At 72.9% G+C, this 57,061-nt stretch carries 51 protein-coding genes and 1 riboswitch (1 of these 52 cut by a window edge); of the genes, 25 read left to right on the top strand and 26 right to left on the bottom strand.

The genetic code is table 11. From position 1 onward, the window contains the following. The 4 genes in view from ABZV00_RS05485 to ABZV00_RS05470 are tightly spaced (at most 14 nt apart) and all read left to right on the top strand, a layout consistent with a single transcriptional unit that may run on beyond the window. Positions 1-63, top strand: partial view of an acyl-CoA dehydrogenase family protein gene (locus ABZV00_RS05485; protein WP_355602117.1) — the 3' end only. It extends 1,104 nt beyond the left edge of the window; the window shows 63 of its 1,167 coding nt (coding positions 1,105-1,167); its start codon lies off the left edge, out of view; it ends in the stop codon at positions 61-63. Further along, on the top strand, positions 53-1,267 hold the full coding sequence (locus tag ABZV00_RS05480) for an acetyl-CoA C-acetyltransferase (protein ID WP_355602115.1): 1,215 nt from the start codon (positions 53-55) through the stop codon (positions 1,265-1,267). The genes ABZV00_RS05485 and ABZV00_RS05480 overlap by 11 nt, the downstream gene beginning before the upstream one ends. Before the next feature lie 14 nt (positions 1,268-1,281). Beyond that, positions 1,282-3,450, top strand: a complete 2,169-nt coding sequence (locus tag ABZV00_RS05475; protein ID WP_355602113.1) for a 3-hydroxyacyl-CoA dehydrogenase NAD-binding domain-containing protein — start codon at positions 1,282-1,284, stop codon at positions 3,448-3,450. Then, positions 3,447-4,592, top strand: coding sequence for a CaiB/BaiF CoA-transferase family protein (locus ABZV00_RS05470; protein ID WP_355602111.1), 1,146 nt, complete (start codon positions 3,447-3,449; stop codon positions 4,590-4,592). Before ABZV00_RS05475 ends, ABZV00_RS05470 begins: the two co-directional genes overlap by 4 nt. Here the strand turns inward: ABZV00_RS05470 and ABZV00_RS05465 are convergent. After that, the gene (locus ABZV00_RS05465) at positions 4,576-4,851 is read right to left on the bottom strand and encodes a hypothetical protein (protein ID WP_355602109.1); all 276 of its coding nucleotides are present in this window, start codon (positions 4,849-4,851) and stop codon (positions 4,576-4,578) included. The two genes, ABZV00_RS05470 and ABZV00_RS05465, sit on opposite strands and share 17 nt — an antisense overlap. A gap of 2 nt (positions 4,852-4,853) precedes the next feature. Between ABZV00_RS05465 and ABZV00_RS05460 the strand changes: the two genes are divergently transcribed. The 4 genes from ABZV00_RS05460 (at position 4,854) to ABZV00_RS05445 (ending at position 8,649) form a co-directional block, all read left to right on the top strand. Beyond that, positions 4,854-5,114: a hypothetical protein gene (locus ABZV00_RS05460; protein WP_355602108.1), complete on the top strand. Its 261-nt coding sequence runs from the start codon at positions 4,854-4,856 to the stop codon at positions 5,112-5,114. Between the two features lie 520 nt (positions 5,115-5,634). Beyond that, complete coding sequence (locus tag ABZV00_RS05455; RefSeq protein ID WP_355602106.1) at positions 5,635-6,894, top strand: DUF2786 domain-containing protein; 1,260 nt, start codon at positions 5,635-5,637, stop codon at positions 6,892-6,894. 148 nt (positions 6,895-7,042) lie between these two features. After that, a complete protein-coding gene (locus ABZV00_RS05450) occupies positions 7,043-7,399 on the top strand; it encodes a YciI family protein (RefSeq protein WP_328426259.1) in 357 nt (118 codons plus the stop codon). Further along, the gene (locus ABZV00_RS05445) at positions 7,396-8,649 is read left to right on the top strand and encodes a DUF6596 domain-containing protein (RefSeq protein ID WP_355602104.1); all 1,254 of its coding nucleotides are present in this window, start codon (positions 7,396-7,398) and stop codon (positions 8,647-8,649) included. The genes ABZV00_RS05450 and ABZV00_RS05445 overlap by 4 nt, the downstream gene beginning before the upstream one ends. 129 nt (positions 8,650-8,778) lie before the next feature. On the opposite strand, the gene ABZV00_RS05440 is transcribed toward ABZV00_RS05445, so the two are convergent. The 7 genes from ABZV00_RS05440 to ABZV00_RS05410 form a co-directional block, all read right to left on the bottom strand. Next, positions 8,779-10,257 (bottom strand): alpha/beta hydrolase, encoded by a 1,479-nt coding sequence (locus tag ABZV00_RS05440; protein ID WP_355602102.1) that lies wholly within the window; start codon positions 10,255-10,257, stop codon positions 8,779-8,781. Positions 10,258-10,382: 125 nt separating this feature from the next. Beyond that, positions 10,383-10,661, bottom strand: a complete 279-nt coding sequence (locus ABZV00_RS05435; RefSeq protein ID WP_355602100.1) for a hypothetical protein — start codon at positions 10,659-10,661, stop codon at positions 10,383-10,385. After that, positions 10,658-11,005 (bottom strand): helix-turn-helix domain-containing protein, encoded by a 348-nt coding sequence (locus ABZV00_RS05430; RefSeq protein WP_355602098.1) that lies wholly within the window; start codon positions 11,003-11,005, stop codon positions 10,658-10,660. The genes ABZV00_RS05435 and ABZV00_RS05430 overlap by 4 nt, the downstream gene beginning before the upstream one ends. A 165-nt stretch (positions 11,006-11,170) precedes the next feature. Beyond that, a complete protein-coding gene (locus ABZV00_RS05425) occupies positions 11,171-11,344 on the bottom strand; it encodes a CsbD family protein (protein ID WP_252416040.1) in 174 nt (57 codons plus the stop codon). Between the two features lie 84 nt (positions 11,345-11,428). Next, positions 11,429-13,696, bottom strand: a complete 2,268-nt coding sequence (locus ABZV00_RS05420; protein ID WP_355602095.1) for a heavy metal translocating P-type ATPase — start codon at positions 13,694-13,696, stop codon at positions 11,429-11,431. 11 nt (positions 13,697-13,707) lie between these two features. Next, entirely contained in the window at positions 13,708-14,679 is a 972-nt protein-coding gene (locus ABZV00_RS05415) for a hypothetical protein (RefSeq protein WP_355602093.1), read from the bottom strand. A 16-nt stretch (positions 14,680-14,695) separates the two neighbouring features. Then, complete coding sequence (locus ABZV00_RS05410) at positions 14,696-14,905, bottom strand: copper ion binding protein (RefSeq protein WP_355602091.1); 210 nt, start codon at positions 14,903-14,905, stop codon at positions 14,696-14,698. 154 nt (positions 14,906-15,059) lie between these two features. On the opposite strand from ABZV00_RS05410, the gene ABZV00_RS05405 reads away from it, so the two are divergent. Continuing rightward, positions 15,060-15,356, top strand: coding sequence for a metal-sensitive transcriptional regulator (locus ABZV00_RS05405; RefSeq protein WP_355602089.1), 297 nt, complete (start codon positions 15,060-15,062; stop codon positions 15,354-15,356). Between the two features lie 6 nt (positions 15,357-15,362). On the opposite strand, the gene ABZV00_RS05400 is transcribed toward ABZV00_RS05405, so the two are convergent. Further along, a complete protein-coding gene (locus ABZV00_RS05400) occupies positions 15,363-17,324 on the bottom strand; it encodes a copper-translocating P-type ATPase (protein WP_355602576.1) in 1,962 nt (653 codons plus the stop codon). A gap of 437 nt (positions 17,325-17,761) precedes the next feature. Here ABZV00_RS05400 and ABZV00_RS05395 point away from each other — a divergent pair, with 437 nt between their 5' ends. Further along, positions 17,762-19,150: a YibE/F family protein gene (locus ABZV00_RS05395; protein WP_355602088.1), complete on the top strand. Its 1,389-nt coding sequence runs from the start codon at positions 17,762-17,764 to the stop codon at positions 19,148-19,150. Between the two features lie 166 nt (positions 19,151-19,316). Further along, positions 19,317-19,448, top strand: a riboswitch (cyclic di-AMP (ydaO/yuaA leader). Between the two features lie 3 nt (positions 19,449-19,451). Next, positions 19,452-20,471, top strand: coding sequence for a hypothetical protein (locus ABZV00_RS05390; RefSeq protein ID WP_355602086.1), 1,020 nt, complete (start codon positions 19,452-19,454; stop codon positions 20,469-20,471). A gap of 55 nt (positions 20,472-20,526) precedes the next feature. Here the strand turns inward: ABZV00_RS05390 and ABZV00_RS05385 are convergent, their stop codons facing one another. Beyond that, positions 20,527-21,264, bottom strand: coding sequence for a carbonic anhydrase (locus ABZV00_RS05385; protein WP_355602084.1), 738 nt, complete (start codon positions 21,262-21,264; stop codon positions 20,527-20,529). A 202-nt stretch (positions 21,265-21,466) separates the two neighbouring features. On the opposite strand from ABZV00_RS05385, the gene ABZV00_RS05380 reads away from it, so the two are divergent. Further along, a complete protein-coding gene (locus tag ABZV00_RS05380) occupies positions 21,467-21,802 on the top strand; it encodes a MarR family winged helix-turn-helix transcriptional regulator (RefSeq protein ID WP_355602082.1) in 336 nt (111 codons plus the stop codon). Positions 21,803-21,853: 51 nt separating this feature from the next. After that, on the top strand, positions 21,854-23,095 hold the full coding sequence (mycP, locus tag ABZV00_RS05375; RefSeq protein ID WP_355602080.1) for a type VII secretion-associated serine protease mycosin: 1,242 nt from the start codon (positions 21,854-21,856) through the stop codon (positions 23,093-23,095). 72 nt (positions 23,096-23,167) lie between these two features. Here mycP and ABZV00_RS05370 read toward each other — a convergent pair whose 3' ends face one another. From ABZV00_RS05370 to eccCa, 3 genes are all read right to left on the bottom strand, one after another. Then, positions 23,168-23,446: a WXG100 family type VII secretion target gene (locus tag ABZV00_RS05370; protein ID WP_328422947.1), complete on the bottom strand. Its 279-nt coding sequence runs from the start codon at positions 23,444-23,446 to the stop codon at positions 23,168-23,170. Positions 23,447-23,472: 26 nt separating this feature from the next. Then, on the bottom strand, positions 23,473-23,781 hold the full coding sequence (locus ABZV00_RS05365; protein WP_234590029.1) for a WXG100 family type VII secretion target: 309 nt from the start codon (positions 23,779-23,781) through the stop codon (positions 23,473-23,475). Between the two features lie 271 nt (positions 23,782-24,052). After that, entirely contained in the window at positions 24,053-28,018 is a 3,966-nt protein-coding gene (gene eccCa / locus ABZV00_RS05360; RefSeq protein ID WP_355602077.1) for a type VII secretion protein EccCa, read from the bottom strand. 166 nt (positions 28,019-28,184) lie between these two features. On the opposite strand from eccCa, the gene eccD reads away from it, so the two are divergent. Next, the gene (eccD, locus tag ABZV00_RS05355) at positions 28,185-29,582 is read left to right on the top strand and encodes a type VII secretion integral membrane protein EccD (protein ID WP_355602074.1); all 1,398 of its coding nucleotides are present in this window, start codon (positions 28,185-28,187) and stop codon (positions 29,580-29,582) included. Between the two features lie 75 nt (positions 29,583-29,657). Here the strand turns inward: eccD and ABZV00_RS05350 are convergent, their stop codons facing one another. Further along, positions 29,658-30,845, bottom strand: a complete 1,188-nt coding sequence (locus ABZV00_RS05350) for a type VII secretion protein EccE (RefSeq protein ID WP_355602072.1) — start codon at positions 30,843-30,845, stop codon at positions 29,658-29,660. A gap of 159 nt (positions 30,846-31,004) precedes the next feature. Between ABZV00_RS05350 and eccB the strand changes: the two genes are divergently transcribed. The 8 genes from eccB (at position 31,005) to ABZV00_RS05310 (ending at position 37,792) form a co-directional block, all read left to right on the top strand. Next, on the top strand, positions 31,005-32,531 hold the full coding sequence (eccB, locus tag ABZV00_RS05345) for a type VII secretion protein EccB (RefSeq protein WP_355602070.1): 1,527 nt from the start codon (positions 31,005-31,007) through the stop codon (positions 32,529-32,531). Positions 32,532-32,620: 89 nt separating this feature from the next. Then, positions 32,621-32,989: a hypothetical protein gene (locus tag ABZV00_RS05340; RefSeq protein WP_328422934.1), complete on the top strand. Its 369-nt coding sequence runs from the start codon at positions 32,621-32,623 to the stop codon at positions 32,987-32,989. Beyond that, positions 32,982-34,244, top strand: coding sequence for a hypothetical protein (locus ABZV00_RS05335; RefSeq protein ID WP_355602067.1), 1,263 nt, complete (start codon positions 32,982-32,984; stop codon positions 34,242-34,244). The genes ABZV00_RS05340 and ABZV00_RS05335 overlap by 8 nt, the downstream gene beginning before the upstream one ends. Positions 34,245-34,448: 204 nt before the next feature. Further along, the gene (locus ABZV00_RS05330) at positions 34,449-34,805 is read left to right on the top strand and encodes a hypothetical protein (RefSeq protein WP_328422930.1); all 357 of its coding nucleotides are present in this window, start codon (positions 34,449-34,451) and stop codon (positions 34,803-34,805) included. Positions 34,806-35,067: 262 nt separating this feature from the next. Beyond that, the gene (locus ABZV00_RS05325; protein WP_355602064.1) at positions 35,068-35,865 is read left to right on the top strand and encodes a hypothetical protein; all 798 of its coding nucleotides are present in this window, start codon (positions 35,068-35,070) and stop codon (positions 35,863-35,865) included. A gap of 102 nt (positions 35,866-35,967) precedes the next feature. Further along, a complete protein-coding gene (locus ABZV00_RS05320) occupies positions 35,968-36,309 on the top strand; it encodes a YkvA family protein (RefSeq protein WP_328422926.1) in 342 nt (113 codons plus the stop codon). Positions 36,310-36,340: 31 nt separating this feature from the next. Next, on the top strand, positions 36,341-36,748 hold the full coding sequence (locus ABZV00_RS05315; RefSeq protein WP_355602061.1) for a TIGR03618 family F420-dependent PPOX class oxidoreductase: 408 nt from the start codon (positions 36,341-36,343) through the stop codon (positions 36,746-36,748). Positions 36,749-37,129: 381 nt separating this feature from the next. Continuing rightward, positions 37,130-37,792, top strand: a complete 663-nt coding sequence (locus ABZV00_RS05310) for a C39 family peptidase (RefSeq protein ID WP_355602059.1) — start codon at positions 37,130-37,132, stop codon at positions 37,790-37,792. 10 nt (positions 37,793-37,802) lie between these two features. Here the strand turns inward: ABZV00_RS05310 and ABZV00_RS05305 are convergent, their stop codons facing one another. Continuing rightward, positions 37,803-39,128 (bottom strand): FUSC family protein, encoded by a 1,326-nt coding sequence (locus tag ABZV00_RS05305; protein ID WP_355602057.1) that lies wholly within the window; start codon positions 39,126-39,128, stop codon positions 37,803-37,805. 199 nt (positions 39,129-39,327) lie between these two features. Between ABZV00_RS05305 and ABZV00_RS05300 the strand changes: the two genes are divergently transcribed. Then, positions 39,328-40,470 carry an AI-2E family transporter gene (locus tag ABZV00_RS05300; RefSeq protein ID WP_355602055.1) on the top strand — a complete coding sequence of 381 codons (1,143 nt, stop codon included), beginning with the start codon at positions 39,328-39,330 and terminating at the stop codon, positions 40,468-40,470. On the opposite strand, the gene ABZV00_RS05295 is transcribed toward ABZV00_RS05300, so the two are convergent. Next, complete coding sequence (locus ABZV00_RS05295) at positions 40,465-41,145, bottom strand: dienelactone hydrolase family protein (RefSeq protein WP_355602053.1); 681 nt, start codon at positions 41,143-41,145, stop codon at positions 40,465-40,467. The genes ABZV00_RS05300 and ABZV00_RS05295 overlap by 6 nt on opposite strands. A 165-nt stretch (positions 41,146-41,310) precedes the next feature. Between ABZV00_RS05295 and ABZV00_RS05290 the strand changes: the two genes are divergently transcribed. Further along, positions 41,311-41,490 (top strand): hypothetical protein, encoded by a 180-nt coding sequence (locus ABZV00_RS05290; RefSeq protein WP_328422914.1) that lies wholly within the window; start codon positions 41,311-41,313, stop codon positions 41,488-41,490. Positions 41,491-41,564: 74 nt separating this feature from the next. Here the strand turns inward: ABZV00_RS05290 and ABZV00_RS05285 are convergent, their stop codons facing one another. The 3 genes from ABZV00_RS05285 to ABZV00_RS05275 form a co-directional block, all read right to left on the bottom strand. Continuing rightward, positions 41,565-43,937 carry a glycosyl hydrolase family 65 protein gene (locus ABZV00_RS05285; protein WP_355602050.1) on the bottom strand — a complete coding sequence of 791 codons (2,373 nt, stop codon included), beginning with the start codon at positions 43,935-43,937 and terminating at the stop codon, positions 41,565-41,567. Further along, positions 43,934-44,725 (bottom strand): beta-phosphoglucomutase family hydrolase, encoded by a 792-nt coding sequence (locus ABZV00_RS05280; RefSeq protein ID WP_355602048.1) that lies wholly within the window; start codon positions 44,723-44,725, stop codon positions 43,934-43,936. The genes ABZV00_RS05285 and ABZV00_RS05280 overlap by 4 nt, the downstream gene beginning before the upstream one ends. Positions 44,726-44,786: 61 nt before the next feature. Next, a complete protein-coding gene (locus ABZV00_RS05275; protein ID WP_328422908.1) occupies positions 44,787-45,251 on the bottom strand; it encodes a DUF4442 domain-containing protein in 465 nt (154 codons plus the stop codon). Positions 45,252-45,538: 287 nt separating this feature from the next. Here ABZV00_RS05275 and ABZV00_RS05270 point away from each other — a divergent pair, with 287 nt between their 5' ends. Further along, on the top strand, positions 45,539-46,708 hold the full coding sequence (locus ABZV00_RS05270) for an acyltransferase (RefSeq protein ID WP_355602046.1): 1,170 nt from the start codon (positions 45,539-45,541) through the stop codon (positions 46,706-46,708). Positions 46,709-46,721: 13 nt separating this feature from the next. Here ABZV00_RS05270 and ABZV00_RS05265 read toward each other — a convergent pair whose 3' ends face one another. The 7 genes from ABZV00_RS05265 to ABZV00_RS05235 form a co-directional block, all read right to left on the bottom strand. Then, complete coding sequence (locus ABZV00_RS05265; protein WP_355602044.1) at positions 46,722-47,765, bottom strand: hypothetical protein; 1,044 nt, start codon at positions 47,763-47,765, stop codon at positions 46,722-46,724. A 93-nt stretch (positions 47,766-47,858) separates the two neighbouring features. Further along, positions 47,859-49,211 (bottom strand): ABC transporter ATP-binding protein, encoded by a 1,353-nt coding sequence (locus ABZV00_RS05260; protein ID WP_355602042.1) that lies wholly within the window; start codon positions 49,209-49,211, stop codon positions 47,859-47,861. A gap of 81 nt (positions 49,212-49,292) precedes the next feature. Then, entirely contained in the window at positions 49,293-51,503 is a 2,211-nt protein-coding gene (locus ABZV00_RS05255) for a bifunctional glycosyltransferase family 2 protein/CDP-glycerol:glycerophosphate glycerophosphotransferase (protein WP_355602040.1), read from the bottom strand. Positions 51,504-51,518: 15 nt separating this feature from the next. Further along, on the bottom strand, positions 51,519-53,552 hold the full coding sequence (locus tag ABZV00_RS05250) for a DUF5941 domain-containing protein (protein WP_355602575.1): 2,034 nt from the start codon (positions 53,550-53,552) through the stop codon (positions 51,519-51,521). A 41-nt stretch (positions 53,553-53,593) separates the two neighbouring features. Further along, a complete protein-coding gene (locus ABZV00_RS05245) occupies positions 53,594-54,340 on the bottom strand; it encodes an ABC transporter ATP-binding protein (RefSeq protein WP_355602038.1) in 747 nt (248 codons plus the stop codon). Beyond that, positions 54,341-55,168: an ABC transporter permease gene (locus ABZV00_RS05240; protein WP_355602036.1), complete on the bottom strand. Its 828-nt coding sequence runs from the start codon at positions 55,166-55,168 to the stop codon at positions 54,341-54,343. It abuts the gene before it with no gap. A gap of 71 nt (positions 55,169-55,239) precedes the next feature. After that, positions 55,240-56,610: an L-serine ammonia-lyase gene (locus tag ABZV00_RS05235; RefSeq protein WP_355602034.1), complete on the bottom strand. Its 1,371-nt coding sequence runs from the start codon at positions 56,608-56,610 to the stop codon at positions 55,240-55,242. Positions 56,611-57,061: the final 451 nt, after the last annotated feature.

Below are 57,061 nucleotides of genomic sequence, written 5' to 3'. Positions count from 1 at the left end.
GTCCAGAAGATCTACGGCGGCACCAACGAGATCATGAAGGAGCTGATCGCCCGTGCCCTCTGAGGCGTACGTCTACGACGCGGTCCGCACCCCGCGCGGACGCGGCCGGGACACCGGCGCGCTGCACGGGGTCAAGCCGATCTCCCTGGTGGTCGGCCTGATCGACGCGCTGCGCGAGCGCAACCCCGGCCTGGACGTCGACCGGCTGGAGGACCTGCTGCTCGGCATCGTCACCCCGGTGGGTGAGCAGGGCGGCGACCTGGCCCGGGCCGCCGCGCTGCTGGCCGGGCTGCCCGACCAGGTGGGCGGGGTGCAGCTCAACCGGTTCTGCGCGTCCGGGCTGGAGGCGGTCAACGCCGCCGCCGCGCGGATCCGCTCCGGCTGGGAGCACCTGCTGCTCGCGGGCGGGGTGGAGTCGATGTCCCGGGTGCCGATGGGCTCCGACGGCGCGGCCTGGGCCACCGACCCGCAGACCGCCCTGGCCACCTCGTTCGTGCCGCAGGGCGTCAGCGCCGACCTGATCGCCACCCTGGAGGGCTTCACCCGCGACGACGTGGACGGCTACGCGCTGCGCTCGCAGGAGCGGGCCGCCAAGGCGTGGGCCGGCGGGCACTTCGCCCGCTCGGTGGTGCCGGTACGCGACGGCAACGGGCTGGACATCCTCACCGTGGACGAGCACCTCCGCCCGGAGACCACCCGGGAGGCGCTGGGCCGGCTCACCCCGTCCTTCGCCACGATGGGCGAGGCGGCCGGCTTCGACGCGGTGGCCTTGCAGAAGTTCCACTGGCTGGAGGCGATCGAGCACGTCCACCACGCCGGCAACTCGTCCGGCATCGTGGACGGCGCGGCGCTGGTGCTGATCGGCTCGGCGGAGGTGGGCCGGGACCTGGGCCTCACCCCGCGCGCCCGGATCGTCGGCGCGGCGGTCACCGGCGCCGACCCGACGCTGATGCTGACCGGCCCGATCCCGGCCACCCACAAGGCGCTCGCCGCCGCCGGGCTGACCCTCGCCGACATCGACCTGTTCGAGATCAACGAGGCGTTCGCCGCGGTGGTGCTCAAGTACGTCCGCGATCTGGGCCTGGACCCGGACCGGGTGAACGTCAACGGCGGTGCGATCGCCCTCGGCCACCCGCTCGGCGCCACCGGTGCGATGTTGCTCGGCACCGCGTTGGACGAGCTGGAGCGCCGCGACCTGCGCCGCGCCGTGGTGACCCTCTGCATCGGCGGCGGCATGGGCGTCGCCACCGTCATCGAGCGCTGCTGACCCGGAGGACGACCATGACCGACACCATCCGGTACGACCGCCGCGCCGACGGCATCGTCACGCTCACCCTGGACGACCCCGACCAGTCCGCCAACACCATGAACCGGGCGTACGCCGCGTCGATGAGCGCGGTACTGGACCGGTTGGAGGCCGAGCGCGACGATCTGACCGGGGTCATCGTGACCAGCGCGAAGTCGACCTTCTTCGCCGGCGGCGATCTGCCGGAGATGGTCCGGGCGACCCGCGCCGACGCGCCCGCGCTGGCCGAGCTGCTCGGCACCATCAAGCGGGACCTGCGCCGGCTGGAGACGCTGGGCCGGCCGGTGGTCGCCGCGGTCAACGGCTCGGCGCTCGGCGGCGGCCTGGAGATCGCGCTCGCCTGCCACCACCGGGTCGCGCTGGACGCGCCCGGCAGCCGACTCGGGCTGCCCGAGGTGACCCTGGGGCTGCTGCCCGGCGCTGGCGGCGTCACCCGGACGGTACGGATGCTCGGCCTGGCCGGGGCGTTGACCACGGTGCTGCTCACCGGCCGGCGGATGCGCCCGGCCGACGCGCTGGCCGCCGGGCTGGTGGACGAGGTGGTGGCCACCCCGGAGGAGATGCTGGACCGGGCCCGCGCCTGGATCGCCGCCAACCCCCACCCGGCCCAGCCGTGGGATCGACCGGACTACCGGATGCCCGGCGGCAGCCCGGCCAGCCGGTCGCTGGCCGCCCAGCTGCCAGCCTTCCCGGCGACCCTGCGCAAGCAGCTCAAAGGTGCCCGGCTGCCCGCACCCGAGGCGATCCTGGCCACCGCCGTCGAGGGGGCGCAGGTCGACCTGGAGACCGCGTTCACCGTGGAGACCCGGCACCTGATCGGCCTGCTCACCGGGCAGGTCGCCAAGAACATGATCGGCGCGTTCTTCTTCGACCTGAAGGCGGTCAACGGCGGGGCGGCCCGACCGTCCGGAGTCACCGTCTCCCCGGTGCGCCGGGTGGCGGTGCTCGGCGCCGGCATGATGGGCGCGGGCATCGCGTACGCCTGCGCCAGCGCCGGGCTGGACGTGGTGGTCCGGGACGTCTCGCCGGAGGCCGCGGGCCGGGCCCGGGAGCACGCCGAGCGGCTGTTGGCCCGGAAGGTCCGCAAGGGCCGCGCGACGGAGGCCGACGCCCGGGCCGTGCTGGACCGGATCACCACCACCGACCAGGTGGACGCGCTGGCCGGCTGCGACGCGGTGATCGAGGCGGTCTTCGAGGACCCTGCGCTGAAGCGGACGGTCTTCGCCGAGGTGCTGCCGGTGCTGGCGCCGGACGCGCTGCTCGCCTCCAACACCTCCACCCTGCCGATCACCGGTCTGGCCGCCGGGGTGGCCCGGCCGGACGACTTCATCGGCATGCACTTCTTCTCCCCGGTGGACCGGATGCCGCTGCTGGAGATCGTGGTCGGCGAGCGGACCAGCGATACCGCGCTGGCCCGGGCGTTCGACCTGGGCCGGCGGATCGGCAAGACCCCGATCGTGGTCAACGACGGCCGGGGCTTCTTCACCAGCCGGGTGATCGGCCGGTTCATCGACGAGGCGGTCGGCATGGTCGCCGAGGGGGTGCCGGCCGCCTCGGTGGAGCAGGCCGCCCTGCAGGCCGGCTACCCGACCGGGCCGCTGGCGCTGGCCGACGAGGTGAGCCTCACCCTGATCCAGCGGACCCGTCGACAGTTCGAGGCGGCCGGCGAAGGCTTCCTGCCACTGCCGGCGCACCGGCTCGTGGACGAGTTGGTCGACGCGTACGACCGGCCGGGGCGTGCCGCCGGGCGCGGCTTCTACGGGTACGACGACGGCACCCGGGGCCGGTTGTGGACCGGTCTCGCCGACCTGACCACCGACGCGGGCCGTGCCGTGCCGTTCACCGATCTCCAGGAGCGGATGCTCTTCGCCGAGGCGCTCGACGCGCTGCGCTGCCTCGACGAGGGGGTGCTGCGGACCGAGACCGACGCCAACATCGGCTCGATCTTCGGCATCGGCTTCCCGGCCTGGACCGGCGGGGTGATCCGCTACGTCCGGCAGTACGCGGGCGGCCCGGCCGGCTTCGCGGCCCGCGCCACCGAGCTGGCCGCCCGCTACGGCGACCGGTTCACGCCCCCCGACGACCTGGCCGACCGGCTCGCCGCCTCGGCCACCCGCCCCGTCGAAACGGTGAGCGCCGCATGACGGCGTCCAACGAGCCGGCGGGCGGGTCTGCGCGCGGCGGGCCGCTGGCCGGGGTGCGGGTGGTCGAGCTGGCCAGCCTGGCCCCGGCGCCATTCGGCTGCATGGTGCTCGCCGACCTCGGCGCGGACGTGGTGCGGGTGGACCGGCCGGGCGGCCCGGGTGCGGGGCGGCTGGCCGCGCCGACCGGCGGGCCGTTGCAGCGCGGCCGGCGGGTCACCGCGCTGGACCTGAAGTCTCCGACCGGGGTGGCGGACCTGCTGCGCCTGGTCGAGCGGGCGGACGTGCTGGTCGAGGCGTACCGGCCGGGCGTGGCCGAGCGGCTGGGCTTCGGGCCCGAGGTCTGCCAGGCCCGCAACCCCCGGCTCGTGTACGCGCGGATGACCGGCTGGGGCCAGGACGGGCCGCTGGCGCCCCGGGCCGGGCACGACATCGACTACATCGCGGTGGCCGGTGCGCTGGAGCCACTGGGTCGGGCCGGCGAGCGCCCGTACGCGCCGATGAACCTGCTCGGCGACTTCGGCGGGGGCGGCATGCTGCTCGCCGTGGGAGTGCTGGCCGCGCTGCTGGAACGGGAACGCTCCGGCGCCGGCCAGGTGGTCGACGCGGCGATGGTGGACGGCTCGGCGCTGCTCACCGCGTTCCTGCACGGGCTGCTCAGCACCGGCCTGTGGGCCGCGCCGCGCGGACACAACATGTTCGACGGCGGGGCGCCGTTCTACGACACGTACCGCACCGCCGACGGCGGCTTCATGGCCGTCGGCGCGATGGAGCCGGCCTTCTACGCCGAGCTGCTGACCGGTCTCGGCCTCGCCGACGCGGCGGACCTGCCCGCCCAGTACGACCCGAGCGGCTGGGACGAGCTGCGCCGGCGCTTCACCGAGCGTTTCGCCGAGCGGACCCGCGACGAGTGGACGGCCGTCTTCGCCGACCTGGACGCCTGCGTCGCGCCGGTGCTCGCCCCCCGCGAGGCACACTGGCATCCGCACAACGCCGCCCGGGGCACCTTCGTCGACGTGGGCGGCGAGATCCAGCCGGCCCCGGCACCCCGCTTCGACCGGACGCCGACCGGCCAGCCAACCCCAGCACCAGACCCAGAGCGGGACGTCCTACCGGTCGACACGATCCTCACCGGCTGGCAGTAACCCCGCCCGGCGGCCGCGCACTGTCGCCGGCCGTGCTGCGCGCCGAGTACGACCGGCTGCGCGCATCCTGCACAACGCCGCCCGCACCGGCCTGGACGCCCAGAACCGGGCCGGGCACCCGGCGTTCGTCGAGCACCTGGGGGGCCGCGTCGCCTGGGTCGGCCACGCCCATCCCACCCGCGCCGCCAAACCGGCGACGCTCCTCGCCGCTGCCCAGGCTGGCGAGGACGGCAGCCAGTTCTTTCAGGGGAGTCGACAAGCATGAGTTGGAAGGGCCACGTCAACGGAATCCTCTACGGGATCCAGTTCGACCAGACGCTTAACGACACGGTGGTGACCCGGGTCGCCGACGGGGTGACCGGCGGCCTCTACCCGGGCGACCGGACCGAGACGCTCGATGCGCTCGATCAGGCGCTGCGCCACCCTGGCCCACTCAACGACGAGGCCGAGACACACCACAGCGAGGAGAACATCCGCGCATTCCTAACCCACCTCTCCACCGCCCTAACAACGCGCGCCTAACCCCCGGGCCCTCGGGGTTGATCAAGAGGTTTGCGTCAAGGAAGCGCCTTTTCGTGACGCAAACCTCTTGATCAACCGAGGTGGTCGGGCCGACCGGGGGCGGGTGGGGCGGTGGTACCAGGTGGCGAAGACGGCGATGGCCAGCAGGAGCTCCGCTATGTCGCCGCCGTAGTACGTGAGCTGGGCGGCGGAGCGGAACGCCGCCGGGTCCCGATCGGTGAGGCCGAGCGGGAGGGTGCTTGTGGCGCTGCTCTCCGACGGGCTGCTGCACGCCGCCGAGCTGATCGCCCTGGTCCGCGCGGCACGGCACCGACCAAGATCGACACGAGATCGGCGACATCGGGGGTCCGACCTGGCCGGATGCCACGACTTCCCTGACCTCGTGTTGATCACGCGGTGCTTGCCGTCAGGGGGCGACAACATCCCCGTTTCGCGCCTCCGACCCGGCTAACGGCATGATCATGGAGCTGGGGTCGGGCCGGAAGCCTCGCCGGCAGCGGAACCCGAGAAGGAGGTGCCCGTGCCGGACGCAGAGGAACTCGTCGCCGACGCGCTCGCAGCGGTGCGCGGCACCGACGTACGCCAGGCCGAACGGCAGCTGGACCGGCTGATGGTCGGCACCGGCGCGGCGGACGGCACGGCGGCGGTGGACGTGGCGCTGCTGCGTCGCCTGGTCCGCAGCGTGGGGCGGCTCTGGCCACGCGGCTGGCAGCCGGTGGACCTGGACCGGCTCACCACCCGGCGGCTCGGAGCACGCCAGGCCCGGCTGGTCCGGGACGCGATGGCCGCCCAGCGGCGCGACCAGGCCGGGCCGGTCCCGGACTGGTGGGACGAGCAGCTGGGCGAGTTGGCCGTCGAGGTCTGGTGGGACGACGACCGTGGCATGCTGGCCGGCTGGTCGGCCCGGGAAGGGCTGGACCGCGTCGACGCGCTACGCGTGGCGGTGGACACCCTGGTGCTGGTGGAGAGCCTGCCGCCCATCGCGGTGCTGCGCCCGCCACCCGGCACGACCGGCGCGGCGGCCGCCAGCCGACCGGCCGGCCGGGCCCGCAGTGGGTCACCGATGCTCGACCGGGTACGGGCGCTGCTGGCCAAGGCCGAGTCGACCACCTTCCCGGCCGAGGCCGAGGCGTTGACCGGCAAGGCGCAGGAGCTGATCGCCCGGCACAGCATCGACGAGGCGCTGCTGGCCGCCGGGGCCGATCGTGGCGACCTGCCCGGCGGGGTGCGGCTCGGCACCGAATCCCCGTACGCGGGGGCCAAGGCGCTCCTGGTGCAGGAGGTGGCGGCGGCGAACCGGTGCGAGGCGGTCTGGTCCGACGACCTCGGCTTCGCCACCGTGCTGGGCTGGCCGGCCGACCTGGTGGCGGTGGAGTTGCTGTACACCTCGCTGCTGGTCCAGGCCACCGCCGCGATGCTGCGCGGACGGGCCGAGCGCCGGCCCGGGGCCGGGCGGCGGACCCGCGTCTGGGACGAGTCCTTCCTCAACGCGTTCGCGCTGCGGATCGGCGAGCGGCTGCGGGCGGCCACCGACGCGGCGGACCGGGCGGCGGCCGAGACGGCCGGCCCGGAGCGGCTGCTACCGGTGCTCGCGGCACGCGGCGAGGCGGTCCGGGAGCGCCTGGACACGCTCTTCCCCGGCGTCACCCGGCACCGGCTCAGCGTCCGCGACGCCGAGGGCTGGTCGTCCGGCACCTCTGCCGCCGACCGGGCGTCGCTGGACGTCGGCGGCGGGCGACCACCACCCCGACAGGTACCCGGCCGGCCCGACCCGCGCTGACCCGCCCGGTGTGGGACCGCCACCGTCGAAAAAATTCTGCGATGTTCTTCGGTAGTCGGTAGGGAACGGAGTTTCGGTTCCGACCCTCCGGTGAGCCGCGCCCCGGCCGGGGCGCGACCAGGACCTGAGGAGCATCGCCGTGAAGTACATGCTGCTGATCTGGAACCGGCCCGGCTTCACCGAGGAGCTGTCCGAGCGGGAGCGCACCGTCCTGTTCGGCGAGGTCGACGAGATCATGAAGGAGCTGACCGAGACCGGCGAGCTGGTCGACGGGCAGGCGCTCGCCAACCCGTCGCAGACGTTGACGGTCCGGCTCGCTGGCGGCCACCCGGAGGTCATCGACGGGCCGTTCATGGAGAGCAAGGAGCAGTTTGCCGGTTACCTGACCGTCGACTGCGACACCCCCGAGCGGGCCGCCGAGATCGCCGCCCGCTGGCCGGACGTGCGCTTCGGCGGCGCCATGGAGGTTCGCCCGATCATGAACCAGGCCGGGACGGAGATGTGACCGAGGACCGGACGGTCGAGGAGCTGCTGCGCACGCTCGCGCCGCAGCTCCTCGGCCTGCTGGTCCGTCGGCACGGCCAGTTCGACCGGTGCGAGGACGCGGTCCAGGAGGCGCTGCTCGCCGCCGCCACGCAGTGGCCCGGCCAAGGCGTACCGGACAATCCCCGCGCCTGGCTGCTCACCGTCGCCACCCGCCGGCTCACCGACGAGTGGCGCAGCGAGAGCGCCCGCCGGGACCGCGAGGTGGCGGTGGCGTTGCGCGAGCCGGCGTACGCCGGGTTGGCGCCGGCGGCCGACGCGGAGCCGGCGGTGGCGGACGCCGACGACACGCTCACCCTGCTGTTCCTCTGCTGCCACCCGGCGCTGACCCCCACGGCGCAGGTGACGCTCACCCTGCGCGCGGTCGGCGGTCTCAGCACCGCACAGATCGCCCGGGCGCACCTGGTGCCGGAGGCGACGATGAGCCAGCGGATCCGCCGGGCCAAACAGCGGATCGAGGTCGCCGGCGCCCGGTTCACCATGCCCGCACCGGATGAGCGGCACGAGCGGCTGCGCACGGTGCTCCGGGTGCTCTACCTGATCTTCAACGAGGGGTACACGGCGTCCAGCGGGCCGGACCTGCACCGGGCCGAACTCACCGGCGAGGCGATCCGGCTGGCCCGCATCCTGCACGGGCTGCTGCCGGACGAGGGCGAGGTGGCCGGACTGCTGGCGCTGATGCTGCTCACCGACGCGCACCGGGCGGCCCGGGTCGGCCCGGAAGGGGAATTGGTGCCACTGGCCGAGCAGGACCGCGCACTCTGGGACCGGACGGCCATCGCGGAGGGGATCGCGCTGATCACCGAGGCGTTGACCTGGTCGCCGCCCGGCCCGTACCAGCTCCAGGCGGCGATCGCGGCGGTGCACGCCGAGGCGCCGACGGCGGCGGTGACGGACTGGCCGCAGATCGTCGCGCTCTACCGGCTGCTCGCCCGGATCGCGCCGAACCCGATGGTCACCCTCAACCAGGCGGTGGCGGTGGCCATGGTGGACGGGCCATTGGCCGGGCTGGCCCTGCTCACACCCCTGGATGCCGACGAGCGCACCGCCGAGCACCACCGGCTCGCCGCGGTCCGGGCCCACCTGCTGGAGCTGGCCGGTGAGACCGGCGCGGCGCGTGACGCGTACCTGGCGGCGGCGCGGGGCACCACCAGCCTGCCCGAGCAGCGGTACCTGGAGCTGCGGGCCGCCCGACTGGCGGGGCACCGATGAGGCCGTCGGTGGCCAGCGGTGCGGTTGGTCCGGCCGTCGTCGACCCGCCCGGACTGCCGGTCTCCCAGCCGGCGGTCACGCCGCCGGCCGTCGGGCGGAGCTGACCACCCGACGGCCGACGGCGCACGGTCACACCTCGGGCTCGATGGCCGGGCAGCGGGTGCCGGGGCCGGGCACCACTCCGTCGATCAGATAGGAGTCGACGGCCTGCCCCACGCACGGGCTGGTGGTGTAGCTGCCGTGCCCCCACCCCTGGTAGGTGAGCAGCACGCCGTGCCTACCCAGTTGTCGCGCCACGTTGGTGGCCCAGTTGTAGCCGCTGGCGGGGTCGTGCACGGTGGCGGCGATCAGCAGCGGCACGTCGGTGCGTACCCGCAGGCGGTGCTGCGGGTTGGCGACCGGCGTCGGGGTGCCCAGGCAGGTGACGAGGGCGAACAGGGCCGGTGGGTAGCGCAGGTCGGGAGCGAGCCGGGCCATCCGGCCCAGGTGTCCGGCGTACTCGCGGTAGTCGCGGACGGGCAGGCTCCAGTCCTGGCAGAAGACCGCGAAGGGGTACGGAGCCACGGCATCGTCCGTCGGCGTGGCGGCCGGCGGGCCGACGCTCGGCGTGGTGGTGGCGGCCTCCAGTTTCACGATCCACTCGGCCAGTTCCGGCCACCACCGCGTCTCGTAGAGCTTCCGGTGGGCGAGGCGGCTCAGCTCGAACGGGGGCAACACGGCCCCACCTCGGTCCGGGTCGGTCAGCGCGCCACGCTCGGCCCGGCCGTGCAGTCCTGCCCAGACCGCACGGACGTCCCGCCCGTTGAGGACGCAGCCGGTGGACCCGGCACACCAGGCCACGAACTCGTCGAACGCGCCTTCCGTGGTGACCGCCTGGGTGTCGAGGAAGGCGCGGGTGCCGACGCTGTGGTCCATCGCGGCCTCCAGCACCACGGCCCGGACCCGGTCGGGGAACAGTTCGGCGTACCGGGTGCCGAGCAGGGTGCCGTACGAGCTGCCGTGGAAGGTCAGCCGCCGCTCCCCCAGCGCGGCGCGGACCGCGTCGAGGTCGCGGGCGGCACTGGTGGTGTCCACGTGGTCGTAGAGCGGCCCGGTGCGGGCCCGGCAGTCGGCGCGCAGCAGCGCGTTGTTGGCCAGCGTGGCGTCGAACTGAGCCTGGTCGGCGATCAGTTGGGGTTGCCGGGCGAGCAGGTCCCTGGAGCAGATCACCGGGTGGCTGCGACCGGTGCCGCGTGGGTCGAAGCTGACGATGTCGAACCGGCGGCGCAGATCGGCGCTGAACCGTGAACTGCCGGTCACCACCCGGTCGACTCCGCTGTCGCCCGGCCCACCAGGACCGAACACCAGGGTGCCGGTGCGGGCGGCCGGATCGGTGGCGACCCGGCGGGCCAGCGCCAGGTCGAACCGCTCCCCCCGGGGCTGGTGCCAGTCCACCGGCAGCGACAGAGTGCCGCACTCGGCGGTGGCGTCCTTGGGGCACGGCTGCCAGTCGAGGATGCTCGGCGGCGGTTGGGGTCGGGCGGTGGCCGGGCTGGCCGGGGCCAGGGCGGTGGCCGTGATGGCCAGGGCGACCGCCCAGCCGACGGCGGATTTGCGTACACGCAGCATCAAGTGCTGTCCTCTCCTCGAAGGAGCGTCACCGGGAAGAACTCGCCCACTGGGCGAGGTGGTGCAACTTCCATCCGGGCCGTCGAGTAGCCGCTCGACGGCCCGGGGTCTCTGGTCCGCCGGGGTCAGTCGACCTCGCGCAGGACGCGTTCGAGTGTGGTCATCCGGGATTCCATTCCGCCCAGCCGGCCGTCCAGCGCCGCGAGCAGACGGGAGTTCTCCGCCTGCGCCTGGGAGGCGGTCTCAGCGAGCCGGCGGTAGTCGTCCGAGCGGGCCGATTCGAGCCGGGCCCGTCGGGTCTTGGAGATCTGGACGACGGTTACCGCGAACACGGTGATCAGCAGGGCGAAGATGCCGATCGCGCCGACCACTTCGGTCCAGTCGTGGTCGCTCATCCCGGTCATCGGTCCGCTCCGGGCTGCTCGGCCGAGTCGGGCACGGTCAGCGTCTCGACCGCCGCCGCGATGATCTCGGGGGTGAGTGTGAGCACGAACGGCTCCACCTCGTAGTAGTTCATGGCCTTTCCGTCCTCCGACAACTCCATGCTGGCGGTGACCAGCCCGGCCGCCGCCAGCTTCCGTAGGTGGACCTGCAACAGCGCCCGGCTGATGCCCAGTTGCCGGGCCAGCCCGCTGACGTAGGCGCGCTCCCGAGCCAGCGCCGCGACGATCCGCAGCCGGTGCGGGTTGGCCAGGGTGGCCAGCACCCGGACCAGGTCGTCGCCGGTCGGCGGCGGACCAGCACTCATAACCAGCCCTTGCACATGCGAACAGAAGTTAGCGGGTGATGGCACACGGAGGCCAGGGGTTCCGGACGGGATCAGGGGGATCTCAGGGTCACCACACGGGGTCGGACAGACAGCACGCCGGGCCGGTGATCGATCACCGGCCCGGCGTGTGGAGTGCGTCGTACGTCAGCTCTTGAAGGCGTCCTTGATCTTCTCGCCCGCCTGCTTGAGCTTGGCCCCGGCCTGGTCATTGCGACCCTCGGCCTCGAGGCGCTCGTTGTCGGTGGCCCGGCCGGCGCCTTCCTTGATCTTGCCGGCCGCGTCCTCGCTGGCGTTGTTGATCTTGTCGTCGATACCCATTTGCGAACCTCCATTGCGAGCGTCGCTACGCCATCAGCAGTACCCCCGCCACGGACGGCCCAACCATTTACGATCCGAGGAACGTCACAACCCGTCACCGCCGGCTGCCGAACGGAACCGGCGCAGGCGCAGGCTGTTGGCGACCACGAAGACCGACGAGAAGGCCATCGTGGCGCCCGCGATCATGGGGTTGAGCAGCCCGGCGGCAGCCAACGGCAGGGCCGCCACGTTGTACCCGAACGCCCAGAACAGGTTGCCCCGGATGATGCCGAGCGTGCGCCGGGACAGCCGGATGGCGTCCACCGCGGCGTCCAGGTCACCACGGACCAGGGTGAGGTCGGACGCCTCGATCGCCACGTCGGTGCCGGTGCCCATGGCGAGGCCCAGGTCGGCCTGGGCCAGCGCCGGGGCGTCGTTGACCCCGTCGCCGACCATCGCCACCGACCTACCCTCGGCCTGGAGCCGTTTGACGACGTCGACCTTGCCGGCCGGCAGCACCTCGGCGATCACCTCGTCCACGCCCACCTCGGCGGCGACCGCCCGGGCCACGGTGACGTTGTCCCCGGTCAGCAGGACCGGGGTGAGCCCCAGGGCGCGCAGCCGAGCCACGGCCGCCCGGCTGGTCGGCCGGACCACGTCGGCGACCGCGAGCACGCCCCGAGCCCGCCCGTCCCAGCCAGCGAGGATCGCCGTCCGGCCGGCGGCCTCCGCGTCGGTGACCGCCTGCTCGATCTCCGGCGGTACGTCGAGCCCGCGCTCCCGCAGCAGCCGGAGTCGGCCGATCAGCACCGCCCGCCCGTCGACGGTGGCGGTCACGCCCAGCCCTTCGAGGTTGACGAAGCCGGTCACCGGGGGCAGCGCCCCGGCGTCGGCGGCGCCTGCGGCGACCGCCCGGGCGATCGGGTGCTCGGAGGCGGCCTCCACCGCCCCGGCGAGCCGGAGCAGCTCGGCACGGTCCTCCCCGGCCGCCGGCACCACGTCCACCAGGGTCATCCGGCCGGTCGTCACGGTGCCGGTCTTGTCCAGCACCACGGTGTCCACCCGCCGGGTCGACTCCAGCACCTCCGGCCCCTTGATCAGCACGCCGAGCTGGGCGCCCCGGCCCGTGCCGACCAGCAGCGCGGTCGGCGTGGCCAGGCCGAGCGCGCACGGGCAGGCGATGATCAGCACGGCCACGGCTGCGGTGAAGGCGGCGGTCGGCCCGGCCCCGGTGCCGAGCCACCAGCCGAGGGTGCCCGCGGCGAGCGTGATGACGATCGGCACGAAGACGCCGGAGATCCGGTCCGCCAGCCGCTGTACGGCCGCCTTGCCGCTCTGCGCCTGCTCGACCAGGTCCGCCATGCGGGCGAGCTGGGTGTCCCCGCCGACCCGGGTGGCGGTGACGACCAGCCGGCCGCCCGCGTTGATCGTGGCGCCGACCACACCATCGCCCGGGCCGACCTCGACCGGCACCGACTCGCCGGTGAGCATGCTGGCGTCGACGGCCGAGGTGCCCTCGTCGACCACCCCGTCGGTGGCGATCTTTTCGCCGGGGCGGACCACGAACCGATCGCCGACGGCGAGCTGCTCCACCGGGATCAGGCTCTCCACCCCGTCGCGCAGCACCGCCACCTCCTTGGCGCCGAGTTCGAGCAGGGCGCGCAGGGCGGCGCCGGCGGTCCGCTTGGACCTGGCCTCGAAGTAGCGGCCGGCCAGGATGAACACCGTCACCCCGGCGGCCGCCTCCAGGTAGATGTTGCCGGCGCCGTCGGTGCGGGTGATGTCGAAGCGGAACGGGTGCGTCATCCCGGGCATCCCGGCGTCGCCGAGGAAGAGCGCCCAGAGCGACCAACCGAACGCGGCGAGGGTGCCGAGCGAGACCAGGGTGTCCATGGTCGCCGCGCCGTGCCGCAGGTTGGTCCAGGCGGCCCGGTGGAAGGGCAGCCCACCCCAGACCACCACCGGGGCGGCCAGGGTCAGCGACAGCCACTGCCAGTAGTCGAACTGCCAGGCCGGGACCATGGCCAGCAGGATCACCGGCACGCTGAGCGCCACCGAAACCCAGAGCCGGGTACGCGGCCCGCGCAGCGCGTCCACCGGCTGCTCGGTCGGCCCGGCAGCGGCCGGCGGGGGCGGCAGCGCGGCGCTGTAGCCGGTCTTCCGGACCGTGTCGATCAGGTCGTCCGGCGTGACGCCGTCGTCGTACCGGACGGTGGCCTTCTCGGTGGCGTAGTTGACGGTGGCGCTGACCCCGTCCATCCGGTTCAGCTTCTTCTCGATCCGGGCGGCGCAGGCGGCGCAGGTCATCCCGGCGATCGCCAGCTCGATCCGGTTCGGCGCCTCGGGCAGCGGTCTGCTGCTGGTGGTGGTCATCGTCAATCCCGTCAGTTGTGCCCGTGGCCGGGGGTGCCGTGGTCGGTGCCACCGGTCGGTGCGGGCCCGCTCGGGGTGGGCTCGCCACCGGTCGGCGGGGTGCCGGTCGTCGGGGTGCCGGCCACGACGGTGAACTCGGCGGTGCGCACCGCTCCGCCGTGCCGGAAGTCGAGGTAGAGCCGGTACGTGCCGGCCGAGGGCACCTCGGCGAGGAAGGTGACGGCCGGGCCGGGTGGGGTCCGCCCGTCGCCGGGCACGCCGTCCGGGTGCACGTGCAGGTACGCCAGGTCGCCCCGGCGCAGTGCCACCAGGTGCCCGTACGCGCCCAGGTAGGGCTCCAGGTTGGTGACCGGCTGCCCGTCCCGGCTGACGGTCAGGGTCAGCGGTGAGGTGCGGCCGGGCTGCGGCGCGCCGGTCAGGGTGACCGTGTAGCCGTCGACGGTGGTGCTGGTCGTCGGGGAGGGCAGCGGTCGCTCGGTCAGCGCTCCGGGGACGGTCACGTCCACACCAAGGGTCAGCGGCTCGCCCCCGGTCGGGGTGAAGTCGGCGAACGCCCGCCACTGCCCGGGGCCGGCCAGCGGGGTGGCGACCCGCCAGGTGCCGTCCGGGGCCAGGTCGGGGTGTACGTGGCGGAAGCCGGAGAGGTCCCGTCGGGCCACGATCAGGTGCATCTGCTTGTCGTGCGCCACGTCGTAGCGGGTCACCGGCTGGCCGTCCGGGCCGCCGATCCGGAAGGCGAACTCGCCTGCCGGGGCGGCGACCGGTTCGAGGGTGTAGCCCTGGTCGGAGACGAGCAGCCCGCCGGGGAACCGGTCGACCGCCTCCCCGTGGCCCGCTGGGTCCGCCTCGTGGGCGGCTCCGCCGTCGTGCCGACTCTCGGCGACCGGGGCGGCGGGGCCGGCCACCTGGCCGATCCCGTACGCCGCGCCGAAGACCGCTGCGAGGCCGAGGGCGAACCCGCCCAGTCTGGTCACCGTGTTCATGTCGGGCTCCCCGGGATCAGGCGTCGACGAGGTTGTAGCCGGCCTCGTCGACCGCGGCCCGGACGGTTTCCACGTCCAGTGGCTGGTCGCTGTTGACGGTGACCCGGCCGGTGGCAAGGTCGACCTGGACGTCGCTCACCCCCGTGATGGTGCCCACCTCGGCGCTGACCGCGCTCACGCAGTGCCCACAGGTCATGCCCTGCACCTGGTACGTCGTGTTGACCATCGGAATGATCTCCCCTCTGCCGCCTCCCAGCCTATACCCCCGGGGGGTAATCTGGAGACGGACCTCCGCCTTTGCCTGTACCGGTACCCGGTGGGGGTATTGCGGCAGGAGACGACCGTACCATACCCCCCAGGGGTACGCTATCCTGGTCCTCATGACCGCACCCACCCCGATCCGCGGATACACCGCCAGCAAGGACCAGCTGCTCACGCGGCTCCGCCGCGTCGAGGGGCAGGTCCGTGGCATCGAGAAGATGGTCGACGAGGACCGCTACTGCATCGACGTGCTCACCCAGATCTCCGCGATCCAGGCCGCCCTGGACAAGGTGGCGTTGGGCCTGCTCGACGGGCACGCCCGGCACTGCATGCACGAAGGAGCGGCCGAGGGCAGGGCCGACGAGATGGCCTCCGAGATGATGGCGGCGGTCGGCCGGCTGATGAAGCGCGGCTGAGGGCTCTCAGCCGGGCTCCGGGTCGAGGCGTACCCGGCGCAGCAACTGGGCGTTGAGCGCCACCACGATGGTGGACGCGGACATCAGCACCGCCGCCAGCGCCGGGCTCAACGCCACCCCCGCCCAGGCCAGCACACCGGCCGCCAGCGGCAACGTCACCACGTTGTAGCCCGCCGCCCAGGCCAGGTTCTGCCGCATCTTGCGGTACGACGCCCGGGAGAGCCGGACCACGGCACCGACCCCGCGCGGGTCCGACGACGCCAGCACCACGCCGGCCGACTCGATCGCGACATCGGTGCCCGCGCCGATCGCGATGCCCACATCGGCACGGGCCAACGCCGGGGCGTCGTTCACCCCGTCGCCGACCATCGCCACGGTCAACCCCCGCCGCTGGAGTTCGGCAACCCGGTCGTCCTTCTCCGCCGGCAGCACCTCGGCGAAGACCTCGTCGACGCCGGGCCGGAAGCCCAGGTCGGCGGCCACCGCCTCGGCCACCGGTCGGGCATCACCGGTGATCATGGCGATGGTCCGGACGCCCTCGGTGCGCAGCTCGACGATGGCCTGACGGGCCTCCGGACGCACCTCGTCGGTCAGTGCGAACGCGCCAAGCACCGTGTCCGGCAGCCGTACCAGGTGCAGCACGGCGGCACCCCGCGCCGACCATCGCCCGGTCGCCGCGTCCAACTCGGCCGGAAGCGACAGGCCCCGCTCCCGCAGCAGCGCCGGCCCGCCCACCGCGTACTCCGTACCGTCGATGGTGGCCTGCACGCCGCGACCCGGCAGCGACCGGAACCCGGCGGCCCGGGTCGGGCCGGCGCGTCCGGCCGCCGCCACGATCGCCCGGGCCAGCGGATGCTCGCTGTCGGATTCCACGCCGGCCGCGATCCGCAGCACCTCGTCCCGCCCGACGCCGGGCACCGTCGCCACGGCGGTGACCGCGTGCTCACCCCGGGTCAGGGTGCCGGTCTTGTCGAAGAGCACCACGGCCACGGTCCGCATCCGCTCCAGCGCCAGCCGGTCCTTGACCAGGATCCCGGATCGCGCGGCCAGCGCGGTGGAGAGCGCGACGACCAGCGGGATGGCCAGACCGAGCGCGTGCGGGCAGGCGATCACCAGGACGGTGACCGCGCGGACCACCGCCTCGTCCGGCTCGCCGAGCGCGGTCCAGACCAGCACGGTCAGCACCGCGGTGCCGGTGGCCACGTAGAACAGCGCGGCGGCGAACCGGTCAGCCAGCAGTTGTGCCCGGCCGCCGGAGCGCTGCGCCTGCGCGACCATCCGCTGGATGCCGGCGAGCGCGGTCTGCTCACCCAGCGCCTCGACGCGGACCCGGATCGCCGAGTCGGTGGCGACGGTGCCGGCCACCACCCGGTCCCCTGCCGACCGGGCGACCGGACGCGACTCGCCGGTGATCATCGATTCGTCCAGCTCGGCGCCGCCGTCCACGATCCGGCCGTCCGCCGGTACTCGGCCCCCGGGCCGGACCAGCACCACATCACCGATCCGCAGCTCGGCCACTGACACCGCCTCGACCCGCCCGTCCGCCGTCACCCGCTCGGCCTCGTCGGGCAGCAGTGCGGCCAGCGCCGCGAGTGCGCCCCGGGCCTGCCCGATGGCCTTCATCTCCTGCCAGTGCCCGAGCAGCATGATGGTGACCAGCGCGGCCAGCTCCCACCAGAAGTCCAGGTCGAAGGCGCCCAGGCTGGTGGCCAGCGACGCGGTGTAGGCGACGGTTATCGCCATCGCGACCAGCAGCATCATGCCCGGCGCCCGGTCCCGCACCTCGCGGACCGCACCGACCAGGAACGGCCAGCCACCCCACCAGAACACGACCGAGCCGAGCACCGGCCCGACCCAGGAGCGCCCCGGTACGTCCAGCCGGAGGCCGAGCCGGTCCAGCACCAGGTCGCTCGTCAGCACCACCGGGACGGTGAGCACCAGGCAGACCCAGAACCGACGGCGGAACATCGCCGGGTCGTGCCCGGCGTGCTTGTCATGCCCGGCGTGCTCGTCATGCTGCTTCGGCCCGGCGGACCCGGCGTGCTGCTGGTGACTGCCGGGACGGTCGGGCTCGGGCTGTGACGGAGCGGACATGACTCCAACATGCCGGTCCGGTCACCGCCGTGCGGGCGGTTCGACCACGCGACACCCCGCCACAACCTGCGTCCGCGGGTCGGGCTGGCTAGCATTTCCCACGATGGCCCTCCGGACCTCGCTACGCAGTCGCGCACCGACGCCGCCACGATGTGGCGTCGCCTCCGGTCGACCGCGCCGAGCACTCACCGTCCGTAGCCGTCATGTCGCCATCCAGCGATTCGTCATGCCCGTGGCCGCATTCCCGCGGCGGCGGTGAACCGACCGGCCCGCCGGCACGTACCCCGCACCGGATCGTTGGGAGTCTCGCATTGGGTTCCGACCACAGCCGTTCCACTCCGTCCGCCCCGCCCCGGGTACGACGGATCCTCATCGCGACCGTGGTACCGCTCTTCGTCGCCACCGTGCTCGCCGCGGTGGTGCTCTGGCCACGCGACGGGTCGCCGCAGACCGCCGGGGGCCAGGACGTGCCGCGCTACCACGGCACGGTGACCCGGGTGGTGACCGAGCCGTGCCCGCCGACGGCGCCGAGTCCCGAGGGCACGCCGGACGCCGGGGCCGGGCTGTGCGGCACCGTGGACGTCCGGGTGGCCGACGGGGCGGCTGCCGGACAGCAGGTCCAGACGCCGGTGCCGGACGGACCCGGCGCACCCCGGGTCGAGGTCGGTGACGAGGTCATCCTGGTCGAGCTGACCGATCCGGCCGATCCCGTCGCCAGCAGCTGGAACATCGCGGAGCACCAGCGCGGCACGCCGTTGGTCTGGCTGGCGGTGGTCTTCGCCGCCGCGATCGTCGCGTTCGGCCGGTGGCGGGGCCTGGCCGCGCTGGCCGGGCTGGCCGCCAGCTTCGCCATCCTGCTCACCTTCGTGCTCCCGGGGATCGGCGCTGGCCGATCACCGCTGCTGGTGGCGGTGGTCGGCGCCGCCCTGATCATGTTCGTGGTGCTCTACCTGACGCACGGGGTCACCGCGCAGACCTCGGTCGCGGTGCTCGGCACCCTGGGCAGCCTGGTGCTGACCGGCGTGCTCGCCACCATCGCCACCGCCGCCACCCACCTCACCGGCTTCGGCAGCGAGGACGCCACCACGCTGTCGATGTTCCAGGCCAACGTGGACCTGCACGGCCTGCTGCTCGCCGGGATCATCATCGGCTCGCTCGGGGTCCTCGACGACGTGACGGTCACCCAGGCGGCCACCGTCACCGAGCTGGCGAACGCCAACCCCGAGCTGACCCGGTTGCAGCTCTACCGGGCGGCCACCCGAGTCGGCCGGGCGCACATCGCCTCCACCGTCAACACCATCGTGCTGGCGTACGCGGGTGCCTCACTGCCGCTACTGCTCCTGCTCACCGCCGACTCGCGGCCGCTCGGGCAGATCCTGACCAGCGAGTTCCTCGCGCAGGAGATCGTCCGCAGCGCGGTCGCCACGCTCGGCCTCATCGCCGCCGTACCGCTGACCACCGGACTGGCGGCGGTGGTGACCGCAGCCGGCCGGTCGGGTGCCGAGCTGCCCGCCGACCCGGCCGCCGAGCCGCCCGCCGAGCGACCCAGGCCGGACCGCGCGGAGGCACTGGCCGCACTCAGCTCACCGCGCACGGGTCGACCCGACCCGACCGGACCCGATCCGGCGCGGGCCACACCCCCAACCACCGCCACCGACCGGTGGCACGAGCCGGACAGGAGCACGGAGACGGCATGGTGACACTCCTCAGCGTGACGAGGTGGGGCATCCGCCCTGAGAACCGCGTCACTGGTCACTCAGCGCCATGGCGAAATGACGCTTTTAGTCGGCATCTGGACGTAGCTCAGCCGGTCGACTCTCGGGTAACCTCGCTGCCGGTTACCGCTGAAGGCGCGACGCAGCGCCTGCGGTGCCACCGCCCAATCGCCAGTCGGCGAGCCGGGGACCCAGGCACGTGGGGTGAATCCGCGTCAGCGGTAGGGGCCACTTCCGCCCCGAACCCGTCAGCTAACCCGGTCGGCGGTCGACGGAAGGGAATATTGTGACGGCACCCCTACGCCGCTGGTTGACACCCGTGGTGGCCGTGATCGCCGCACTGACCGTGCTCGCCGGCCCCCTCCCGGCGCACGCCGCCCCGACGACCCCCACACCGTCCGGGCACGAGGAGGACGGCGAGCCCGCGCTGCTCAACGACGTGATCGAGAAGGCCAACCGCGACTACTCCGCCGCCAAGTCCAAGTTGGACAAGTCCAAGAAGCGGCAGATTGAGCTGGCGGCGGAGGTCGACCGGGCCAACGCCGAATTGGAGAAGCTGGCCCCCCAGGTCGGGCAGATCGCCGCCCAGTCGTACCGGACCGGCCGGATCGGCGCGATCGCGATGCTGCTGGAGAGCGACGCCCCCGACTCGTTCGTCCAGCGTGCCGCGGTGCTCGACGAGATGAACATGGTCAACGAGAAGAAGCTCTCCGAGGTCAACACGGTGAAGTCCCGCGCCGAGCAGGCCAAGCTGGCCCTCGACGCGGAGGTCCGCGAGCAGCAGAAGCAGACCGCCTTGATGGCGAAGGAGAAGCGCGACGCCGACAAGGCACTCGCGCTGGTCGGTGGGAAGGGCTTCACCGGCGGCCTGGTGTCGGCGACCTCACCGGTCGCCCGGATCGGCCCCAACCGGACCGCCGACGGTGACTGGAAGTCCGAGTCGTGCAGCGAGAACGACCCCACCACCTCCGGCTGCGTCACCCCGCGCACGCTGCACGCGTACAAGGAGGTCAAGCGGGCCGGCTTCAACCGGTTCGTCGGCTGCTACCGCTCCGGCGGGCCGTGGGAGCACCCGAAGGGCCGCGCCTGCGACTGGTCGTTGCAGAAGAGCGGCTTCAGCCCGTGGCACAACGAGGACACCCGGACGTACGGCAACAACGTGGCCGCGTTCCTCATCCGCAACGCCGACCGGCTCGGCATCTACTACGTGATCTGGAACCGACAGATCTGGTTCCCGGCGACCGGCTGGAAGTCGTACAGCGGGCCGTCGAACCACACCGACCACGTACACATGTCGATGCTCTGACCGCATGTCCACCCGTCGAAGGGCCGTCCCGAGTCGCGGGGCGGCCCTCGTCGCGTCAGGCGGCGGCGGGCGCGGTCGGGCCGGCCGCCGTGCTGGGTCCGGTCGGTACGTCGAGCGCCGTGGCGGTAGCCGGCACGGCGGCCACCGGGCGCACCACGCCGGCGGCGAGCCGGTACGACACCCCCACCACCGCGCAGCGCCCCTGCGCCACCTCGGCTGCCAGCACGGGCGACTGGCCGAGCAGCGCCTCGACGGTCTGCGCGATGTGGATGTCGACGATGCCGTCGATGTCGTCCACCCCCTCGGCCTCGGCGCGACGCAGGCTGGGCAGCACGGCGTCGACCACGGCACGCAGGTGCCCCCGGGGCGGGGTGCCGGTGGCGGCCGCCTCCCGGGCCGCCTGGACCGCACCGCAGGAGTCGTGGCCGAGCACCACCACCAGCGGAGTGCCGAGCACGGTCACCGCGTACTCCACGCTGCCCAGCACCTCCGGGCCGGTCGTGTGCCCGGCCGTGCGGACCACGAAGAGGTCGCCCAGCCCCCGGTCAAAGATGATCTCGGCGGCCAGTCGGGAGTCGGAGCAGCCGACGATCACCGCGAACGGGTGCTGTCCGTCGGCGACCGCCGCCCGGTGCCCGGCATCCTGGTTGGGGTGGCGCGGGGCGCCGCTGACGAAGCGCCGGTTGCCGGCGGCCAGCTCGGCGTACGCCCGGGCCGGCTCGGTGAGCGCCGGCGCCCGGTCGGTGGCCCGCTGCGGACCCGGCTTGCCGCCGGGTGTACCGGGACTACTCATCCCGCACCTCGTCTCACGCGTTTGACCTGCTCAAATGGCTCTTCAGCCGGGCCGGCGGCGGGCGCTGGCTCGGGCTCCACGGTCACACGCACCACAAGATGCGTCAAGATATGCGTGAGTTAGATTTCATACGTTGGCCCTGGGCCGGCCCTTCGGAGGTGCCACCGAGGCCAGGGCGGACAACCGGAGAGGCGGACCCACGATGGCGAGCACGGCGGCGGGCGACACCGGCAGCGGCCGGAACTGGACGTTCCTCACCAACCACGGACACGTCCTGCTGGCCATCGCCCGCGACCCCACCGCCCGGCTGCGCGACGTGGCGGCCGAGGTCGGCGTGACCGAGCGGGCCGCACAGGCGATCGTCGCGGACCTGGAGGCCGGCGGCTACCTGCACCGCACCCGGGTCGGCCGGCGCAACGAGTACACCCTCAACCCGGCCGGCCGGTTCCGGCACCCCGCCGAAGCAGACCGTCAGGTCGGCGATCTGCTCGCGCTCTTCGCCGAGACGCCCGCCGCAGCAGCCACCCACCCGTCCTGACCGCCGTCCCTCGGGCCGCGGCCCGAGGGAGCACAGCGGTAATCTCTGTGGGTGCGCGAATGCCTGCCGTCAAGCGCGACCGATCCGTCCCGCCACACCGGCCGTGCCATCCGAGGGGTCCTCAGTGGAACGCTGGCGGCCCTACTCGGCGCCGCCCTGGTGGCTCCCTCCCCAGCGGCCGCGGCACCGCCCACCTGCGGCCCCGCCGGCGAGGACGGCCTGGTGGAGATGCCGTGGGCACTGCGCCGGCTGGAGCCGTCCTCGGCGTGGCCGCTGTCCCGGGGCGCCGGGGTGACCGTGGCGGTGATTGACTCCGGGGTCTCCGCCATCCACCCGCTGCTCAAGGGCCAGGTGATGGAGGGCCGCGACTTCAACAGCCTGCCGGCCAACCAGGGCCAGTGCGACCTGGTCGGGCACGGCACGATGGTGGCCGGCATCATCGCCGGCCGGGAGGGCACCGGCGTCCCGTTCAGCGGCATCGCACCGGCCGCCCGCATCCTGCCGATCCGGGTGCTGCCGGACGCCAAGGGCACCAACGACGAGGCGCTACCCGGGCAGATCGCCGCGGCCATCGACTGGGCGGTCGACAACGGCGCCGACGTGATCAACCTGTCCCTGGTGACCCTGCCCCGCCCCGAGCTGGCGGAGGCCGTCGAGAACGCGCTCGCCAAGGGCGTCGTGCTCGTCGCCGCCGCCGGCAACCGGCAGGAGCAGCAGGAGGACAAGCCGGCCTACCCGGCCGCGTACCCCGGGGTGATCGCGGTCGCCGGTGTGGACGAGCAGGGCGGCCACGTGGGCACCTCGGTCAGCGGCACCTACGTCGACGTCGCCGCCCCGGGGTTGAACATCGTCGGCCCGGCACCGGGCGGCAGCGGCTACCGCGCCGAGCCGACCGGCGGCACCAGCTTCGCCGCCGCGTACGTCTCGGGTGTGGCCGCGCTGGTCCGGGCGGCCTACCCGGACCTCCGTCCACAGCAGATCGCCGAGCGGCTGGAACGGACGGCGGACAACCCGCCGGAGGGGCACAACGCGGAGGTCGGCTACGGCGTGGTCAACCCGTACCGGGCGCTGTCGAGCCTGCTGGGCACCCGGACGGACCCGCCCGCTGGCGCGCTCCCGCCGCCCGCCCGCCCGGACGACCCGCTGGGCTGGCAGCGCACCGCCGCGATCTGGGCGGCGGCGGCCGGCGGTCTGCTCACCGTGCTACTGCTGGCCGCCCGGCCGATCATGATCCGGGGCCGCCGACGCGGCTGGCGCCCGGGCCGGCGCACCGACTCACCGGTCGCCGGCTGACGGCACCGAACGGCACAACGCAATGCGGCTCCGGCCCGGTGGAACCGGACCGGAGCCGCATCGGCGCTTGCCTCAGCCCCACACCTTCGAGTTGCTCATCTCGGTGGTGAGGTAGTTCTCACGGGCGATGCCAACGGCACCACCGATCTCGTTCAGGATCCGGTTGATGTCCCGGACCGACGAGTCCCACTTGGCCTGGTGCTGCTCGTAGGCAGCCCGGTCCTGGCCGTCCCACTCGAGCTTGCTCAGCATCTGCCGCAGCGTGTCGAGCTTCTCTTCGAGAGTCTTCGAGATGGCCTGCATCTGCTGGTTGCTGCTCTCGAGGACCGCGTAGTCAACTTTGATAGCCATGGTTTCCTCCTCTGCTGGCTACGGGATCACGGGTTGAGAGCAGAGTGGAACTTGTCCAGCATCTGCTGCTGCTCTTCGTCGTTGACCTGGTGCGTCGTACCCGACTTGTCGAGCAGGTCAGCGATGTTGTCCATCGCCGTCAGCAGATTGACGGTGTCCTCGTTCCAGCGCGTCATCAACGACTGGAAGCCCGTGGACGCCTGACCCTTCCACGCCATGGCCAGGTCGTCGACTACGTTCCACAGCTTCTTCAGCTCGCCGTCGACCTCGCTGCGCGTGGACCGCACGTCACTCGCGGCAGTATGCAGAGTCGCAGCTTCGACCTCGAACGCCATGCTTCACACCCTTCCGTCTTGTTGTGGCGGCGGCTTTGCCGCACCCCTCCCCCGCGGCAAGGTAGCAACACCCCACCGACGGACACTCCAGTAGAGACCGTAGCGGAACCTGTCCAGCCCGCGCAGCCCTGACCGGCCGCGTTCCATGGATACTGGTGAATCGGGTCAGGTGGATCGGGAATACGACCGGAAATTCATCACCAAACTCACCACCGGAGCGACGCGCCGATCGATCCTGGCGCACGGAACGACGTGGCCTGACCCGGCCTCGTCACGACGGCTCCGACCAGGCGGTCTGGATCAGCTGCTGGCCGTCGCGGCGGCGCACCAGCGTGCCCCGGCCGGGCGGCTGCGGGCTCGGCCGCAACGCGCCGAAGACCGCGCCCTCCTCCCGGCTGCCGGACATCAGCAGGCCGGGCGAATCCAGCTCACGCAGCCTCTGCAGCACAGGCTCGTAGAGCGCCCGGGACACCCCGCCGACCCGCCGCGTGATGACCAGGTGCAGGCCGATGTCGCGGGCCTGCGGCAGCAGCTCCAGCAGGGCGCTGAGCGGGTTGCTGCCACCCGAGGCCACCAGGTCGTAGTCGTCCACCAGGATGTACAGGTCCGGGCCCTTCCACCAGCTGCGGTCGCGCAACTGGGCGGTGGTCACGTCCGGGCCGGGCAACCGGTTGGTCAGCGCACTGCGGATCGAGCCCAACCCCTGGGCGAACGCCTGGTTGGACGGGGCGTAGTCCAGCAGGTGGTCGCCCTCCACCGCGCCCAGCAGCCCGCGCCGGTAGTCGGCGATCACCAGCCGGGCCTGGGCGGGCGTGTACCGGTCGGTGATGCCCCGGGCGATCAGTCGCAGCAGGTTGGTCTTGCCGCACTCGGCGTCGCCGAAGACCGTCAGGTGCGGCTCGTTTGCCAGGTCCAGGTAGACCGGTGCCAGCGCCGACTCGTTCACGCCGATCGGCAGGCCAGGCGCCGACCGGTCGATGATCCGGGCCAGCTCGGCCACCGGCAGCTTGCGCGGCAGCAGCCGCACCTTCGGCGCCGGCCGGCCCGGCCAGTTGGCCGCCACGTGCCCGGCCAGGGCGATCGACGCCTCGCTCAGATCGTCGATGTCCCGGCGGCCGTCGATCCGCGAGACCGCAGTGAGGAAGTGCAGCTTGTCGCGGGTCAGGCCACGACCGGGCGCCTTTTCCGGCACGTTCATCGCCGAGCGACGGTCGATCTCGGACTCCGAGGCGTCACCCAGGCGCAGCTCCAGCTTGGTGCCGAGCAGATCCCGCATGTTGATCCGGATCTCCGCCCAGCGCACCGCCGTCAGCACCACGTGCACGCCGAAGCCGAGGCCCCGGTTGGCCAGCGTGGTGATGGTCTGCTCCAGCTCCTCGTACTCCTGGCGCAGCGTGTTCCACCCGTCCACCACCAGGAACACGTCGCCGAACGGGTCGTCGGCGAACTCGCCGGCGGCCCGACGACGGCGGTAGCTGGCCACCGAGTCGATGCCGTGCTGGGCGAAACGCGCCTCCCGCTCGTCCAGGACGGCGACCACCTCGGCCACCGTACGGCGCACCGCCTCGACGTCCCGCCGGCCGGCCACCCCGGCCATGTGCGGCAGCCGCTCCAGGCTGCGCAGCGCGCCACCGCCGAAGTCCAGGCAGAAGAACTGCACCTCGCGCGGCGTGTGGGTGAGCGACAGCGAGGCGAGCAGCGAACGCAGCATGGTGCTCTTGCCGCTGAGTGAACGGCCGACGATGACCACGTTGCCGCCGGCCCCGGCGAGCTCGACCATCATCGGGTCACGGCGCTGCTCGTACGGCCGGTCCACCACGCCGACCGGCACGGTGAGCCGCCCTCGGCCCGGCCAGGAGGCGGTGCACAGCCCGTACGTCGGGTCGACGGCCAGCGGGCCGAGCAGCTCCCCCAGGCCCGGCGGGTCGGCGAGCGGCGGCAGCCACACCTGGTGCGCCGGACGACCCCGGCCCCTGAGCTGGTCGATCAGCACGTCGAGCATCGCGACGGCCTTACCGTCGGCCGGCTGCTCCGGCTCCGGCGCGGTGTCCACCGGCATCTGCGGGATCTGCGCCGGTATGAAGTCGAGGCCGTACGGCACGATCCGGCGCTGCACCAGGGCCTGCGACGCGGAAGCCTGCTGCCCCGGCGCCCGGTACGCCCCGGACACGTACGCCGCTCGGAACCGCAGCATCGTGCTGGTGTCGGTCTTCAGATAGCCGTGGCCCGGCGCGTTCGGCAGCTCGTACGCGTCCGGCACGCCGAGCACGATCCGGCTCTCCACGGCGGAGAAGGTACGCAGACCGATCCGGTACGACAGGTGGGTGTCCAGGCCGCGCAGCTTGCCCTCTTCCAGCCGCTGGCTGGCCAGCAGCAGGTGCACGCCGAGCGACCGGCCGAGCCGGCCGATCATCACGAACAGGTCGATGAAGTCGGGCTTGGCGGCGAGCAGCTCACTGAACTCGTCGCAGATGATCAGCAGGCTGGGCATCGGCGCCAGCGGTTCGCCGGCCGCCCGGGCCTTCTCGTACTCGAAGCGGGAGACGTAGTTGCCGGCCGCCCGCAGCAACTCCTGCCGGCGCACCATCTCGCCCGCGAGCGCGTCGCGCATCCGGTCGACCAACGGAAGCTCGTCGGCCAGGTTGGTGATCACGGCGCTGGTGTGTGGCAGCGCCTCCAGGGAGGCGAACGTCGCGCCACCCTTGAAGTCCACCAGGACGAAGTTCAGCTCCTCCGACGAGTGGGTCACCGCCAGTGCGGCCACCACCGTACGGAGCAACTCGCTCTTGCCGGACCCGGTCGCACCGATCACCAGGCCGTGCGGGCCCATGCCCTCGTGCGCCGACTCCTTGAAGTCGAGCTCGACCACGTTGCCGTCCGGGCCGACGCCGAGCGGGATGCGCAGCCGGTCCCGGTGACCGCGCGGGCGCCAGGTCTGGTGGACGTCCACCGCCGCCGCGTCGCCGACGCCGAGCAGGTCGGGTAGCTCCGTGCTGCGAGCCAGCGGCTCCTCGTTGCTCGTCTGCTGCTGGGAGAGCCGGAAGGGGGCGATCTGCCGGGCCAGCCCCTCGGCGGCCTCGGCGCTGAGCCGGTCCGGTCGGCCGAGCTGCGAGGACGTGCTCCCCCGGACCAGGTCGAGCGTGCTTCCGTCGCCCACGTCGAGGCAGAGCAGCCAGCGGCCGGCGTCGCGCGGCACCGTTCCGGAGAGGTCGATCATGGTGGCGCCGAGCAGGCCCTGACCCACCAGCTGGCAGGTCGGCGAGATCTCGCCGCCGTCGATCACCACGACCAGGTGCTGCGCGGTCGTGAGCGGCTTGGCCTCGGGCGCGAACCGGGGCCGCCCGGCCAGCTCCCCGGCGAGCGCCGCCTCGGCCTCGGCCAGGCTGGCGAAGACCAGCCGGCGGGCGCCGGCGGCGTCCGTACGTCCACTGTGGTGGGCGTGCGGCAGCCACTTCACCCAGCCCCAGGCCGACTGCCGGTCGGGCGCGGCGACCACCGCGATCACCAGGTCCTCCGGGGCGTGGAACGTGGCCAGCTGGCCCAGTGCCGCCCGGGTCAGGTCGAGCACGGGCTCCCGGTCACCGCGCAGCACCACCCGACTGAACGCGCGCACCGACAGCGCGGTCGGCAGGTCGGGCACGGTGGAGTGGGCGCGGACGAACCGGCGCAACGCGATGGCGCTCATCGGCTCCAGGTCCTCGACCGGCTTCGTCTCCGGCGGAACGATCTCCACCGCCAGCCGCTGCGGGCCGAGCGCGATCCGGGTCTCGCCGAAGTCGTCCTCGGTGATCCGTCGCTCCCAGAGCCGCCGGGACGCGGCGATCGACCAGAGCGCGTCGGGCTCCGGGTGACGCCAGGCCATCGCCGCCCGCTGCTGCTCCGCCGCGCGCCGGGTGCGCTTGCGCATCTGGGCCAGGTAGCGCATGTAGTCGCGGCGTTCGGCGTTCACCTCGGCCTTGTCCTTGCCGCCGCTGTTGCTCAGCGAGCCGATCGCCATCCCGAGCATCGAGACGCCGAACAGGCCACCAGCCACGTACGTCATCATGCCGCCGCCCCGGCCGGCGTAGAGGAAGGCCATCGCGCCGACGCCACAGAACATCGGCAGGATCATGAGCACCTGCCCCATCCCTCGGGGCGTGGGCTCGGGCAGCTCAGGAGGTGACTCCAGTAGCACCTCACCGCGCGGCAAGGCAGGCCCCGGCTGACGCGGGAGCCGGCGGAACACGACCGTGCTCACGGCTGTCTCCTCCCCAGAAGCGGCCCTGATGACGTGCAGTCGCGAACCAAAGTCCGCGGGTGGGCATCGTACGTGCCCGCCATCGTAGGTAATCTCCCGTGGGCGCGGTGGACCCGCACCGCGGCACCCCGGCCAGCTGATCGTAGACGGACACCTGGAGGCCACTGTGGCGACGAAGACGGCGACCGGTGGTCTGAGCCGGATCACCATCGTGGCACCCCGTACCCGAATGGACCTGGCCCTGCCGTCGGACGTGCCGATGGCGGACCTGCTGCCCACTCTGCTGCGCTACGCCGGGGAGGACCTGGCCGACGACGGCGTGCGGCACGGCGGCTGGGCACTGTCCCGATTGGGCGGTGCCCCCCTGGATGGCGGACGTACCGCTGCGCAGCTCGGCGTGCGCGACGGCGAGGTGTTGTATTTCAACCCCCGGTCCGCCGCCGCGCCGGAGATCGTCTTTGACGACGTGGTGGACGCGGTCGCCACCGCGACCAACCAGCGCCCCGGCGCCTGGCAGGCCGGCTCGACCCGGTCCTTCGCGGTGCTCTTCGCCGCGGCCGCGCTCGGTGCCGGAGCGCTCGCCGCGCTCTTCGCGGGTCCGCCACACCTGCCCGGCGCGCTGGCCGCCCTGCTCGTCACGGTGGCGCTGCTGGTCGTCGCGGCGGTGCTGTCCCGGGCTGCGGGTGACAGCCGGACCGGGGCGGTGCTGGCCATTGTCGGCCTGGTGCACGCCGGCACCGGCGGTCTGCTGCTGCTCGCCGGCGACCGGTCGCTGACCGACCTGGCCAGCCCGCACGTCCTGCTCGCGGCCACCGCCGTGGTGGTCGCCGGGGCGGTGGCCGCGCTGGCCGTCGGCGACCGCTACCCGCTCTTCTTCGGCGCGATCGGGGTGGGTGCGGCGACCGGTTTCGGCGCGGTCCTCTGCCTGATCTTCGGCATCGACGCGCCGGCCGCGGCCGCGGTGATTGCGGCGGTCGCGTTCGGCGCGGTGCCGGCGTTGCCGATGCTGGCCTACCGGCTGGCCCGGCTGCCGGTGCCGTCGATCCCGACCGGTCCGGAGGACCTGAAGACCGACAGCGAGTCGGTCGACGGCCGCCAGGTGCTCCAGCTCAGCGAGCGGGCCGACCAGTTCCTCACCGGCCTGCTGTGGACGGTGTCGCTGCTGGTGCTCGGCGCGCAGCTGGTGCTGGCCCTGGACGGTCGGCTGCCGGCGGTGCTGTTCTGCCTGGTGCTGGCCCTGCTCTCGCTGCTGCGGGCCCGTCCGCTCCTGGGCCGCGCCCAGCGCACCCCGGTGCTGCTGGCCGGCACCGTCGGGCTGGGCCTGGCCGCCGCGGCCACCTTCGCCGGCGGGTCGCTGCCGGTCCGGCTCGGCCTGATCCTCGGCGGGCTGCTGCTGGCCGCCGTGGTCAGCCTGATCTACGGCCTGACCGTGGCCGGCAAGCGCATCTCCCCGGTCTGGGGCCGGTTGCTCGACATCGTGGAGATCCTGCTGATCATCTCGCTGGTCCCGCTCGCCGTCTGGGTCTGTGGCCTGTACGGCTGGATCGTGAACCTGCGGCCCTGACCCGAGGGCTCCGCCGCCCAACTGACCGGCCAGGCGAACGGCCGGTCAGTGGGCGGGCGGTCAGCGGGCGGGCGGTCAGCGGGGTTGTGGGCCGGAGAAGCCGCCCAGCGCCGATGCGACCGGTGCGCTGGCGTACACGCCGGGGGCGTGCTGCCCGTCCACCGGTCGGGGTGACGTGCCGGCCCGCTGCGCGACGTCCTGGACGACCTTGACCAGTGCCTCGACGTGGTTGTCCATCGCCGCGACGCGCACCAGCGGCGCCGCCACCCGCCCGTCCGGCGACACCGCCGCGGCCACCGTGTGCGAAGGCGCGGAGGTCGCGGTGATCGCTTCCACCAACGGGCCGAGCGGGGCGTCCGACCGGCCCCGCAGGGCCAGACAGCGGTGCGTCCAGCCGCCGCCGCGCAGCCCCTGCCAGGTCTCCGCTGGCGGCTCCGGCACCAGGTCCAGCCCGGCGGCCGAGACCACGGCCGCGCGCAGCTCGTCGCGGCCCAGCGGCCGGTGGGCCAGCCCGGCGGCGGTCAGTGCTTTGCCCAATCTGCCAATTCCGGCAGCCAACGTCCGGTGTACGCCGGGCAGCCCGCCGCCCCGGCTCACCGTCTCCACCCGAGCGTCGCGGACGGTGAGCCGCAGCGCCACCCAGACGGTCCGGTGCGCTGCCGGCGGCGCACCGGGCGCCGGGTACCAGACCAGGGTGTGCGCGACGACCTGAGCCCGGGACACTGGCGCGGCGAATTCCGTGAGCACCCGCAGCGCCCGGTCCACCGCCGACGCGTCCATCGAGCCGACCGTCGTGCCGGAGGCGGGTTGCAGCGCGACCGCGGCGAACCAGCCCTGGGCGTCCTGCCCGATGCCGAGCCGGGTGCCCCGGTCGGTCAGCTCGATGACGGTCAGCTCGGGGGCGAGCGCGGCCAGCCGGGGGTCCGCCGCCGTACCGTCGGCCAGCGTCGCCGCGGCACGCTCGCGGCGACGCCGCAGCCGCCGCCGCAGCAGCAGGTCCTCGAACCACCAGCGGCCACCCCGACGGGCGAACACGGCCAGGACGACCAGCGCCGCCACCGTGCCCACCGCGGCGAGCAACCAGCTGGGCCCGGCCCCCGCGGCCCAGACGGCGACCGCGCAGACCTCCAGCACGACGAGCTGCCCGACCAGCACCGGGCCGACCCGTCCCCGGCCGGGGCGATCGGCCGGCGGGGTCGCCCGCGCCGGGACGCCGGACGGGTTCTTGGCCACTCGGGCGGGTCGCGCCTGAACCTGCGTCATCGGTGACTGTCCCTCCTGCACGGTACGGCTGCGCCGGGTCGTTCCGGCGTCGGCCAAGGGCGGTGGTCCCAAAGACCCGCCGTCGGCCCCTTATCGTAGGGAAGCCCGCGACGGCGTTCCGACCTGATCGTCGCGGATCCACCCCGCCGGAGGTAAGTCATGCGGACCCGCCGCGATCAGGTGCAGGCGTACCGCTTCGTCACCCGCCGGATCGTCTCGGCGTTGCTGTCGGGCGATCCGGAGACCACCAACCTGCCGATGCGACGGCTCGGCATGGCGATCTTCGGCAGTGTCATCGCCGCCGCCGTGGTGCTCGGCGGGGTCGGCGCGTACGGCCAGTTGACCGGGAACACCGCGCCACTGGAAGAGAACACGCTGGTCATCGAGCGGGAGAGCGGCGCGACATACGTGTTCGTGGAGGGGAAGCTGCTCCCGACGCTGAACTACACGTCCGCCCGGCTGATCCTGGACACGGCGGATCCGACGGTGCGGACGATGTCCCAGGCGTCGCTGCGGGACCGGCCGCGCGGCCGCACCGTCGGCATCGTCGGCGCGCCGGACGCGTTGCCGGACCGCAAGTCGCTGACCGGTCTGCCCTGGTCTGTCTGCGACGTGCCCGACCCGGCCGACCCGCGCCGCTCCAGCACCCGTGTGGTGATCGACCGTGCGCTGCCCGGCGGCACGCCGCTGGGTGACCGCGCGGCACTGGTCACCGTGGACGGTCAGCGGTACCTGCTCACCGGCGGCGCCCGGCTTCAGGTGCTCGGCGGCGACCAGGCGATCGCGGCGCTGAAGATGACCGGCACGACACCGCTGCCGGTCGGGCAGCAACTGCTCAATGCCGTACCGGCCGGGCCCCCGCTGCGTAAACCGTCGCTGCCTGGCGAGGGCGAGCGCAGCGGCCTGGCCGTGGCCGATCGACAGGCCAACATCGGTCAGGTGTTCAAGGCCGCCGGGCAGCACTACGTGCTGACTCGGGAAGGTCTCGTCTCAATTACTGAGATCACCGCGCTCTTGATGATTGGCGGCGGCGGTCAGATCACCGACATCACCCCGGATCAGGCCGGCCGGCTGCTGACCCAGCAGCGGGTGGACGAGGAGGGCCTGCCCCTGACGCTGCCCACGCTGTACGCGGCCCGGTCCGGGCAGACCGTGCTCTGCGCCACGTACCGGGCGGGCAGTGGGGGCGGCCCGCCGACCACCACCGTCGAGGTCTTCGACCGTGCTCCGGCGGAGCTGACCGCGAGCGCGTCAGGCCCGGTGCCGGTACGCCAGGCTGCCCGGGACTCGGTGCGCACGGCCGAGGCGGTGCTGCTGCCCGGCGGCAAGGGCGTGCTCGCCCAGGCAGCCCCCGGCGCTGGGACCAGTGGTTCCGTCGCCGCCGGGTCGACGATCTACCTGATCAGCCCGCAGGGCGTCCGGTATCCGCTCGGGTCGGCTGAGACGCCGGCCGTCCTCGGCTACAGCGGGGTCACCCCGCTGGCGGTGCCCGGCTCGCTGCTCTCGTTGATCCCGACCGGGCCGAACCTCAACCGGGCGGACGCGTCGGCTTTTTTTTCGCCCGGTGGTCCGTCGTCGGCGGCGCCAGCACCGGAGCCGACGCCGCCCGCCTCGCCCAGCGGCACGCCGGCGAGCGGTGGGGCGGGTGGCGGGGTGCCCGCGGCATCGACTGGAGCCGACGACTGAGCGGCTCGGACGGGTCGCCCCGCGTCGCACTGGTGGACTAACCTGAGAGCTGCTGACGGTTGTCAACCAGAACGACGGGGATGTTTGCCATGACCGGGCGTACGGAAGTCGACCTGCTGTCCCTTGAGGACTTCCACCTGCACCTGGCGGCTCGGCTGAGCCAGGCCGAGTCGGTGCTGCGAAAGCTCAACACCGAGATGCAGTGCCGCCCTCCGGCGTTGGGCTCGTTCACCGACGCCACCGACAACGCGAGGCGCTACAGCGATGTCCACCAGTCCTACGTGGTGCAGGCCGAGCGGCTCCGGCAGGCGGTGCAGGCGGCACAGCAGGCGACCAGCACGATCCTGACCAACTACCGCACCGCCGAGGCGCGCAACGCGGCCAACGCCACCGACATCACCGCCGCGCTGACCGGGGTCGACCGGGCGTTGGGGCCGAAGGAGGACGGGCGTGTCTGAGTACACCCAGCGCTACCAGGGCAACAGCCACCAGCAGCTGTACGACGCCGTGATGGCCGGCAAGCCCGAGCAGATCGAGGGTGTGGCCGCCCAGTGGTCCGCCCTCAAGGGCATCCTGGACGGTCTCGGCCGGGAGCTGAGCGGCGACCTCGAAAAGCTCGGCAACACCTGGACTGGCTCGGCAGGTCTCGAGTTCCAGCGGCGGCTGATGATGATCGTCGCCCACACCGAGGCGCTGGGCGAGGGGATGGCCGGCGTCCAGCAGGGGCTGACCATGATGGCCGGCCAGCTGCGCACCGCGCACAAGCAGGCGGAGAGCCCGGAAGAGACCGACGACAACGACCAGACGATCTCCGGCGCCCTCCGGGGCGGCGCCACGTTCGGCCTGCCCGGCGCGGTGGTCGGGGGCATTCTGGGTCACCAGCAGGACAAGGCAGAGCAGGAGAAGGCCCATCAGCGGATGGTGAACGTGGTGGCCGAGCTGGCAGCCGGCTACGACCTCTCCGCCTATGACCGGGTGGTCGACCCGCCGCCTCCCGACCCCGAGACGCCGAAGACGGTCCGCGATGACCCGACGACGCCACGCAGCGTTCCGGGCACCGACACGCCGAGCGCCGCGCCCCTCGCCACCAAGCACACGGCACACACCGGCGACGCGACCATCACGACGCCCGACCGTGTGGGCCAGCCACAGGTCGTCGGCGTCGCGCCAGGCACTGGCCAGGACGGCGTGGGCACCGGCGGCGCGCCGGCAGTCGTCACCGGTCCGGGCAGCGACTCCGCCACCGAAGGCGGCACCTCCCTGGCCGGCGCGGAGCCGGTGCTCGGCGGAGCGCCGCCCGCCGGCGGGACCGCCGGCCTGTCCGGGCCGACCACCGTGACCGCCAGCGCCGGCGCTGGGTCAGGCCTGCTCTTCGGAGGGCACGGCGGGGCTCCGGCCGGCGGGGTGCTTCGCACCGCTGCCCTCGCCGGTTCGAGCAGCACGCCCACCGCCTCGGTCCGGCCGGCCGCTGGCCCGGCTGCACCCGACAACCGCCCCGCCACCGGGATGGGTCGCAGCATTGACGGGCGGCGCGGCGAGACTGCCGGCCGAGCGGCGGCCGGCAGCGGCGCGAAACGCCCCGGGGTGCTTGGCGGGCACGGCCGGCCGGAGGACGACGAGTCCGACGACCGGCTGACCTGGCTGACCGAGGACGAGATGGTGTGGGGAGACCACGGGGACGCTCCACCGCCGGTGCTCGGCACCTCCGGCTGACCCGATCCGCCGCCGATGCCCGACAGCGTCGGCGGCGCCCGAACGTGCCGCGGTGGCCCCGGCCGGACCCGATCCGGCTGGGGCCACCGTCATGTCGGGAAGGTGGATGGCCTGTCCGTCCACAGTGCGCATCGTGGCGGTGGTCACGCCCGAATGAGCCGTTGCCGAGCTGCGACCCGGCGGGTCGGGGGTTAGGTTGGTCGGGTGTCCTCCGCAGCGCTCGTCCGCCCAGCCCGGCGGGCCGTGCTGCGGTCACTGCGTGAGCTGACCCGGCTGGCGGTCACCGCGTTGGTGCTCGCCGTCGGCCTCGGCGGCGCGCTCGCCGCGACGCCACCCCCCGCACCGACGCAGCTGCGGCCCAGCGCCGTGAGCAGCCGGGTGGACACGCTCCGACCCGACGCCGTCGCCGCCACCGAGCGGGCGAGCCAGCCGGCCGCACCTCGGCCGGTCAGCACGGTCGTCGCCGCCGTGGCGACCGGTCCGGTCACCGCCGCGGAGCACCCGGTGACCGTCGAGCCCGGCCACGGCACCCCGTCCCGACGCGGCCCGCCCACCCGCTGATCCTGGCCGGCCACCGGCGCCCCCGACCCACCCGGTCCGGTGCCGGGTCACCGGTCCGGGTGCCGGATTCGTCGCCGTCCGCGTGACCACTCCGGCCGGAGATCACCAAACGGTGACCACCCGACAGCCGCGCACAGCGGTACCGCTCCGGGGCCCGGCGGCTCACTCCGCCCCGACGGCCAACCCGCCCCGGCCCTTGTTGCCGGAACACCCGTCCACCGCCACCCGTCGATACCCGTCGTTCGACCGCGAGGTGCTGATCATGCAGACCGTCCTCTCCGCCTTCCTGCCCGACGTGCCCCGGGCCGCCGCTATCTGGCTGAGCCTGCTCGGGGTGGTCGTGGTCGCTGTCGCCGCCCTGCTGCTGCGGCCCGGCAAGTTCCGCCTCGACCCGGGCTCCCGGATCCGTCGCGCGGCCATGCCCAGCCAACTCGAACAGGCCCACGAGGAACGGGAGCAGAGCCGCTACGCGCAGGAGGTGACGGTGGCCGCCGAGCGGGCCACCACCACCGCCCAACGCCGCCGGACGGAGTGGGTAGCCGCGCAGGAGACCGTCGAGGCCGCCTGGCAGGCGTACGAGGCGGCCGAGGCGGCCGTCCGACGGTTCGGCGCCGCAGCCGCGATGCCGCTGCCGCACACGGCCCGGACCCCGGCCGAGTACGTCGACCGCGAGCGCTACCTGCACCGGGCCGCACTGGACGCGTACTGGCGGCGGGAGCTGTCGGTGGAGCAGCTCAGTGACGTCTTCGGGCACCGCGACGGGTGGGACCCGCGGTTGCATCCGGTCGAGCAGGAGCTGGTGTTGCAGCGGGCGATCCGGGACAACCTGGCGGCCCGACACACTGCCGCCGTGGAGCGGGAGCAGGCCGCCTGGCGGGCCGCGGAGTCGGCTGTGGTGGCGGCCCGCAGCCTGCGCGAGGAGGCCCACGAGGCCACCGGACGGCGGGTGGCGGAGTCGGCTTCGGTGTTGCCGCTGAGCGAGGTCGTCCGGCCGCCGGTCGAGCAGACCCGGGAAGACACCGTGGTCGCCCGCGGACGCGCGGCGGTACCCGCGTTCTGACCGCTGGGACGCGCTGGTGCTGGCCGCCGGCCCCCGCGTCCGTGCGTAGCGGGCCGGTCCCGTCACCGGGCCGGGGCGGCCGTGGTGGGTTAGCGTGACGGAATGTCTCGACAGGCGTGGGTCCTCGTGGTGATCGCCGGCATCCTGGCCGTCGCCACACTGGCCGGTGCGGTGGTGCTGGCGGTGCGGGTGGTACGGACCCGGCGTCTGCTGAGCGGTCTCGGCGCGGGCGGCAAGGTCGCCTTCTACGGGGCGCTGATCTACACGATCTTCCCGGTCGACCTGCTCCCGGACCCGATCTACCTGGACGACATGGGCGTCCTGGCCGGCGCGCTGATCTACCTGACCCGGCTGGTGCACCAGCGCCGGGCGGCCGATCGCCGGCTGCCCGGGCAGCCGGACGCGCCGCCGGATCCGGACCGGGTACGCCGCCGCGTGCCATGATCGAGGCCGGTTCGGTGGACGGGGGACAGGCATGGCGGGCGATCACCAGTTGGACGTACGCGACGACCGCGTTGCCGCCTTCTGCGCGGAACGGCACCTCGCGACGCTGACCACGCTGCGCGCCGACGGCACCCCGCACGTGGTGCCGGTCGGGGTCACCCTCGACCCGGCAGCCGGGCTGGCCCGGGTGATCACCTCCGGCACCTCCCGCAAGGCCCGCCAGGTAGCCGCCGCCGGCGCGGCAGGCACCCCGGTGGCCGTCTGCCACGTGGATGGCCGCCGCTGGCTGACCATTGAGGGCCGGGCGGTGCTCCGGTCGGATCCCGCCGCCGTCGCGGAGGCGGAGCGCCGCTACGCCGAGCGGTACCGAACCCCGCGCCCGAATCCGGAGCGCGTGGTCATCGAGATCAGCGTGACCGGCCTCCTGGGCAGCCTCTGACGCCGCGCCACCTGCGCCGCTGGTCATCCTTCGCCGGTCACGCAAGTCGTGACCAGGCCGTCCCCGGTGTCCGGTCCGTTGATCGCTGCCCGGATCGTCCGGTTCTTCGCTCGACCCCGTGATGGTGTGGCGGGAGAGCCGTGAGCAGCGGCACGTCGAACCCGGAATCCCGCCCGGCCAGCAGCCGTTGCACCTGATCGCACCGCGCCTTGCCGGTTGCCGGCGGCGGAATGCCCGCCGGAGCAGGACGGTTACGTCCCCGGTAAGCCCACGGCCCGAGGCCGCCGCGGGTCGTCGCCCACCTCGATGAGCCGAGCGCCATTCCCGGTGCTGCTGCCCTCCACCAGTTGGAGGCACCAACCCCCGAACGGAGACTCGACCATGAACCCGATCATCCAGAAGAGCACGCTGTCCGTCGCCGGCCTGCTGGTCGCCGGCGGTTGCGCCCTCGGTCCCGCACTGGCCGCGCAGGCCGCCCCGGTGCAGGGCACCCCGACCCCGTCGAGCCACACCGACCGGGGCAGCCAGCCCGGCCGCTCCGCCGAGCGGATCCTCGGCATCGACTACCAGGCCCAGCCGAACTTCTACTACTGCGGCCCGGCAGCGACCCGGATCGCGCTGTCCGCCCAGGGCAAGGCTCTGTCCCAGGACGAGGTGGCCACGCTCCTCGGCACCACCGAGGCGGGCACTCCCTCGGCCCTGGACACCACCCGCGTGCTGAACGAGCTGACCGGCGGCAAGTACCGGACCACCGAGATCCGTGACTCGGTGGCCCGCCCCGAACAGGTCGAGCAGCTACGCCGGGACGTGCTGGCCGCGCTGGACGCCGGCCGACCGGTGGTGGCCAACATCAAGGGCACGGCCGTGGACACCGACGGCAACCCGCACTCGTACGAGGGCGGCCACTACCTGACCCTGGTCGGCTACCGCGACGGGGGCGACACCATCCGGATCGCCGACCCGGCCAACCCGGCGCTGGGCGAGTACTGGATGAGCCTGCCGAAGGTCGCCAACTGGATCGCCGAGCGCGGCTACTCCTCCTGATTCTGGCGGTTCACCGGGCCGGTCTCCCCCAGTCGGGGACGCCGGCCCGGTCGTCGTTCCGGGTCCGAGCGCTGAGCCGCGTCCGCCTGCGGACCCGGGCGGCGCGGTTCGGCGGGGCCCGGTGGATCTGCCGACGGGGCGGCGGATGGACTTCCGCCTCACCGGCGCCGGCCGCTCTGCGCACCATCCGATTGGCATCGTCCGGGTCACAACCGGTGGCCCGGAGCAGGTCGCTGCACGCGGTACGCAGGCCGGTCACCAGCGCGTCGCCGAACGAGTGCACCCCGATCGCAGTGGACCGACCGGCCAGTTCGGCACATTCCCGCACCAGCTGGCGGGTCCGCTCGGGATCCTTGCCGCTCCGGTGCTCGGAGTGCATCTCAGCCACCGCCTCGCCCAGCCGGCCCACCGCATTCGGCAACTCGTCCGGAATCGGCTCACCGTACTGGAGAGCGGTCGCCGTCCAGCGAGCCAGCGCTCGGACATCCAGCGTCAACCGCTCCAGGTGCTCCGCGCCGTTGGCGTACCGGCGGTACTGCTGACGCCGATGCCAGCGGGCCGGCGCGATCGTCACCACCTCCTCCGCCCCGCTGAGCGACTCGTGCAGCCGACCCAGGTCACCCTCGGTGGCGCGCAGCCGCTCCAGAATCTGCACCGCCCGTTCGGCGTCGCGCTCCCGCAGCGTCTGTGCCAGTTCGGCGAGCTGCTCGCGAAGGACCGTGACGATCGGCGCCACGGCCCGGTCCAGCACGCGCAACGGATTGACCGGCAACAGCAGAGCGACGACCAGCAGGCCGACCACCCCACCGACCAGTGCGTCGAAGATCCGGGGCAGCTCCAGGCCGCGTCCCATCGGGGCCAGCGTGGCGATCAGCACGGCCGTACCACCGGCCTGACCGACCAGCGCGCCACCCCGTCCAGCCACCAGCAGCGCGCTGGCGATGGCGAGCGCGACCACCGCGCCGGTCTGCCACGGCCCCGAGCCGAGCAGGAAGCGCAGCGCGTCACCGATGACGATGCCGATGCCCACCCCGGCCAGCAGCTCGAAGGTGCGCCGGGCCCGCTGCCCGATGGCGGTGGCGATCGTACCGACGGCGGCGGCCGGCGCGAAGACGTGCGCTCCGGGGCCGAGCAGGTGCTGGGCGATCAGGGCGGCCAGCGCCGCGGCCAGCCCGGCCTGGATCGCGATCACCAGGGTGATCTCCCACTGCCGGGCCCGAACCCGGCCGGCCTGCCCGCCCCGGCGCCGCACCTGTTCGACTGCCTGGCCGCCCAGCTCGGCGGCCTCACCGAGCCGCGACCGGTCGCGGTCGGCTGGTGGGCGGTCATCGGCCATGGCGACGGTTACCCGGGCGTCTCGCGGACAATCGTGCCAGGCCCCGGCGGGTGCAAACCGGGCAATTCGACCTTCACCGGATGGCTCGGACTACCTGGGCGCACCCGCCACGCCAGCGCTTCAACCGGTGTTGGAGCGATATGGGTGTCGGCGCGCCACTGGCCGGGTACCGACCTCGCGGAGATCGAGGAGGACCGACATGGCGGTAGACGAACCCGGGGCGGGCACCGGGGCGACGACGGACGGCTTCGGGCCGCGCCAGGCGTGGGCGGCCCTGCCCTGGCTGGTCCGGACCGCGGTGCTGTGGAGCGCCTGCCTGGTGGTGGTCGTCGCAGGGCTCTACCTGTTGGGCCGGATCGCCGTACTCCTGGCGCCGCTGGCCATCGCGCTGGCCGCAACCATCTTCCTCACCGCGCTGCTCGACCCGGTGCTGCTCCGGCTGCGCCGGATGCGACTGCCCGGGTCGCTGGCCGCGCTGCTCACCGTGCTGCTGCTTCTCGGCATCCTGGTGGGGGTCGGCGCGCTGGTGTGGAACCTGACCGCCAGCCAGTTCGACCAGCTCAGCCAGGAGCTGACCCAGGGGCTGGACCGAAGCCGGGACTTCGTCACGTCCACCCTGCCGGTCACCGACGCCCAGCTGGACCGACTGGTCGACCAGGCGCGGCAGGGGCTGGGTGGCAGCTCGCCGGACCCGGTGGCCGGTGCCCGGACCGCCAGCGAAGTGGTCGGCTCCGCGCTGCTCGCCCTGGTGCTGCTCTTCTTCCTGCTCAAGGACGGCCGGTCCATGTGGCACTGGGTCCTGTCCCGGATGACTGGCCCGAACCGGCCCCTGGTGACCGAGGCCGGCCGGGCCGGCTGGCAGACGTTGGGCGCGTACAGCCGGGGCACGATGCTGATCGCCGCGATCGACGCGATCGGCATCGGCCTGGCCCTGGTGGTGCTCCGGGTGCCGCTCGCCCTGCCGCTGGCGCTGATCACCTTCCTCGGCGGCTTCGTGCCGATCATCGGGGCGACGGTGGCCGGCGCGGTGGCGGTGCTGGTGGCGCTGGCCGCCAACGGGCCGACCACCGCGCTGCTCACCCTCGCCGCGGTGATCGCCGTGCAGCAGATCGAGGGCAACCTGCTGGAGCCGCTGGTCATGAAGCGGCAGGTCCGGCTGCACCCGGCGGTCATCCTGGTGGCGGTCACCGCCGGCACCCTCATCGCTGGCATCGCCGGCGCTTTCGTCAGCGTTCCGATCACCGCCGTCCTCTGGCGCATCATCGACACCGTGCAACGCCACCACTCCGCCTCGGGCGCCCCCGCTCCAGTAGGGGTGACCGATCCCCCGCCGACCTCATGATCGACGTACCGGGCTGGGAACAGCGCGGCTGAGGTGGGTGGTGAACCAGGTGCCGGCGTGGTCGGCGACCTGCTCGAGGGTGCCCGGCTCCTCGAAGAGGTGGGTTGCCCCGGGGACCACCCGCAGCTCGCCGACCTCCCCCAGCTCGGCCAGCGCCTGCTCGTTGAGCGCGATCACTTCCTCGTCCAGGCCACCGACCAGCAGCAACGTCGGCGTACGTACCTGGGCCAGAGCGGTGCCGGCCAGGTCCGGTCGCCCGCCCCGGGAGACCACCGCGCCCACCCGGTCGGCGCGGGACGCCGCCGCGACAAGGGCGGCGGCGGCACCCGTACTGGCCCCGAACAGGCCGATCGGCACCTCACCGGCGGGGCGCTCGGCCGCCAACCAGTCGACGATGCCGGCCAGCCGACTGGCCAGGAGCCCGATGTCGAACCGCAGTTCGGCGGTGCGCGCGTCCACCTCGTCCTCGGCCGGGGTGAGCAGGTCCACGAGCACCGTGCCGAGCCCTCGGCCGTTCAGCGTCTCGGCCACCGCCACGTTGCGGGGGCTGTGCCGGGAGCTGCCGCTGCCATGCGCGAAGAGCACCACGCCTCCCGGTTGAGCGGGCAACATCAGGTCGGCGGGGAGCTGGGCGTCCCCGACCGGGATGGTCACCGTGCTGCGTTGCTCGTCCATGCCCCACCTCCGCGTGCTGGCCTTCGTCCCGGATACCCCGCCTGCCGCCTGGCACGCCCCCGCACCGCCGCCGGGCCGCGTTTGCCGGATGGGCCGCCGGGTACGCGACGGGCGACCGCAGACCGTGTCGGCGCAGCCGCGCCCCGACGGATCGCGAGGATCGCCATGGCTCAGCAGCAGTCGTCCCGGCAACAGCAGATGAGCGAGCGGGACCGGCGCCAACAGGACGCCGAGCGCAACCGGGACTGGGCGGACGACGCCGCGCAGGCCCGCCTACCCGATGATCCCCGGGCGATGGCGCCCCGGGACGCGATCGGACGCCCGTCGACCGGCGAGCCCATCTGACCTCGGAGTCGATGACCGGGCGGGCACCGGCCCGTCAGGTGGCGGCCGTGGCGGGATCACTCCCGCCCCGGCCGTCACTGCTCGTGCTCGGGCAACCGCATCAGCGGCGACCGGCCCGGCGGCTGCTCCGGCGGCGGCCCGGACGGGTCGGCCGACGGCACCGGCACGGTGACCGGCTCATCGAAGGTGACCCGCAGCAGCTGGTCGTGGTGGCGCAACTCCACCACATCGTCCGGCCCACCGTGGCGCAGCGAGTACGTGGTCTGGTGCGGCCGGACGTCCACCCGCAGTGCCAGCCCGCGCCACTGGAGGGAAAACTCCAGCCGGCTGAGCCGGCTGGAGAGCCGAGGCGCGAACGACAGCTCACCGTCGTGGTCCCGCAACCCGCCGAGCCCTCCGACCAGGGCGAGCCACGCGCCGGCCAGTGAGGCCATGTGCACGCCGTCCCGGGTGTTCTCGTTGAGGTCGTGCAGGTCCATCAGCGCGGCTTCGCGCAGGTAGATGTGCGCCAGCTCGGGATGGCCCACCTCGGCGGCGAGCACGGCCTGGGTGCAGGCCGACAGCGACGAGTCGCGCACGGTCCGGCGCTCGTAGTAGAGAAAGTTGCGCACCTTCTGCTCGGGGGTGAACGCGTCCCCCCGCCAGTGCATAGCCAGGACCAGGTCGGCCTGCTTCACCACCTGCTTGCGGTACAGCTCGAAGTACGGGTAATGCAGCAGCAGCGGGTACTTCTCCGCCGGCGTGTGCGCGAAGTCCCACTCCTCGAGCCGGGTGAAACCCTCCACCTGCTGGTGGACGTCGAGCTCCTCGTCGTACGGGACGTGCATCGAGGTGGCCGCGTCCCGCCAGCTCGCCGCCTCCTCGTCGGTGACCCCGAGGTGGAACGCCGCCTCCCGGTAGCGCATCACCACCTCGGCGGCGGCGAGCAGGTTCCGCTGCGCCATCAGGTTGGTGTAGAGGTTGTCGTTCTTCACCGCGGTGTACTCGTCCGGGCCGGTGACCCCGTCGATGTGGAACTGCCCGTGCCGGTCGTGGTGGCCGACCGAGCGCCACAGCCGGGCGGTCTCCACCAGCAGGTCGAGCCCGATCTCCTGCTCCAACTCGGTGTCCCCGGTGACCAGCACGTAGCGCCGCAGCGCGTCGGCGATGTCCGCGGCGATGTGGAAGGCCGCGGTGCCGGCCGGCCAGTACCCGGAGGACTCCGGGCCCTCGATGGTCCGCCAGGGAAAGGCGGCACCCTTGAGGTTGAGCGTCTCGGCCCGTTCCTTGGCCTGCTCCAGCGTGCTGTGTCGCCAGTGCAGCGCGTTGCGCACCGCGCTCGGCTGGGTGTAGGTGAGCACCGGCAGGACGAACATCTCGGTGTCCCAGAAGGCGTGCCCGTCGTAGCCGGGGCCGGTCAGCCCCTTCGCCGCGATCGGCCGACGCTCGGCCCGGGCACCGGCCTGGAGCACGTGGAAGAGGCCGAACCGGACGGCCTGCTGCACCTCCGGGTCCCCGTCGACCCGCACATCGGCCGCGTCCCAGAACTCGTCGAGGTAGCCGCGCTGCTCCCGGCAGAGCCCGTCCCAGCCGTCCAGCCGGGCCCCGGCCAGCGCCGCGCCGACCTGGTCGCGCAGGGCGGGCAGCGACCGCCGGCTCGACCAGCCGTACGTCAGGTACTTGACCACCCGCAGCTTCTCGCCGGGCTTGAGCACGCAGCCGATCGTGGTGCGGACCCAGTCCTCGTAGCCCTCGGACTCGATGGTGGTGCGGTCTGGCCCGTGCACCTCGTGCTCCATCGCGGCGGCCACCCGCAGCCCGGAGACCTTGGTGCGGTGGATCAGCTGCCCACCGTCCGGGGTGGTCAGCTCCTCCTCGGCCTGCAACGGCGACTCCAGCACCGCGGCGACCCGGGGGTCCTTGCTCTGCGCGGGCAGCGTCTCGTTGGCCACCAGCTCGGACTGCACGATCAGCCGGAGCGGGCCGTCGACGGCCTCCACCTCGTAGTTGATGGCGGCGACCGACCGCTGGGTGAACGACACCAGTCGGGTGCTGCGGACCTTGACCTCCCGGCCGGCCGGCGAACGCCAGTGCAACTCCCGGTGCAGGGTGCCGGCCCGCAGGTCGAGGATCCGCTCGTGGGCGAGCAGCTCGCCGTAGCGCACGTCGAGCGGCTCGTCGTCGACCAGCAGCCGGATCAGTTTGCCGTTGGTGACGTTGACGATGGTCTGCCCGGACTCGGGGAAGCCGTAGCCGGCCTCCGCGTAGGGCAGGGGGCGCAGCTCGTAGAACGAGTTGAGGTACGTGCCGGGCAGGCCGTGCGGCTCGCCCTCGTCGAGGTTGCCGCGCAGCCCGACGTGGCCGTTGGAGAGCGCGAAGACCGACTCCGACTGGGCCAGCACGTCCATGTCCAGCCGGGTCTCCCGGACGTGCCACGGTTCGACCGGATAGGCCCGTTCCCGGATCACGCGAGACCCCGCTCTCCGGCCGGGCGTGCCGCCGACGGGTCGGCGTCGCCCATTTCGAGCAGCTCCGCGAGGTCCTTGACCACGATGTCGGCGCCGTGCGCGCGCAGCTCGTCGGCCTGCCCGACCCGATCGACGCCGACCACATAGCCGAAGCCGCCGGCCCGGCCGGCGGCCACCCCGGACAGCGCGTCCTCGAAGACGGCAGCCTGCGTCGCGTCGACGCCGAGCAGTCTGGCCCCAGCCAGGAAGGTGTCCGGGTGCGGCTTGCCACGCAGCCCCTGCGCCCGGGCGACCAGCCCGTCGACCCGCGCCTCCAGCAGTGGTTCCAGCCCGGCGGCGGCGACCACCTCGCGCCCGTTGGCGCTCGCGGTCACCACGACCCGACGCAACCCGGCGGCGGTGGCCTCCTTCAGGTAGCGCACCGAGCCCGGGTAGACCTCGACACCGGAGCTGCGCACGCGCTCCAGCAGCAGGACGTTCTTGCGGTTGCCGACGCCGTTGACGGTGTCGGCGTCCGGCGGGTCGTCCGGGCTGCCTTCGGGGAGCACGATCCCGCGGGAGGCGAGGAACGACCGGACGCCGTCGGCGCGGGGCCGGCCGTCGACGTAGTGGTTGTAGTCCGCGCCGGGATCGAACGGCTGGAACGGCTCACCAGTCGCCGTGGCCCGCTGCTGCAGGAACTCGTCGAACGTCCGCGTCCAGGCGGCGTTGTGCACCCGGGCGGTCTGCGTCAGCACACCGTCCAGATCGAAGAGACAGGCGGTCACATGAGCAGGTAGGCCCAGCACGCTACGAATCTAACCACCCAGCCAGGCCGCCAAACCCCGTTTCCGCCGCCGCCAGCGCGGCTCACTGCGGCCGCAGCGTCCAGACCACGGTCATCGCCGAGGTGAGCGTGCCGTCCTCGGTGGCGATCTCCACCTCGACCGGGAACTCGGGTCGCTGGCCGGACTCCAGCTCTTCGATCACCTCGAGAGCCGGCCGGCCGAGCCGCGCGGTGGCCAGCACCGGCCCCAGTGCCAGCTTGCGGTAGGCGATCTCGGCCCGGACGGCGAGCGGCACGGCTCGGTCCAACAGCTGCCCGAAGGCGGCCAGCACCACCGCGCCGGAGGCCGTCTCGCCGAGGGTGAACATGGCCCCGGCGTGCGGCCCGCCGACGTGGTTGTGGGTGGCCGGCGAGTCGGGGAGCCGGACGACTGCCCGCACCCCGCCCTCCGCCTCGGGGGCCACCTCGACGATTTCGAAACCGAGCGTACGGGCGAACGGCACCGCTTCCAGCAGGCCGGCCGCCACCTGGCGAGAGTCGATGGTCATGCCCTGACGCTACTCGCGGGTAACTTGCCGGGGCAAGGCCGGCGTGGGTTCGGCCGGTGTTCATTGTTCGAACATTCGCCGGCCACCAGCGGATCACCCATTTCCACTAGCCCTCTCGGCGCACACGAAAATTGTCGAATGCGGCAAGCCGAATCACGTGAACAGCCGGCGAACAACCGGTGTTCCCGCACCGGAATCTGTGGGCTATACGCCTGATCAGAGCGCCTCCCGGAGGGCGGTCGGGGCAGCGCAGAGTGCTATAACCTGGCGCGGAACTGGAGGAATGAATGACGTCGACGCCCGCAGCCATCACACAAAAGCTACACATCCCCGCCTTGACCGGATTGCGCTGGTTCGCTGCTCTCGCTGTTTTCTTTCATCACTCGGCAGCGCACGATTCGCTGCCGGATCCGGTCCGCCGGATCATGGGAGCGGGCAGCAACGGCGTCACTTTCTTCTTTCTCTTGTCGGGGTTCGTCATCGCGTTGAACTACTTCGACGGCGCCACTCGGCCGACCCCCCGCAGCACCTGGAACTACCTGATCGGTCGGCTGGCCCGGGTCTACCCGCTCTATCTGCTGGTCCTCGTCGTCGTCTGGCTGGCCGTTGACGACCACTCCAACGTGAGTCGGTTCCTCATCCAGGTCCTCGCCCTGCAGTCCTGGCATCCGTCGCTCGTCGTCACGTACGGCATCAACGCACCGGGCTGGTCGATCGGCGTCGAGTTCTTTCTCTACGCCTGCTTCCCGCTACTGGTGTTGGCGCTGCGCCCGATCGCCAACAACGCCAAGGCTCTCCTCGCCGTGGCCGTGGCGGCGATAGTCGCGGCCTTCGTACTCGCGGCGTTGTTCCAGCACTTCCGCAACGGTCTGCCCGCCACGAACCCGTTCAGTGCGCACCGGTGGCTCTACCGAACACCCGCCACCCGCCTGGGGGACTTCACGCTCGGCATGGTGGCGGCACTGCTCCTCCGCCAGGCCAAGCGGTCGCGGCCCGCGTCGGCCGCCCGGGACCGGGTGCTGTCACCGTTGCTCACCTGGCTTCCCCTCGCGGCGACCCTGCTGCTGATGGCGTGGCCCGGCCGGACCCACTACTACGCCAGTTACGACGCGATGTGGATGCTCCCCGGAGTGCTGTTCTTCTTCGGCCTGAGCCAGTATCCCCAGTCCGCGCTCGGCCGCTTTCTCAGCACCCGGCTCGTCGTGTTTCTGGGCGAGGTCTCCTTCGCCTTCTATCTGGTGCATCGCCCGCTGATGCAGGTGGTCGGTGCAGCGTCGTGGGTGGACGACAGCTTCATGGCCTACTTCACCAAGATGACCCTGCTCGTCGTCTTCATCACTGCGGTCGCGACCGCCTGCCACTTCCTCTGGGAGCGGCCGGCCCAGCGGTTCGTCAACCGCTGGCTGAGGATCAAGTCGCCGGCCGCGCCCAGCAGCAGGCCCACCACGCCTGCGTGATCGGCAAGGGTCGTCAGAGGTTGCCGATGGTCCGCAGGATCTCCGCGTAGAAGTTGCCGTCGATGCTGCGGAAGAAGGCGAAATCCTGCCCCGGGTCGCCGAAGAACGGGCGCAGCGTCCAGGCCAGTTGGGTGCCGACGAAGCCGAAGAGCAGGATCCAGATGTAGAGCAGGGTCATGCTGGCCGGCCGCTGCGTCGGCTCGGCGCGCCGTGCCGGCGGGTTGCCCCACGGGCGCTGCGGCTGCGCGTAACCGGGCGGCAGCATGCCGGGCGGGAAGGAAGCGACGGCCGGCTGCCCGGCCCACTGGGCCGGGACCTGCGCCGGGACCTGGGCCGGGACCTGCGCGGCGGGCGAAGCCACGTCGGGGGTGGCGCCGTTCGGGACCGCACCGGCCGACCCGGCCGCCGCCGCTCCGGCCGGCACGGCCACCGGCTCGGCGACCTGGACAGCCACCGGGGCGGCAGCGGGCGCCGTGCCTGCGGGCACGGCGGCCGGCGCGGCCTGCGCCGGGGCCTGAGCCTGGGCCTGGGCCTGGGCCTGGGCCGCCTCCGGGGCGAGCAGGCCGTGGTCGTTGAGCACCTGCATGCCACCGGTCAGGAAACGCAGCCCGACCAGCGCCGACAGGGTCAGGATCGCCACGTTGAGCAGCTTGAAGAAGCCGTAGTCGGGCGCGGTGATCAGGAAGAAGAGGCTGATCGGCGCGAACGCCACCGCGAGCATCGAGGTGACCGTGATCGCCACCATCACCAGCGCCAGCGACTGGCGCACCGAGAGCCGGGCACCGAAGACCAGGTTGAACAGGTAGAGCGTGGGCAGGCAGATGGCCAGCGTGACCAGGAACAGCAGCGGCAGCTTCAGCGCGGAGGTCAGCGCCATCAGCGGGCTGTGGAAGGCGCCCAGCACCGCACCGTAACAGGCGAGCGCGATGGCGGAGCTGGCCAGCATCCGCCCGGTCATCGCGTTCAAGTCACGCTCGGCCACGATCTGCTGCCAGATGCCCTGCCGGTCGCGCAGGATGCGCTCGATGACGAGCGGGCTGGGACGATCACCCGACACGGGTGGACCCCTCTCGGTGGTCTTTAAAGTGGACTGGGTGCGCAGACGGTAGGACACCGGGTGGCGCCTCCGCCACCCCGCTCCGGCGTGGTGTCAACGCCACCCCACGTCGATCCGGGCTCCGCGCTCGTCGAAGAAGTGCAGCGCGTCCATCCGGACCGAGACGGCGAGCGCGTGGCCGGCGGCAACCGCCGGGTACGGCGCCAGCCGCACCGCCAGCTCCGCCGGCCTGCGGTGGTGTCGGCCCGGATCGGGGAGCACGCTGGTCCGGGTGCCACCACCCGCCACGTCTTCCGCCTCCACGGGCTTGCCGGTGAGCCGCTGCATCACCGAGCCGAACCGGCGCAGGCCGCGCTGGCCCACCGGCGCCGGGTCCAGCCGCGTGCCCATCTCGTCGACCACGATCGCGGTCGCCCCGATGTCGAGGAACGCCAGTGACTCGTGCCCGTGGTGCTCCAGGTAGCGGATCCGACCACGCAGCACGTCGCCAGGGCTGTCCGGGGAGACCGGGGTGAGCGCCTCGGCCCGCATGCCGACGACGATCCGCTCACCGTGGTAGTGCGCGATCGCCCGGCTGCGGATGTCGTTCCAGGGCAGGTAGAGCGACTGATCGCCGAGGTTGAGCGTGACGTACCGGTCGAGGTGGACGTAGACCGACGCCTCCAGCAGGTTCATCCGCGGGCTACCCAGGAAGGCGGCCACATAGAGCGTCGCCGGCCGGCCGTACACCTGGGTGGGGGTGCCCACGTCCTGGAGCACGCCGCGACGCATGATGGCCACCCGGTCGGCCATGGTGAGCGCCTCGGCCTGGTCGTGGGTGACGTAGACGGTGGTGACGCCCAACTCCCGGGTCAGGCCCGAGATCTCCGCGCGCAGCTCGGCGCGCAGCCCGCTGTCGAGGTTGGACAGCGGCTCGTCCATCAGGAACAGCCCGGGTCGGCGGACGATCGCCCGACCCATCGCGACCCGCTGCCGCTGCCCGCCGGAGAGTTGGCCGGGCTTGCGGGCCAGCACGTCGCCGATGCCCAGCGCGCTGGCCACGTCGCTGACCCGCTCACCCCGCGGTTCCGGCTCCACCCCGGCCAGCCGCAGCGGAAACGCGATGTTGTCGCCGACGGTCATGTGCGGATAGAGCGCGAAGTCCTGGAAGACCATGGCGATCTTCCGATCCCGTGGTGGCAGGTCGTTCGCGAGTTCCCCGTCGAGCAGCACCGCGCCCTGGGTCGGATCCTCCAGCCCGGCGATCATCCGCAGCACCGTGGATTTGCCGCAGCCGGACGGGCCGAGCAGCACCATGAACTCGCCGTCGTTCACGTCCAGGTTGATGCTGTCGACGGCCAATGTGCCGTCCTTGAAGATCTTGGTGACATCCTTGAGCGCGACGGTGGTCACCGTCTCCTCCCCCAGCTCGTCGACCGAACCCCACAAGACTGTGACCAGGATCATTGAATTAGCACATCGGGTGAACGTCTCATGTTCGATCGATGACGCTGCAATTAAGCGACACAGGGCCGGCGCCGAACGCGATCAACAGCGCGGCGACAGCCCCACCGACTCGCCCAGAAACACCCGGCGCACCACCCGCTCCGCCGCGCGCCCGTCGTCCAGCGCGCAGAACCGTCCCCGGAAATGCTCGCGGGCCTTGGCCGCCGCGTCCGAGCGCAGCGCGTCGGTACGGAACAGGTCGAGCAGGTCGGCGAAGGTGACGGCCACCGCGCCCGGCGGCTCCGCCGTGACGTCGAAGTAGACCCCCCGGGCCAGCCGGTACGCCTCCCAATCGGGGGCGTAGAGCACGATCGGCCGGTCCAGCACCGCATAGTCGAACATCGCCGAGGAGTAGTCGGTGACCAGCACGTCGGCGATCAGGTAGAGGTCCTCCACCCGCTGGTAGCCGCTGACGTCGCGGACCCGCTCCCGGTCCACCGCCCGGCGGGGGCGGCGATCCCGGTCATGGAAGTAGTGGCTGCGCATCAGCAGCCGGCCGGAGTCACCCAGCGCGTCGACGAACCGGTCGGGGTCGAACGGCGGCCGGTAGCCGGGCAGATGCTCGCGGTGCGTCGGGGCGTACAGCACCACCTGCTCGTCGGGGCCGAGGCCGAACTCCGCACGCAGTCGGCGCACCTCCTCCGGGCTGGCGGTGGCCAGCCGGTCGTTGCGCGGGTAGCCGACCTCCAGGGTGGTGTACGTGGCCGGGTAAGCCCGGTCCCACATCTGGGTGGAGAAGCTGTTCGCGCTGACGCTGTAGTCCCAGCGGTCCACCCGGCGCAGCAGCCCGGCGAAGTCCATCCGGCCCGCCCCGATCGGATAGCGCTGCTGGTCCAGCCCCATCACCTTGACCGGCGTGCCGTGGTGGGTCTGCACGTGCACCTGTTCCGGCCGCTTACGGACGAAGTCCGGAAAGTTGACGTTGTTGACCAGCCAGCGGGCCCGGGCCAGCGCCCGGTAGTAGGCCGGGGTGCCGGCGATGACGTACTCCGCCCCGGCCGGCACGCTGTCCACCCGGTCCCGGCGCACGATCCACACCCCACGCACCCCCGGCGCCAGCCGGCGGGCCACCTCGTAGATCGCCGCCGGGTTGCAGGCGTACCCCCGGTACCAGTAGGCCGCGTACACCGCGAGCGTCGGATCCACCGGCCGGCGCAGCTCCGCCCGGTAGTACTCGTACAGCAGGCCGTCCCGCGTCAGCCGGGCGCCGCGCCGGGCCGCCGGGCCGACCCGGCGTCGCGCGGTACGGACCTTCCGGCGGGCGACGTCGCGGGTCCGGCTGGCGGTCCGCAACGCGCTGAACGTCCGCCAGCGGCCGGCGGCGACCAGCCGATGCTTGATCCCCTCCACCCCGTCCGGCACCGGGTAGCCGCCGTCCGGCAGCCAACGGGCGTAGTCCGCCGTGATCTGCGCGAAGAAGGCGGGCCGCAGCTCCGGGGCGATCCGCTGGCCGTTGCCGAGCACGGTCAGGTAGTGCCAGATCATCCGCTCGAAGACCGCGGGGCGCAGGGCGCCCACCGCCGGCCCCCAGGAATCCATCAGGTGGAAGACCCGGTGCCACTGCGGGAACACCTCGAAGTGCCGGTCACCCCGGGTCCGGGTGATCGCACCGGCGCGGCGCTGCCGGTAGTTGACGCAGACGAGGTCGAGTACGCCGATCCGCTGCGCCGCCATCAGCACCGGGTAGCTGAACGAGACATCCTCGTACCAGCCGGGCGCGAAGCGCAGACCCAACTCGACCAGGAACTCCCGGCGGACCAGCCGGTTCCACGCGGTGTGCAGCAGCCGCATCGCCTCCGGCCGCTCCCGCAGCCGGAAGGGGGCCGCACCGGGCGACTCCGGGAACACCTCGGCCATCGCGCTCCGGGTGACGGTGTCGTTCCAGTGCGTCCGGACATGGTCGACCAGCAGCACATCCGGCCGGGTGGCTCGCAGCCGCTCGGCCACCTCCGGCAGGCACTCCGGTGCCAGCCAGTCGTCGCCGTCGAGGAACCACACGTACTCGCCGACGGCCCGGTCCAGCCCGACGTTGCGGGCCGGACCGAGGCCGACGTTCTCCGGCAGCCGGACTGACCGGACCCGCTGGTCGCGGGCCGCGTACTCATCGATGATCTCGCCGCTGGCGTCCGGTGAGCAGTCGTCGATGGCGATCACTTCGAGGTCGGTCTCCGGCTGGCCGAGGATCGAGTCGAGGCACTCGCGCAGGTATCCCTGCACCCGGAAGGCCGGTACCACGAAACTGATCAGGGTCATCCGGCCGTCCCTCCGTCAGCGCGGCGCGGCCCCTCCCGCGCCCACCGGCGCGGCCGACGCCCGCGCGCTACGGGCCGGCCGGACGAACCAGGCCAGGACGGCGCTCGCCACGAAAACCACGAGAAGGTACGTACCGAGTGTAGCCATGCCGATACTCACGATTCCGGCAATCGCCGCGAGGGCCAGCAGCACCGAGCGTCCCTCCCAGCCCAGCGTGGCCGGGTGCAGCGGTGGTGCCGCCTGCCGCTTCTCCAGCCGGGCCGTCAGGTCGTAGTGGTGCACGGTGAGCACGAAGACGTAGCCGAAGATCAGCCACCCCGGCGCCCCGCCGACCACCCCGACCGCGATCGCGAACAGGTACTCGGCGGCCCGCAGCGCGGCGGGCACCAGCCAGTCCAGCGGGCCGTTGTGCGCGGCCCCGGAGCCCAGGCCGCCGACCAGCAGCACCAGCAGCGCCACCGGCACCGCCCAGCGCAGCCCGTCGGGTACGTCGGTGAGCAGCGCCGCGACCAGCAGCGCCGCCGAGCCGAGCGCGGCGATCACCGCCAGGGTGAGCGGCCCCATCGGGCGGACCACCGGCAACCGGCGGGCCAACGGACCGTCGTCGCGGTGCAGGGTGGCATCGACGGTGTCCAGCACCGGCACCCACATCCAGCGGGCCCGCAGCGTCCGCAACGCCCCGGTGTACGCGAATGCCAGCGCACCCCAGACCAGCACCGCGATGAGGCTGACCAGCGGGTTGAACAGCGCCACGGTCAGCGCGATCAGCGCCCACCGCTCGCCGATCGGAAAGACCACGGTCCGCTTCAGCCAGTACGACAGCGAGCCGGTGTCCGCCTGCACCCGGGTCGACGCGGCGTTCAACCGGTCACCGATCCCACCGCTGGCACCCGTCGCCGCCCGTGGCCGGCGAGCCGCCTCGTCGTGCAGCACCCCGTACCAGGTGTCGGTCATGTGGCGGACGGTCTGCAACGTCATCGCGGCGATCGCCAACGCCCAGCCGTTGCCCAGCCCGGCGTGGCTCACCCCGAAGCCCAACCCGGCGTAGACCAGGTACTCCTTGGCCCGGTCGGCCATCGTGTCCAGCCAGCCACCCCAGGCGCTGAAGTGCCGCGTGTAGCGGGCCAGTTGGCCGTCGACGCAGTCCAGCACGAAGCCGAGGTAGAGCAGCACGGCACCGCTGACCAGCGCGGGTCGACCGCCGACCCCGAACAGCACCGCGGCGGCCAACGCGAAGAGCACCGAGATCACCGTCACCCCGGTCGGGGTGAGCCGGAGCCGGGCCGACAGCCGGACCACGTACGGCGACCAGGTGCTGACGAAGTAGGTGGAGAAGAAGTCGTCCTTCTCCTTCACCGACAGCCGCAACTCGGCCCGGTCCTCGTCGACCGCGGTCACCGCAGCCTCGGCCGCGGCCAGCCCGGCCGCGTCGTCGACCCGGTGCGCGACGAGCAGGCGTACCCGCTGGGCGAAGATCAGGGTGCCGAGCGCGGCGAGACCCGCGACGAGCCGGTCCACGGCGGACCCGGGGCCACCGGCCGCGACCGGCGCGGGACGCTCGCCCGCGTCGGGCCGCCCCGTCCTGCGGGCGGGCTCGAACGGCGCGACGTCCCCGACCGGGCCGAGCGGGGTGGCGATGGGCAGCAGGCCGATCGCCGCGGCCCGGGCAGCGGCGGCGAGGTTCGGCAGGTCGTCCACGCCGACCCGCAGCGCGCCGCCGAACACGCCGGTGGCGTCGCCGTCGAGAGCGTCCACCGCGCCGGCGTCGACGATCTGGCCGCGCTCCTCACGCACGGCGGTCCGCCCGGGCACGGGTGGGTCACCGAGCACCAGCGCCACCGTCGGCCCCACCGGGCTGGTGGCCAGGTGCCGCAGCACGGCGGTGTGCGCGACCAGGTCGGTGCCGGTGACCAGCAGCGGACCGGTGGCGGAGTCGGCCAGCGCGGCCAACTCGTCGAGGTTGGCGGCGAAGCGCACCTCGTCCGCCCCCGCCCGGCGCAACTGGGCGGCGAGCCGGTCGGCCAGCGGCTCGCCGGTCGCGGTGGTCAGGCCCGCCGCGGGCGTCCCGGCGGCGAGCACGATCGCGACCGTCACCGCGGGACCGCGGCGTGGTACGCGTCGAGCGCCTCGGCGATCGTGCCGTCGAGCGTCAACCGGCCCGCGTCGAGGTACAACCCCCGACGGCAGAACCGGGTCAGGTCCTTTTCGTTGTGTGACACCAGCACGAGCGTGCGCCCCTCCCCGAGCAGACGATCAATCGTCGCGTAACACTTCTTGCGGAACTCCGCGTCCCCGACCGCGGTCACCTCGTCCATCAGCAGGATCGGGTGCGGCAGGTGCGAGATGATCGCGAAACCGAGCCGCACCTTCATCCCCGACGAGTAGTGCCGAACCGACGTGTCGATGGCCCGTTCCACCTGCTCGCCGGCGAACTCGACGATCTCGTCGAAGTGCCGCTTCAGATAGCCCGTCGACAGTCCGTGCAGCCCACCGACCAGGTGCAGGTTCTCCCGCCCGGTCAGGTCGTTGGAAAAACCGGCGGAGAGCTCCAGCAGCGGGGCCACGGCGCCGTGCACCCGGATGCTGCCCTCGTCCGGAATGAGCACTCCGGCGATCAGCCGCAGCAGGGTGCTCTTGCCGGTGCCGTTGCGGCCGATCACCCCGACGGTCTCGCCCGGCTCGACGGTGAACGACACGTCGCGCAGCGGCCAGAACTGGCCGGGCAGGGCACCGCGCCCACCCCGGTGGATGAACAGCTCCCGCAGCCGCAACTGGCGGCGACGGTTGCGGACGAACCGGATGCCCAGGCCGTCTGCCTCGATGATCGGCGCGCCCATTCAGAGTTCCTTGAGCACGGCGGGTTCCAACCGGCGGAACGACCACCAGCCGGCGGCCAGCACCAGCAGGCTGACGGCGACCGTGGTGGCGAGCAGCCGGGCGTCCGGGAACTCGTCCGGGTACCAGATCGCGTGGTGCAGCTGGAAGATCCCGACCAGCGGGTTCAGCTCGTACAGCACCTTCAACCATCCGGGCAGGCCGGACTCCCGGACCAGGCTGAGCGGATAGATGATCGGCGTGGCGTAGAAGAGCACCCGAATGATCAGCCGCATGAGCCGCTCCACGTCGCGCATCAGCACGTTCCACGCGGAGAGCAACAGCGCGACCCCCACCAGCAGGACCGCCTGGACGGCCACCGCCAGCGGCAGGGAAAGCAGCGACCAGCCCAGGTGGATCCGGCCGTGCGCTACGTAGATCACCGCAATGGCGATCAGGATCGGCAGGCCGGCCGCGTACTCGGCGAACCGGCCGGTGACCCGGCCGATCGGGAAGACCTGGCGCGGCACGTTCATCGTGGTGATCAGCCGGGACTGGCCGGTCAGGGCGTTGGTCGCCTCGCTCAGCGCCGAACTGGTCCACATCCAGGCGAAGATTCCGGTGATCAGGAACAGCGGGTACGACCCGGCCGCCTCGCCGAGGTGCCGCCCGGTGTCCCGGGAGTAGAGCACGCCGAAGACGAACCAGTAGATGGCGCCCATACCCAGCGGCTCGATCAGCGACCAGAAATAGCCCAGCACTGACTGCTGGTACTTGACCGCCAGATCGCGCCTGACCAGGATTCGCAGCGAGTTGCGGTGCGACCACAACGCCGCGACGCCAGAGGTCACCGCAGCCTCCCGCCTCCTGAAACGGACGACAGGTTAGCAGTCGGTGAACGAATGCCCCGAGTCGGCCAGACTCAGCATTCGATCACGTTGACGGCCAGTCCGCCGCGCGCCGTCTCCTTGTACTTGACCTTCATGTCGGCGCCCGTCTCCCGCATGGTCTTGATGACCTTGTCCAGCGACACCGCGTGCACCCCGTCGCCGCGCAGCGCCAGCCGGGCGGCCGTGATCGCCTTGATGCTAGCCACCGCGTTCCGTTCGATGCAGGGGATCTGCACCAGGCCACCCACCGGGTCGCAGGTCAAGCCGAGGTTGTGCTCCATCCCGATCTCGGCGGCGTTCTCCACCTGTTCCGGGGTGCCGCCCAGCGCCTCGGCGAGCCCCGCCGCGGCCATCGAGCAGGCCGAACCGACCTCACCCTGGCAGCCGACCTCCGCGCCGGAGATCGACGCGTTCTCCTTGAACAGCACGCCGATCGCCCCGGCCGCCAGCAGGAACCGCACCACGCCATCGTCGGTGGCACCCGGCACGAACCGGGTGTAGTAGTGCAGCACTGCCGGGATGATCCCGGCCGCGCCGTTGGTCGGCGCGGTGACCACCCGGCCGCCGGCGGCGTTCTCCTCGTTCACCGCGAGGGCGAACAGCGTCACCCAGTCCATCACGCGCAGCGGGTCCGTGGTCCCGGTGTCCGCCTCCAGGCTGCGCCGCAGTTCCGCCGCGCGCCGCCGGACCTTCAACCCACCCGGGAGTACGCCGTCCCGCTCGCAGCCGCGCTCCACGCACTCCCGCATCACCCGCCAGATCTCCAGCAGGCCGGCCCGGATCTCCGCCTCGCTGCGCCAGGAGCGCTCGTTGGCCAGCATCACCTCGCTGATCGACAGGCCACTCGAGGTGGTCGCCTCCAGCAGCTGCGCCCCGGTCAGGAAGGGGTACCGCACCTTGGTGCTGTCTGGCTTGATCCGGTCCGCGCCGGCAGCCGCCTCGTCCACCACGAAGCCGCCACCGACCGAGTAGTAGGTACGGCTGCGCAGCTCGGCACCGGCCCTGTCGTACGCCACGAAGGTCATCCCGTTCGGGTGGTACGGCAGCGACCGGCGGCGGTGCAGGGTCAGGTCCCGGCCCGGGTCGAAGTCGATCTCGTGCGCGTCCAGCAGGCTGATCCGCCGCTCGGCCCGGATCCGCTCGACCCGAGGGCCGACGGTGTCCGTGTCGACCGTCTCCGGCGCCTCACCGGCCAACCCGAGCAGCACCGCCCGGTCGCTGCCGTGGCCGTGCCCGGTGGCACCCAGTGAGCCGAACAACTCGGCCTGCACCCGCGTCGTGTCGGTGAGCAGCCCGTCGGCCTTGAGCCCGGCCGCGAAGGTGCGAGCGGCCCGCATCGGCCCCACGGTGTGCGAGCTGGACGGCCCGATGCCGACGCTGAAGAGATCGAAAACACTGATCATGGCTGCGCTTCCTCGCCGTCGTCCCGTCGTGCGGGATCCGGCCGTGTCGTGGCCGCCCGGTCAGGTGGCCCCGCTCGTGGCCGCCCGGTCGGGCGGCCGCTGGTCACCCGGGGTGTGGGTGCCCAACCAGCGAGCCTACCCGCCCAGCTCACCGCCCACCCGGCCAGCGCGACGCGGCCACCTGACCGCCGCCCACCCGCCGTCTCACCGCCACCTCCCCGCGGCATCCCGGCGCCCATGGCACACGGACCGCCCGCCCGGCCGCTCGCCCGCCCGCCCCAAGATCACGCTCGATCCTGGTTGTAGTGGTCTCCTCCCGCCCCAAGGCCGCTACATCCAGGATCGAGCACGATCTCGCGCGGGGCGCGGGGCGCGGGGCGCGGGGCGCGGGGCGCGGGGCGCGGGGCGCGGGGCGCGGGGCGCGGGGCGCGGGGCGCGGGGCGCGGGGCGC

It is taken from the genome of Micromonospora sp. NPDC005173 (genome assembly GCF_040608515.1).
Classification (GTDB): domain Bacteria; phylum Actinomycetota; class Actinomycetes; order Mycobacteriales; family Micromonosporaceae; genus Micromonospora.
The sequence above is the reverse complement of the archived record's forward strand: the minus strand, read 5'-3'. Positions and strand labels throughout refer to the sequence as shown.

What these genes read in the sequence shown, in the direction of transcription:
- ABZV00_RS05475 (WP_355602113.1), top strand. Translation starts at nt 1,282, where the DNA reads ATGACCGACACCATCCGGTACGACCGCCGCGCCGACGGCATCGTCACG.
- ABZV00_RS05470 (WP_355602111.1), top strand. Translation starts at nt 3,447, where the DNA reads ATGACGGCGTCCAACGAGCCGGCGGGCGGGTCTGCGCGCGGCGGGCCG.
- ABZV00_RS05460 (WP_355602108.1), top strand. Translation starts at nt 4,854, where the DNA reads ATGAGTTGGAAGGGCCACGTCAACGGAATCCTCTACGGGATCCAGTTC.
- ABZV00_RS05450 (WP_328426259.1), top strand. Translation starts at nt 7,043, where the DNA reads ATGCTGCTGATCTGGAACCGGCCCGGCTTCACCGAGGAGCTGTCCGAG.
- ABZV00_RS05440 (WP_355602102.1), bottom strand. Translation starts at nt 10,257, where the DNA reads ATGCTGCGTGTACGCAAATCCGCCGTCGGCTGGGCGGTCGCCCTGGCC.
- ABZV00_RS05435 (WP_355602100.1), bottom strand. Translation starts at nt 10,661, where the DNA reads ATGACCGGGATGAGCGACCACGACTGGACCGAAGTGGTCGGCGCGATC.
- ABZV00_RS05430 (WP_355602098.1), bottom strand. Translation starts at nt 11,005, where the DNA reads ATGAGTGCTGGTCCGCCGCCGACCGGCGACGACCTGGTCCGGGTGCTG.
- ABZV00_RS05425 (WP_252416040.1), bottom strand. Translation starts at nt 11,344, where the DNA reads ATGGGTATCGACGACAAGATCAACAACGCCAGCGAGGACGCGGCCGGC.
- ABZV00_RS05420 (WP_355602095.1), bottom strand. Translation starts at nt 13,696, where the DNA reads ATGACCACCACCAGCAGCAGACCGCTGCCCGAGGCGCCGAACCGGATC.
- ABZV00_RS05415 (WP_355602093.1), bottom strand. Translation starts at nt 14,679, where the DNA reads ATGAACACGGTGACCAGACTGGGCGGGTTCGCCCTCGGCCTCGCAGCG.
- ABZV00_RS05410 (WP_355602091.1), bottom strand. Translation starts at nt 14,905, where the DNA reads ATGGTCAACACGACGTACCAGGTGCAGGGCATGACCTGTGGGCACTGC.
- ABZV00_RS05405 (WP_355602089.1), top strand. Translation starts at nt 15,060, where the DNA reads ATGACCGCACCCACCCCGATCCGCGGATACACCGCCAGCAAGGACCAG.
- ABZV00_RS05400 (WP_355602576.1), bottom strand. Translation starts at nt 17,324, where the DNA reads ATGTTCCGCCGTCGGTTCTGGGTCTGCCTGGTGCTCACCGTCCCGGTG.
- ABZV00_RS05385 (WP_355602084.1), bottom strand. Translation starts at nt 21,264, where the DNA reads ATGAGTAGTCCCGGTACACCCGGCGGCAAGCCGGGTCCGCAGCGGGCC.
- ABZV00_RS05380 (WP_355602082.1), top strand. Translation starts at nt 21,467, where the DNA reads ATGGCGAGCACGGCGGCGGGCGACACCGGCAGCGGCCGGAACTGGACG.
- ABZV00_RS05370 (WP_328422947.1), bottom strand. Translation starts at nt 23,446, where the DNA reads ATGGCTATCAAAGTTGACTACGCGGTCCTCGAGAGCAGCAACCAGCAG.
- ABZV00_RS05365 (WP_234590029.1), bottom strand. Translation starts at nt 23,781, where the DNA reads ATGGCGTTCGAGGTCGAAGCTGCGACTCTGCATACTGCCGCGAGTGAC.
- ABZV00_RS05350 (WP_355602072.1), bottom strand. Translation starts at nt 30,845, where the DNA reads ATGACGCAGGTTCAGGCGCGACCCGCCCGAGTGGCCAAGAACCCGTCC.
- eccB (WP_355602070.1), top strand. Translation starts at nt 31,005, where the DNA reads ATGCGGACCCGCCGCGATCAGGTGCAGGCGTACCGCTTCGTCACCCGC.
- ABZV00_RS05340 (WP_328422934.1), top strand. Translation starts at nt 32,621, where the DNA reads ATGACCGGGCGTACGGAAGTCGACCTGCTGTCCCTTGAGGACTTCCAC.
- ABZV00_RS05325 (WP_355602064.1), top strand. Translation starts at nt 35,068, where the DNA reads ATGCAGACCGTCCTCTCCGCCTTCCTGCCCGACGTGCCCCGGGCCGCC.
- ABZV00_RS05320 (WP_328422926.1), top strand. Translation starts at nt 35,968, where the DNA reads ATGTCTCGACAGGCGTGGGTCCTCGTGGTGATCGCCGGCATCCTGGCC.
- ABZV00_RS05315 (WP_355602061.1), top strand. Translation starts at nt 36,341, where the DNA reads ATGGCGGGCGATCACCAGTTGGACGTACGCGACGACCGCGTTGCCGCC.
- ABZV00_RS05310 (WP_355602059.1), top strand. Translation starts at nt 37,130, where the DNA reads ATGAACCCGATCATCCAGAAGAGCACGCTGTCCGTCGCCGGCCTGCTG.
- ABZV00_RS05305 (WP_355602057.1), bottom strand. Translation starts at nt 39,128, where the DNA reads ATGGCCGATGACCGCCCACCAGCCGACCGCGACCGGTCGCGGCTCGGT.
- ABZV00_RS05300 (WP_355602055.1), top strand. Translation starts at nt 39,328, where the DNA reads ATGGCGGTAGACGAACCCGGGGCGGGCACCGGGGCGACGACGGACGGC.
- ABZV00_RS05295 (WP_355602053.1), bottom strand. Translation starts at nt 41,145, where the DNA reads ATGGACGAGCAACGCAGCACGGTGACCATCCCGGTCGGGGACGCCCAG.
- ABZV00_RS05290 (WP_328422914.1), top strand. Translation starts at nt 41,311, where the DNA reads ATGGCTCAGCAGCAGTCGTCCCGGCAACAGCAGATGAGCGAGCGGGAC.
- ABZV00_RS05275 (WP_328422908.1), bottom strand. Translation starts at nt 45,251, where the DNA reads ATGACCATCGACTCTCGCCAGGTGGCGGCCGGCCTGCTGGAAGCGGTG.
- ABZV00_RS05270 (WP_355602046.1), top strand. Translation starts at nt 45,539, where the DNA reads ATGACGTCGACGCCCGCAGCCATCACACAAAAGCTACACATCCCCGCC.
- ABZV00_RS05260 (WP_355602042.1), bottom strand. Translation starts at nt 49,211, where the DNA reads ATGATCCTGGTCACAGTCTTGTGGGGTTCGGTCGACGAGCTGGGGGAG.
- ABZV00_RS05255 (WP_355602040.1), bottom strand. Translation starts at nt 51,503, where the DNA reads ATGACCCTGATCAGTTTCGTGGTACCGGCCTTCCGGGTGCAGGGATAC.
- ABZV00_RS05245 (WP_355602038.1), bottom strand. Translation starts at nt 54,340, where the DNA reads ATGGGCGCGCCGATCATCGAGGCAGACGGCCTGGGCATCCGGTTCGTC.
- ABZV00_RS05235 (WP_355602034.1), bottom strand. Translation starts at nt 56,610, where the DNA reads ATGATCAGTGTTTTCGATCTCTTCAGCGTCGGCATCGGGCCGTCCAGC.